Origin of the sequence: Undibacterium sp. Ji50W (genome assembly GCF_049340445.1) — a bacterium.
In the GTDB taxonomy this organism is placed as follows: Bacteria; Pseudomonadota; Gammaproteobacteria; order Burkholderiales; family Burkholderiaceae_D; genus Undibacterium.
The window spans coordinates 1-57671 of sequence record NZ_JBMPOX010000017.1 but is presented as its reverse complement, the minus strand read 5'-3'; the positions used below and the strand labels follow the sequence as shown (position 1 = coordinate 57671).

Annotated in this window: 48 protein-coding genes and 1 pseudogene; 20 read left to right on the top strand and 29 right to left on the bottom strand. The window is 48.7% G+C overall.

The features are described 5' to 3' along the window. The first annotated feature begins 116 nt into the window (after positions 1 to 116). Genes zwf through ACO0K9_RS20450 form a run of 3 tightly spaced genes read left to right on the top strand, consistent with a single transcriptional unit; the run spans position 117 to position 3174 of the window. On the top strand, positions 117 to 1577 hold the full coding sequence (zwf, locus tag ACO0K9_RS20460) for a glucose-6-phosphate dehydrogenase (RefSeq protein ID WP_422987933.1): 1461 nt from the start codon (positions 117 to 119) through the stop codon (positions 1575 to 1577). A gap of 14 nt (positions 1578 to 1591) precedes the next feature. Beyond that, complete coding sequence (gene pgl, locus ACO0K9_RS20455) at positions 1592 to 2266, top strand: 6-phosphogluconolactonase (protein WP_422987932.1); 675 nt, start codon at positions 1592 to 1594, stop codon at positions 2264 to 2266. An 11-nt stretch (positions 2267 to 2277) separates the two neighbouring features. Next, positions 2278 to 3174 carry an SIS domain-containing protein gene (locus ACO0K9_RS20450; RefSeq protein ID WP_422987931.1) on the top strand — a complete coding sequence of 299 codons (897 nt, stop codon included), beginning with the start codon at positions 2278 to 2280 and terminating at the stop codon, positions 3172 to 3174. A 29-nt stretch (positions 3175 to 3203) separates the two neighbouring features. On the opposite strand, the pseudogene ACO0K9_RS20445 reads toward ACO0K9_RS20450, so the two are convergent. From ACO0K9_RS20445 to ACO0K9_RS20435, 3 genes and pseudogenes are all read right to left on the bottom strand, one after another. Next, positions 3204 to 3479: pseudogene (locus ACO0K9_RS20445) on the bottom strand (PepSY domain-containing protein); the annotation flags it as partial. Between the two features lie 249 nt (positions 3480 to 3728). After that, on the bottom strand, positions 3729 to 4823 hold the full coding sequence (locus tag ACO0K9_RS20440) for an SRPBCC domain-containing protein (protein ID WP_422987930.1): 1095 nt from the start codon (positions 4821 to 4823) through the stop codon (positions 3729 to 3731). 17 nt (positions 4824 to 4840) lie between these two features. Continuing rightward, on the bottom strand, positions 4841 to 5686 hold the full coding sequence (locus ACO0K9_RS20435) for an acyl-CoA desaturase (protein ID WP_422987929.1): 846 nt from the start codon (positions 5684 to 5686) through the stop codon (positions 4841 to 4843). 385 nt (positions 5687 to 6071) lie between these two features. Here ACO0K9_RS20435 and ACO0K9_RS20430 point away from each other — a divergent pair, with 385 nt between their 5' ends. Then, a complete protein-coding gene (locus tag ACO0K9_RS20430) occupies positions 6072 to 6914 on the top strand; it encodes an HDOD domain-containing protein (RefSeq protein WP_422987928.1) in 843 nt (280 codons plus the stop codon). 183 nt (positions 6915 to 7097) lie between these two features. Here the strand turns inward: ACO0K9_RS20430 and ribA are convergent, their stop codons facing one another. After that, positions 7098 to 7730 carry a GTP cyclohydrolase II gene (gene ribA, locus ACO0K9_RS20425; RefSeq protein WP_422987927.1) on the bottom strand — a complete coding sequence of 211 codons (633 nt, stop codon included), beginning with the start codon at positions 7728 to 7730 and terminating at the stop codon, positions 7098 to 7100. A 430-nt stretch (positions 7731 to 8160) separates the two neighbouring features. Further along, the gene (gene ilvD / locus ACO0K9_RS20420) at positions 8161 to 10038 is read right to left on the bottom strand and encodes a dihydroxy-acid dehydratase (protein WP_422987926.1); all 1878 of its coding nucleotides are present in this window, start codon (positions 10036 to 10038) and stop codon (positions 8161 to 8163) included. 658 nt (positions 10039 to 10696) lie between these two features. On the opposite strand from ilvD, the gene ACO0K9_RS20415 reads away from it, so the two are divergent. Both ACO0K9_RS20415 and ACO0K9_RS20410 read left to right on the top strand, forming a co-directional pair. Continuing rightward, entirely contained in the window at positions 10697 to 12103 is a 1407-nt protein-coding gene (locus ACO0K9_RS20415) for a hypothetical protein (protein ID WP_422987925.1), read from the top strand. A 149-nt stretch (positions 12104 to 12252) separates the two neighbouring features. Further along, on the top strand, positions 12253 to 13632 hold the full coding sequence (locus ACO0K9_RS20410; protein ID WP_422987924.1) for a hypothetical protein: 1380 nt from the start codon (positions 12253 to 12255) through the stop codon (positions 13630 to 13632). 289 nt (positions 13633 to 13921) lie between these two features. Here the strand turns inward: ACO0K9_RS20410 and ACO0K9_RS20405 are convergent, their stop codons facing one another. From ACO0K9_RS20405 to pepN, 3 genes are all read right to left on the bottom strand, one after another. Beyond that, positions 13922 to 14236, bottom strand: a complete 315-nt coding sequence (locus tag ACO0K9_RS20405) for a hypothetical protein (protein WP_422987923.1) — start codon at positions 14234 to 14236, stop codon at positions 13922 to 13924. Between the two features lie 18 nt (positions 14237 to 14254). Further along, a complete protein-coding gene (locus ACO0K9_RS20400; protein ID WP_422987922.1) occupies positions 14255 to 15256 on the bottom strand; it encodes a class 1 fructose-bisphosphatase in 1002 nt (333 codons plus the stop codon). Positions 15257 to 15466: 210 nt separating this feature from the next. Next, positions 15467 to 18145: an aminopeptidase N gene (pepN, locus tag ACO0K9_RS20395; protein ID WP_422987921.1), complete on the bottom strand. Its 2679-nt coding sequence runs from the start codon at positions 18143 to 18145 to the stop codon at positions 15467 to 15469. Between the two features lie 311 nt (positions 18146 to 18456). Here pepN and ACO0K9_RS20390 point away from each other — a divergent pair, with 311 nt between their 5' ends. Then, positions 18457 to 19092, top strand: coding sequence for a hypothetical protein (locus tag ACO0K9_RS20390; protein ID WP_422987920.1), 636 nt, complete (start codon positions 18457 to 18459; stop codon positions 19090 to 19092). 103 nt (positions 19093 to 19195) lie between these two features. Here ACO0K9_RS20390 and ACO0K9_RS20385 read toward each other — a convergent pair whose 3' ends face one another. From ACO0K9_RS20385 to ACO0K9_RS20365, 5 genes are read right to left on the bottom strand one after another with little or no spacing between them, the layout of a single operon-like run. After that, the gene (locus tag ACO0K9_RS20385; protein WP_422987919.1) at positions 19196 to 21454 is read right to left on the bottom strand and encodes a DUF1631 family protein; all 2259 of its coding nucleotides are present in this window, start codon (positions 21452 to 21454) and stop codon (positions 19196 to 19198) included. Further along, on the bottom strand, positions 21426 to 21644 hold the full coding sequence (locus ACO0K9_RS20380) for a hypothetical protein (protein ID WP_422987918.1): 219 nt from the start codon (positions 21642 to 21644) through the stop codon (positions 21426 to 21428). Before ACO0K9_RS20380 ends, ACO0K9_RS20385 begins: the two co-directional genes overlap by 29 nt. Before the next feature lie 6 nt (positions 21645 to 21650). Next, positions 21651 to 21806 carry a hypothetical protein gene (locus ACO0K9_RS20375; RefSeq protein ID WP_422988008.1) on the bottom strand — a complete coding sequence of 52 codons (156 nt, stop codon included), beginning with the start codon at positions 21804 to 21806 and terminating at the stop codon, positions 21651 to 21653. After that, positions 21806 to 22780 carry a quinone oxidoreductase family protein gene (locus tag ACO0K9_RS20370; protein ID WP_422988007.1) on the bottom strand — a complete coding sequence of 325 codons (975 nt, stop codon included), beginning with the start codon at positions 22778 to 22780 and terminating at the stop codon, positions 21806 to 21808. The genes ACO0K9_RS20375 and ACO0K9_RS20370 overlap by 1 nt, the downstream gene beginning before the upstream one ends. 57 nt (positions 22781 to 22837) lie before the next feature. Further along, positions 22838 to 23755 (bottom strand): DMT family transporter, encoded by a 918-nt coding sequence (locus ACO0K9_RS20365; RefSeq protein WP_422987917.1) that lies wholly within the window; start codon positions 23753 to 23755, stop codon positions 22838 to 22840. Between the two features lie 238 nt (positions 23756 to 23993). Between ACO0K9_RS20365 and ACO0K9_RS20360 the strand changes: the two genes are divergently transcribed. Beyond that, positions 23994 to 24158: a hypothetical protein gene (locus ACO0K9_RS20360; RefSeq protein WP_422987916.1), complete on the top strand. Its 165-nt coding sequence runs from the start codon at positions 23994 to 23996 to the stop codon at positions 24156 to 24158. A gap of 44 nt (positions 24159 to 24202) precedes the next feature. Here ACO0K9_RS20360 and ACO0K9_RS20355 read toward each other — a convergent pair whose 3' ends face one another. Next, on the bottom strand, positions 24203 to 25819 hold the full coding sequence (locus ACO0K9_RS20355; protein WP_422987915.1) for a helicase HerA-like C-terminal domain-containing protein: 1617 nt from the start codon (positions 25817 to 25819) through the stop codon (positions 24203 to 24205). A 130-nt stretch (positions 25820 to 25949) separates the two neighbouring features. Here ACO0K9_RS20355 and ACO0K9_RS20350 point away from each other — a divergent pair, with 130 nt between their 5' ends. The 8 genes from ACO0K9_RS20350 (at position 25950) to rng (ending at position 33068) form a co-directional block, all read left to right on the top strand. Further along, positions 25950 to 26675 (top strand): YebC/PmpR family DNA-binding transcriptional regulator, encoded by a 726-nt coding sequence (locus ACO0K9_RS20350; protein ID WP_422987914.1) that lies wholly within the window; start codon positions 25950 to 25952, stop codon positions 26673 to 26675. A 1-nt stretch (position 26676) separates the two neighbouring features. After that, the gene (purD, locus tag ACO0K9_RS20345) at positions 26677 to 27951 is read left to right on the top strand and encodes a phosphoribosylamine--glycine ligase (RefSeq protein ID WP_422987913.1); all 1275 of its coding nucleotides are present in this window, start codon (positions 26677 to 26679) and stop codon (positions 27949 to 27951) included. Positions 27952 to 28065: 114 nt separating this feature from the next. Then, the gene (hemF, locus tag ACO0K9_RS20340; RefSeq protein ID WP_422987912.1) at positions 28066 to 28965 is read left to right on the top strand and encodes an oxygen-dependent coproporphyrinogen oxidase; all 900 of its coding nucleotides are present in this window, start codon (positions 28066 to 28068) and stop codon (positions 28963 to 28965) included. Beyond that, entirely contained in the window at positions 28956 to 29630 is a 675-nt protein-coding gene (nadD, locus tag ACO0K9_RS20335; protein WP_422987911.1) for a nicotinate (nicotinamide) nucleotide adenylyltransferase, read from the top strand. Before hemF ends, nadD begins: the two co-directional genes overlap by 10 nt. 3 nt (positions 29631 to 29633) lie before the next feature. Then, positions 29634 to 30380 (top strand): ribosome silencing factor, encoded by a 747-nt coding sequence (rsfS, locus tag ACO0K9_RS20330; protein ID WP_422987910.1) that lies wholly within the window; start codon positions 29634 to 29636, stop codon positions 30378 to 30380. A gap of 80 nt (positions 30381 to 30460) precedes the next feature. Beyond that, positions 30461 to 30931: a 23S rRNA (pseudouridine(1915)-N(3))-methyltransferase RlmH gene (gene rlmH / locus ACO0K9_RS20325; RefSeq protein ID WP_422987909.1), complete on the top strand. Its 471-nt coding sequence runs from the start codon at positions 30461 to 30463 to the stop codon at positions 30929 to 30931. 23 nt (positions 30932 to 30954) lie between these two features. Next, the gene (locus ACO0K9_RS20320) at positions 30955 to 31572 is read left to right on the top strand and encodes a Maf family protein (protein ID WP_422987908.1); all 618 of its coding nucleotides are present in this window, start codon (positions 30955 to 30957) and stop codon (positions 31570 to 31572) included. 23 nt (positions 31573 to 31595) lie between these two features. Beyond that, complete coding sequence (gene rng / locus ACO0K9_RS20315) at positions 31596 to 33068, top strand: ribonuclease G (RefSeq protein ID WP_422987907.1); 1473 nt, start codon at positions 31596 to 31598, stop codon at positions 33066 to 33068. A gap of 182 nt (positions 33069 to 33250) precedes the next feature. Here rng and ACO0K9_RS20310 read toward each other — a convergent pair whose 3' ends face one another. Next, positions 33251 to 33568, bottom strand: coding sequence for a helix-turn-helix domain-containing protein (locus ACO0K9_RS20310; protein ID WP_422987906.1), 318 nt, complete (start codon positions 33566 to 33568; stop codon positions 33251 to 33253). An 87-nt stretch (positions 33569 to 33655) separates the two neighbouring features. Between ACO0K9_RS20310 and ACO0K9_RS20305 the strand changes: the two genes are divergently transcribed. Next, the gene (locus ACO0K9_RS20305) at positions 33656 to 34402 is read left to right on the top strand and encodes a hypothetical protein (protein WP_422987905.1); all 747 of its coding nucleotides are present in this window, start codon (positions 33656 to 33658) and stop codon (positions 34400 to 34402) included. 130 nt (positions 34403 to 34532) lie between these two features. Here the strand turns inward: ACO0K9_RS20305 and ACO0K9_RS20300 are convergent, their stop codons facing one another. The 4 genes from ACO0K9_RS20300 to ACO0K9_RS20285 form a co-directional block, all read right to left on the bottom strand. Further along, positions 34533 to 34733 carry a hypothetical protein gene (locus tag ACO0K9_RS20300; protein ID WP_422987904.1) on the bottom strand — a complete coding sequence of 67 codons (201 nt, stop codon included), beginning with the start codon at positions 34731 to 34733 and terminating at the stop codon, positions 34533 to 34535. Between the two features lie 108 nt (positions 34734 to 34841). Beyond that, positions 34842 to 35600: a hypothetical protein gene (locus tag ACO0K9_RS20295; RefSeq protein WP_422987903.1), complete on the bottom strand. Its 759-nt coding sequence runs from the start codon at positions 35598 to 35600 to the stop codon at positions 34842 to 34844. 40 nt (positions 35601 to 35640) lie between these two features. After that, the gene (locus ACO0K9_RS20290) at positions 35641 to 37671 is read right to left on the bottom strand and encodes a hypothetical protein (protein WP_422987902.1); all 2031 of its coding nucleotides are present in this window, start codon (positions 37669 to 37671) and stop codon (positions 35641 to 35643) included. A 438-nt stretch (positions 37672 to 38109) separates the two neighbouring features. Continuing rightward, positions 38110 to 38715, bottom strand: coding sequence for a hypothetical protein (locus tag ACO0K9_RS20285; RefSeq protein ID WP_422987901.1), 606 nt, complete (start codon positions 38713 to 38715; stop codon positions 38110 to 38112). A 125-nt stretch (positions 38716 to 38840) separates the two neighbouring features. Here ACO0K9_RS20285 and ACO0K9_RS20280 point away from each other — a divergent pair, with 125 nt between their 5' ends. After that, positions 38841 to 39917, top strand: coding sequence for an ISL3 family transposase (locus ACO0K9_RS20280; RefSeq protein ID WP_422988006.1), 1077 nt, complete (start codon positions 38841 to 38843; stop codon positions 39915 to 39917). Between the two features lie 145 nt (positions 39918 to 40062). Here the strand turns inward: ACO0K9_RS20280 and ACO0K9_RS20275 are convergent, their stop codons facing one another. From ACO0K9_RS20275 to ACO0K9_RS20250, 6 genes are all read right to left on the bottom strand, one after another. Then, positions 40063 to 41181, bottom strand: coding sequence for a hypothetical protein (locus tag ACO0K9_RS20275; RefSeq protein WP_422987900.1), 1119 nt, complete (start codon positions 41179 to 41181; stop codon positions 40063 to 40065). A 426-nt stretch (positions 41182 to 41607) separates the two neighbouring features. Further along, on the bottom strand, positions 41608 to 42660 hold the full coding sequence (locus ACO0K9_RS20270; RefSeq protein WP_422987899.1) for a phage/plasmid replication protein, II/X family: 1053 nt from the start codon (positions 42658 to 42660) through the stop codon (positions 41608 to 41610). A gap of 242 nt (positions 42661 to 42902) precedes the next feature. Continuing rightward, the gene (locus ACO0K9_RS20265) at positions 42903 to 43151 is read right to left on the bottom strand and encodes a helix-turn-helix transcriptional regulator (protein ID WP_422987898.1); all 249 of its coding nucleotides are present in this window, start codon (positions 43149 to 43151) and stop codon (positions 42903 to 42905) included. A gap of 135 nt (positions 43152 to 43286) precedes the next feature. Then, positions 43287 to 43985, bottom strand: coding sequence for a hypothetical protein (locus ACO0K9_RS20260; RefSeq protein WP_422987897.1), 699 nt, complete (start codon positions 43983 to 43985; stop codon positions 43287 to 43289). A 90-nt stretch (positions 43986 to 44075) separates the two neighbouring features. After that, positions 44076 to 45341 carry a tyrosine-type recombinase/integrase gene (locus ACO0K9_RS20255; protein WP_422987896.1) on the bottom strand — a complete coding sequence of 422 codons (1266 nt, stop codon included), beginning with the start codon at positions 45339 to 45341 and terminating at the stop codon, positions 44076 to 44078. Between the two features lie 441 nt (positions 45342 to 45782). Next, entirely contained in the window at positions 45783 to 48239 is a 2457-nt protein-coding gene (locus ACO0K9_RS20250; RefSeq protein ID WP_422987895.1) for a glycosyltransferase, read from the bottom strand. A gap of 365 nt (positions 48240 to 48604) precedes the next feature. On the opposite strand from ACO0K9_RS20250, the gene ACO0K9_RS20245 reads away from it, so the two are divergent. Beyond that, positions 48605 to 49489, top strand: coding sequence for an alpha/beta fold hydrolase (locus ACO0K9_RS20245; RefSeq protein WP_422987894.1), 885 nt, complete (start codon positions 48605 to 48607; stop codon positions 49487 to 49489). Positions 49490 to 49589: 100 nt separating this feature from the next. Here ACO0K9_RS20245 and ACO0K9_RS20240 read toward each other — a convergent pair whose 3' ends face one another. The 3 genes from ACO0K9_RS20240 to ACO0K9_RS20230 all read right to left on the bottom strand — a co-directional run bounded on the left by ACO0K9_RS20240 (position 49590) and on the right by ACO0K9_RS20230 (position 53184). Further along, positions 49590 to 50360: an alpha/beta hydrolase gene (locus ACO0K9_RS20240; protein ID WP_422987893.1), complete on the bottom strand. Its 771-nt coding sequence runs from the start codon at positions 50358 to 50360 to the stop codon at positions 49590 to 49592. 158 nt (positions 50361 to 50518) lie between these two features. Continuing rightward, positions 50519 to 51766: an acetate/propionate family kinase gene (locus ACO0K9_RS20235; protein WP_422987892.1), complete on the bottom strand. Its 1248-nt coding sequence runs from the start codon at positions 51764 to 51766 to the stop codon at positions 50519 to 50521. Continuing rightward, on the bottom strand, positions 51763 to 53184 hold the full coding sequence (locus ACO0K9_RS20230; protein ID WP_422987891.1) for a bifunctional enoyl-CoA hydratase/phosphate acetyltransferase: 1422 nt from the start codon (positions 53182 to 53184) through the stop codon (positions 51763 to 51765). Before ACO0K9_RS20230 ends, ACO0K9_RS20235 begins: the two co-directional genes overlap by 4 nt. A 392-nt stretch (positions 53185 to 53576) precedes the next feature. Between ACO0K9_RS20230 and ACO0K9_RS20225 the strand changes: the two genes are divergently transcribed. Further along, complete coding sequence (locus ACO0K9_RS20225) at positions 53577 to 55457, top strand: PHA/PHB synthase family protein (protein ID WP_422987890.1); 1881 nt, start codon at positions 53577 to 53579, stop codon at positions 55455 to 55457. Between the two features lie 20 nt (positions 55458 to 55477). Here ACO0K9_RS20225 and ACO0K9_RS20220 read toward each other — a convergent pair whose 3' ends face one another. Beyond that, positions 55478 to 57412 (bottom strand): ABC transporter substrate-binding protein, encoded by a 1935-nt coding sequence (locus ACO0K9_RS20220; protein WP_422987889.1) that lies wholly within the window; start codon positions 57410 to 57412, stop codon positions 55478 to 55480. Between the last annotated feature and the right edge of the window lie 259 nt (positions 57413 to 57671).

Genomic DNA, 57671 nt, shown 5'->3' with positions numbered 1-57671 from the left:
ATAATCAGGATAAGCCACTATCATCAATGTAGTACCAATGTAGTACATATCTCGCAACACACAGCGACACGTCTGTATTGCAACCAACATAACAACCGACACAACACGGAGTCAGCATGACCACATTTGTCTTATTCGGCGGCACTGGCGATCTTGCCAAGCGCAAGATCATCCCTGCTTTGTATAGCGCATTTGTGAATGGCCGGCTGGACCAGAACTTCAAGTTCATCGGTGCTGCCCGTGAAAAATTGTCGGATGAAGAATTCCGTGTGCGTGTCGCTGCCGCCATAGAATCGTATGCCGCCAATGTTGACGGTGCGACGGAAGAAAAACGCGCCGCCTTTCTGGCGACCACCCATTATTCAAAAATCGATGCCCGCATCCCGGATGATTTTGCGGCATTGAAAGACAGCCTGCATACCAGCACTGACAACGCCACCCTGTTCTACCTGGCGACTGGCCCGGATATTTTTATTCCCGTGGTTGAGCAATTATCCAAGCATGGCCTGGTTGAAGGCAATGCCCGCGTGGTAGTCGAAAAACCGCTGGGTCGTGATGCCCAGTCAGCCAAAGAAATTAACCAGTCCCTGCGCAGCTACCTGAACGAAAACCAGATTTACCGTATCGACCACTATCTGGGTAAAGAGATGGTGCAAAACCTGCTGGCGCTACGTTTTGCCAATTCCTTCCTTGAACCATTGTGGAACCGCAAGTGGATACAGGATGTACAGATTTCCATCTCTGAACAGGTGGGGGTGGAATCACGTGGCGATTTCTATGACCATACCGGCGCCCTGCGCGACATGGTACAAAACCATTTGCTGCAACTAGTGTCCATCGTCGCCATGGAACCACCAGTGAATGCCAACCCGGATGCCATCCGTGATGAAAAAGTAAAAGTCTTGCGCGCCCTGCACAAGTTCACGCCAGATGAAGCCAGCAAGAAAACCGTGCGCGGCCAATACCGTGCCGGTGCGGTCGATGGCAAACCTGTCATCGCTTACCAGAATGAACCTGGCGTACCACCGGCATCGCGCACAGAAACCTTTGTCGCCATACGCGCCGAGATAGATAACTGGCGCTGGGCTGGTGTGCCCTTTTACCTGCGTACCGGCAAGCGCATGGCCAGTCGCAGTGCTGAAATCACGATTAATTTCAAACCGATTCCTTACTCCATTTTCGGCAAGTCACAAGGGCCTTTGCGTTCGAACCGCCTGGTGATTTCGCTGCAGCCGGAAGAAAGCGTACAACTGTACATGAAGGCCAAAGAGCCAGGCGAAGGCATACGCCTGTCGGACGTGGCCCTGAATCTGGACTTTGCCGAAGTATCGAATTCACGCCGCGTGGAATCGTATGAGCGCCTGTTGCTGGACGCCATGCATGGTGACCTGACCCTGTTCGTACGTGATGATGAACTGAGCGCTGCCTGGGCCTGGATAGACCCGATCATGAGCGCCTGGAAAAACGATAGCGAAGGCTTGAAGTCATACATCGCCGGTAGCTGGGGCCCCTCTGCTGCCAGTTATCTGCTGGCCCAGCACGGTGCTGCCTGGGGCGAAGAATTCGTGGAAAGTTAAGCGATAAAATGACGATGAAATACCATACCTTCGAAAATTTCGCCGCCCTGAGCGAAGCCCTCAGCCAGCAATGGCTGGACGTGATACAGACAACACCCACTGGCAGCAGCGCCAGCTTTGCGCTGGCTGGCGGTTCTACGCCTGCCCCGGTCTATCAGCGGCTGGATCAGTTGCTGGCCGATGTGGATCAGCATCAGCCCATCAAACTGGTCGCCACCGATGAACGCTGGGTGCCAGATCAGGACAAGCAAAGCAATGAAGGCCTGTTCCGTCGCTGCCTGTCAGCGTCTGCCACAGACAAACGCTGGCAACTGGTGTCGCTGAAAAATGCAGCGAATACACCAGAAGTCGCCGCCGAAGCCATCCATGCCAGGCTGAATGAACAATTGCCACAGGCTTTCAGCGCTGTCTTGCTGGGCATGGGTGCGGATGGGCATATCGCTTCGCTGTTTCCCGGCGCACCTACCCAGCATGATGACCTGGCCTGCCTGGCAGCCGTGCATCCGCAGACCCGGCAAAGCCGCATGTCGCTGTCCTTGCCGCGCCTGCTGAACACCAAACGCATCTGGCTGGTGATTACTGGCGCTGAAAAACGTCAGGTACTGGATCAGGCGATAGAAAATAATCTGCCGGTTGCGTCCTTATTGCGCGAAGCAGGCTGTACCATAGATGTTTTCTGGTGTCCGTAAACAATACATCTATGGCAAACCCGTTTTCTGACAACAAACCCAACAGCCCGCCTGAAAAAGGCTTGCTGGCACGCATACGCACTGCCAGCACAGCCCTGAGCCGTGCTGAGCGCCAGGTGGCAGAGTTCCTGCTGCAAAAGCCGCATGATGCGCTGGAAATGTCGATACGTGTATTGGCACAGGCCTGCGATGTCAGTGAACCCACAGTCGCCCGCTTTGCCCAGAGCCTGGGCTTTGATGGCTTCAAGACCTTCAAGCTGGCATTTGCCAAAAGCCTGGCAACCGGCATCCCTTACCTGCATCTGGATGTCAACCAGGCCGATCATGTACGTGATGTCTTGCCCAAGGTATTTGACCGCACCATCGCCGCCCTGATGGAAGCCCGCAATAATGCCAATACCGCCACCTTTGAAGCCGCAGTCAGCCTGCTGGCGCGCGCCCGTCGCATAGAATGCTATGGCCTGGGTTATTCCGGCGCGCTGGCGATTGATGCGCAGTTGAAATTTTTCCGCTTTGGCATACCGACGACGGTATTTTGCGATGCCCACTTGCAGGCGCAGTCTGCTACCCTGCTCAATAGCGATTGTGTTGTCGTCGCCTTTTCACGCACAGGCCGCACACGCGACCTGATCGACAGCGTGCAACTGGCCAAGGAAGCTGGTGCCAAGATATTGGTATTGTGTGCCAGTGGTGGCCCGCTGGCCGAACTGGCTGACGTACACATCGGTGTGGATGTGGAAGAAGATCCGGATATCTACACCCCCATGACTTCACGCCTCGCGCATCTGACGTATATCGATGCGCTGGCAGTCGCTGTCACCCTGCTGCGTGGTCCGGCTGCCATTGATATGCTGGAAAGAGCCAAGGCCAGCATCAGTGAAAAACGCCTAGTGCCCAAAATAAGCTGAGGTCAGTTAAATCGTAAGCAATAACCGGATCAGCCTGGCCTTGCTACGACTTTAGTGACAGCCCTGGCCCGTCGTTTCCTTATCCAGATGATCAGGTCGGTGATGCTCAACATGGCAACTACCAGGCCCAGTAGTGAAATCAGGATACGTCCCGTCAACCCCAGGATACGTCCGGAATGCAGCGGGAACTGCGCCTGCAGGAAAATATCCCCGGTACTGCCGGTACCGGGAATCTTGCCACCCAGGGCACGGCCATCCCTGCCATCAAAATACAGCCAGGCATTACCCAGGCCGACATCGCCATGTGTAGCCTTAATGCCACCATACAATAGGAAACGTGGGAAAAAAACCGGACGCGAAAATAAGGGGAATCCCTGTAGTTCATCGCACATTCCCGCACCATATCCAATTTTGTCAAATCCTTAAAATACCTTAAGTCGCTGCTCAAATGCCAAGTACTCATAAGTGTATAGTCGATCCAGAATGCACTGTGCCATTGCACATGTTGAATCGCTGCCCCGGCCAGGGCTTAGCAGGGCCTGCCATCAAATCAATCAAGTCTTATCGAGTCTTGTTGTTGCTCTTTTTTGATAGAAATGTAAGATCACTTCTTCAAAATCCGTAATAAGTAATTTGGCAACAGCGTCGGCATACCAATTGAAATCTGTACTCACCCGATAACGCATTTGTATCTTCAGTTCTGTAGTTTGTGCGGTCAGTGGCTTGAGGGAATAAGTCGTATCCAGAATATCGAAGTATCGCCCACCTATCATCACATGGTCATCGAGCGCATTGGGTGGAAAAGAATCCGGGTAAAAGCGGTAACGCCAGACCACATATTGATTCTTCACCCAATCAGTTGAAACCTGATCAAAGTAAATGGCCTTGTTCATCCTGATTGTACGTACAAGTCCCGTCGGGGTTTCGCGGGTGATGCCCGCAAGTGGCGAAGGAACACCTATTCGATACATCCAGGCTTGCCCTACTTCATCTTGCTGTATGTTTTCTGCATGATGCAATTGATGCCAGATCTGTTCTGGCGAAGCCTGTATCTGTATCGTACGTTCGAGCGTAGCTATACGTTGTAGATCAGGATCAGATGCCGGGATTGCACCAAACAACAGTGGCAACACCACAAACCCGGATACTGCCTGCCTGGGCCAATTGGTGGTACGACAAATTACCCCCATCAACAGCCCTCCAAGCGCACCAACCACAGCAAACAGAGGGATGATAATGATGGCGCAAATCATGCCTTCTATTAAAATCGCCATCGTACCCAATACAAACAGGGTGTTCGCAACAATAGGTCCTGTCACATAGAACCACCAGCTTTGCCGCGTTTGGCACTCGGCAACAAACACGGTACTTGCCCCAACCGCCAGTGGTACCAGCCAGATAAACGCGCTCGCCATGGCGGTATAAGCCGACCCGGGGGCGCCGGAAAAAACCAGCCTCAGCACAACGCCAATGACAGCACCGGCAATGAATGGCAACCATTTTGAAAAAGGCAGCACTTTCTTCCGTGGTGCTGGCAGAACCGAACCATTTACTACTTCCAGAACGGACCCTTCAATGATTTCTTTATTCGCGTTCACTGCCACCAACGGAACTAATGGCTGTACTTCCTTACTCTCATCTTCATTCATAGATGTCTTTTATCTCGTCAAACTGCCGCATTTCGGCATTTTTTGTGGCGCGCATGCTGCGTGGCTACCGTATGTACATGCAATTCAGGTCGAACCGGCAAATCACCCGGCAACTTCAAATTGGAAACCAGTCTCATTTTCTTTAACAGCAGAAGAACCCACCAGCCCGGATCCCATTCACCAGCCAGCAAACCCAGTCTTGCAGAACCAGGATAGGCGTGATGGTTGTTGTGCCAGCACTCACCCATGGTCAGCAATGAAGCAAGTCGTATGTTGCGCCCCTGTACCGCAGCACCACTGACTTCATAACGCAGTTGCCCATGATTGTGTGCAAGGTAGCCAATGAACCAGTGGCCAAAAACACCTGTAGTAACACGTGCGCACACACCCCAAAATACAAATGCCCAGCCACCCCAGCAATAAAACAGCATGGCAATCGGCAATTGTTGCAACATCCAGGTTTTTTCCAGAAACCGATAAAAACCGTCATTTGCTATTTTGCTTTCTATGCGAATTTCTGGCGGGTGATGTAAATGCAGATCACAATGTAATTGCCACCATCCATCCACCCAGATACGACGACCATGCCGCAGGTAATCATGGCAATCTGGCAGACGTTGCGCGTAATCACGCAATTCATGTTGTCGCAATAGCCCTATCGGTCCAGCCAGCCCTACTTGCACACCCAGATAAACCATAAGGTATTCCAACCACAATGGACATTCGAAGCTATTGTGTATCAGCTTTCTGTGGCTACCCAGCGAATGTCCAAACAGCAAAACCACGGCCGTGGACAAGATGAACAGTATCAATGCCGACCAATTGAAATAACTGATGCCACCTAAGATCGCGGCAGACAGCATTCCTAGAAACCAAAAAGATTTCAATAACGAATAATTGACGCTGCCAGCCTGAACACAAAGGACATCAGTAGCAAGCACACGATGATCAATAATAAAAGGCTGAATTGATTTCATAAATTTTCATGCGGAAAAGGACCTATTTCTGCGAGTACACCAACAAAGCAGCGTACCTGACCAAGGCCTGCGAACAATCAATCTGGCAGTTGAATCTACTCTTTTTAATAACTTATCTTGCATCCTGACACAAAAATGCAAAATGCGGCATTCTTCGAAATGCTCAACTTTGTGGCTTCTTGCGTAACATTTTGGTGCACATAAGAAAAATGCATGTCCAATTGCCAAATTTCTGGCAATCTATAGGAATCAGCATTGCAGGAAATTCCGTATGAACTCCATCTCCCTTGCCCAGATTATCGACAGCGTTAAAGATTTACCAACTTTACCAGCAATCGTGATGGAATTGCTGAACAGCATGGATAGCGATGAACTGGATATGCATGAATTGGCGCAAAAAGTCAGCCTCGATATTGCGCTGACAGCCAAAACCCTGCGTTACGCCAATTCAGCCTATTACTCGACCATGATCAAGGTCACCACGGTGCAGCAGGCGATTTCTCTGCTGGGCCTGAGTACGGTAAAGCAGATTGTGATGACAGCGGCGCTGTCTGGCTGTTTTCCGGAAAACAATTGTCGTGGCTTCAGCCACAAGGATTTCTGGCGTCATTCCAATGCGGTTGCGATTGTTGCCAAGATTCTGGCGCGGCGTCTGCAATTTAATACCGACGTGGCCTTTACCGCCGGTCTGCTGCACGACATAGGCGCACTGGTGCTGGCGACTTCCTATACCGAAGCATATGAAGCGGTGCTGGCCCACAGGCTGGAACATCCAGACACACAATACGAAACTGAAAAGAGTTTGATCGACATCGACCATGCGGCGATAGGCGAAGCGCTGGCCATACAGTGGAATTTTTCGGAAATGATGATCAAGGCCATTTCTGGTCATCATCAGCCAGAAAAGCCCGGCCTGGGCTTTCTGGCAACCATCATCCATGTCGCAGATGGCATAGCCCACGCGCTAAGAGTGACGACCACGCCCGATCTGGCACCGCCAGAAATCACCGGGCAATCGTGGGAAAGCCTGGGCCTGGATCAGGCTTTGCTGGATGAAGTCTTGAGTGAAGCCGCTACCGAATTTGAAAAGCTGCAGGACATGGTGGAAGTCTAAATCCTGCAGACGACCGGCTGGTGGCAGAAAGTCTTAGGACGTGTTTACGATCTGTAGCGAGCGTCAGCGGAGTGAAGAGCCGCGCAAAAAGCGGAATCCTCACTAGTACATGAGCATTTTGAGCAGCGCATGAGCCCCGCGCGGACTCCGATTGCGCCCGCGCTTAAGATCGTAAACAGGTTCTTACAGCTCTGGCTGTATCAGATGCCCGAGCTTGGTAGCCTTGGTGGCCAGGTAACGCTCGTTAAACGGATTGCGTTTGATAATCAGGGGAATGTGCTCTTTCACCGTGATCTTCATGCCTTCCATCGCAGCGATCTTGCGCGGGTTATTCGTCATCAGTTTGACTGAGCTGACACCCAGGTGCTTGAGCATGGGGTCGCACAGACTGTAATCACGCAAGTCAGCCGCAAAACCCAGCCTTTGATTGGCTTCTACCGTATCCGCGCCCTCATCTTGCAGGCGATATGCACGGACTTTGTTGACCAGACCGATACCGCGACCTTCCTGGCGCAGATATAACAAGACACCGCGTCCTTCATGGGCAATTTTTTGCAAGGCCAGTTCCAGTTGCGGGCCGCAATCGCAGCGCTGGCTGAACAGGGCATCACCCGTCAGGCATTCGGAATGGATGCGTGCCAACACCGGCTGGCCATCGGCCACATCGCCCAGGGTCAGGGCGATATGCTCCTTGCCTGTTGCCGTTTCAACAAAGGCATGCATGCGGAAAGTCGCCCAGCTCATGGGCAAATTACAGGAGGTAACGTATTCCAGTGCCTGTTCCTTCAGATCGACAGGCTGGTCATTGCTTAACATACAATTCTCGCGGATTCTTTTTATAAATATTGCTTGGTATTCTGCTATGACCGGCATTAAAAACCTGACGGCCCAGACCAGAGTATAAACGAGGCGTGCATTTCCTACTTCGGCGGTGAACGATCGTATTATTTACCAGCTCTGCTCACTATGTATGGTCGGCGTGCCAGAAAGCAAGTAGCTAAGAACCTGTTTACGATCTTACTGCGCGGGCGTGATCGGGGCTCATGCGCTGCTCAAAATGCTCATGTACTTAGAGACCATTCCGCTTTTTGCGCTGCGTTTTTGTTACCCTTACCCCGCTGACGCTCGCTACAGATCGTAAACAGGTTCTAACAGCTTAGAGGATTTCTAAAATAAAAAAAGGGCATCGGTTTATACCAATGCCCTGCGATGTCAAGCAGCGGATTATTTCGCTGGGGCGACGCTTTTATTTACGCTGCAACTGGGTGATATCCCTGACCGCGCCACGGTCAGCCGATGTTGCCAGGGCTGCATAAGCCTGCAAGGCTTGTGAGACATAACGGTCGCGGTCTACCGGCTGCCAGGCTAGCGGGCCGCGTGCCTCCATTGCTGCCCTGCGCTGTGCCAGATCGCTATCGCTGACCTTCAGGTTGATGGTACGGGCCGGAATATCGATTTCTATGATATCGCCCTCTTCCACCAGACCTATGGTTCCGCCTTCTGCTGCTTCAGGTGAAGCATGGCCGATGACCAAGCCGGAAGAACCACCCGAGAAACGACCATCCGTGAACAAGGCGCAAGCTTTGCCCAGGCCTTTGGATTTGATATACGAGGTTGGATACAGCATTTCCTGCATACCAGGGCCACCTTTAGGGCCTTCATAACGGATGATGACAACATCGCCTTCATGTACTGTATCACCAAGGATGGCTTCTACTGCCGAGTCCTGGCTTTCAAATACACGTGCCTTGCCGGTAAATTTCAAAATGCTTTCATCGACACCCGCGGTTTTGACGATGCAGCCTTTTTCTGCCAGGTTGCCATACAGTACAGCCAAGCCGCCATCTTGCGAATAGGCATGCGCCTTGTCGCGTATGCAGCCAGCCTGGCGGTCGGTATCCAGGCTGTCAAAACGCTTGTCTTGCGAGAATGCAGTCTGGGTAGGCACGCCACCTGGTGCAGCACTGAACAATTTACGTATCGCCGCATTGTCAGTCACGGCAATATCGTTTTGCGCAATCGCGTCAGCCAGCGTTGGGCTATGTACGGTTGGGCGTGTGGTATCGAGCAAACCGGCACGTGCCAGTTCACCGAGGATAGAGATAATGCCGCCAGCACGATGCACATCTTCAATATGGTATTTATCGGTCATCGGCGCGACCTTGCACAGACAAGGTACTTTGCGGGAGATACGGTCGATATCAGCCATCTTGAAATCCACGCCAGCCTCATGTGCCGCTGCCAGCAAATGCAAGACGGTATTGGTAGAACCACCCATGGAGACATCCAGTGCCATGGCGTTTTCAAAGGTCGCCTTGTTGGCTATCGAGCGTGGCAGAATGGAGTAATCATCCTGTTCATAATGGCGCTTGGCCAGTTCCACCACCAGGCGACCGGCACGCAGGAATAATTCCTTACGGTCGGCATGGGTCGCCAAAATCGTGCCATTGCCTGGCAAGGACAGACCCAGCGCTTCGGTCAGGCAGTTCATGGAATTTGCCGTGAACATGCCGGAGCAGGAACCACAGGTCGGGCAGGCAGAACGTTCAATACGTCCAATTTCTTCATCCGACACCTTGCTGTCGCCAGCCTTGATCATGGCATCAACCAGATCGATCTTCATGATCCTTTGCTCGCCAGTCTGCTTGGGATGCAAAGTCTCCAGCACCTTGCCCGCTTCCATCGGGCCGCCGGATACAAACACGACAGGAATATTCAAACGCATGGCAGCCATCAACATGCCGGGGGTAATCTTGTCGCAGTTGGAGATGCACACCATGGCATCGGCACAGTGGGCATTCACCATGTATTCCACCGAATCCGCAATCAATTCGCGCGAAGGCAGTGAATACAGCATGCCGCCATGACCCATGGCGATACCGTCATCCACAGCAATGGTATTGAATTCTTTTGCCACACCGCCAGCCGCTTCAATCTCACGCGCCACCATCTGGCCCAGGTCTTTCAAATGCACGTGACCAGGCACAAACTGGGTGAAGGAATTGACCACCGCAACGATAGGTTTATCGAAATCACCATCTTTCATGCCAGTCGCACGCCACAGAGCGCGGGCACCCGCCATATTGCGGCCATGGGTGGTGGTACGGGAACGGTAGACGGGCATGATGACACTCCAGAGTGTTAAACGATAAAAATAGTATATGAGAGATTGCCTTGCGTGGAGTGATATGTCAAATATTGAATTTATTAATAATTAGGTCGAAAAAAGTATTAATTTGTTTTTTCAAGACCAAAAAGCTCACCACAGAGGCACGGAGACACAGAGGGGTCACAGAGAAAATCAAAACCTTTAAAAAGTATTCAGGTTTTCTCATGTTTTTCTCTGTGTCTCCGTGCAATCGTTTTTAAATGGTGTGCAGCAACACGTACATAACGTTTATAAAAAGTCTTGTAAAAATAAGAAGATTAAATAATAATTAACTATTCTGTTTTCGCCTGCTATTCAATCGTGGCAATTATTCTGATACTTGAATACAAGCATTAAGTTGATCACGATATAAATCATGATTGAGATGCAATGCGTAGCGGGTGACCGTTCCGATTCGTCGGATTGAGAGAATAAACTTTTTGTTAGACAAATGCCTTCTAACTCATGACCCCGAAGGTATCGATAGTGGTAAATGAGCGCTTGTAATTTTCTAAGCCAGTTCAGTGACGCATTAAAAAATTTTCGATTCAGATACTGTGATCGCATGCATTGCTTCATGCACTTCAACATATTGTATTCGGTCGCTGAAACGTTCCTTTAAGGATGAAATATCATGCCAACGCCAATTGCAACACCAGCTATTTATCAAAACCCCTTTATGGCTCCGAATGATTTCAGTGAAGTCCATTTCAACGCGTACCAGACCGATACCTGCTCGGTGAAGGGGCCGGCAAATGCGGCATATCAATCCGTCCAACAACGGTTGATACAACCGCCCGGCATTGCAGCGACGATTGCATTTAATGCGAAAGGGCAACTGGTCACTATCAGAATCGGTATCTCCGCGACCGGAGAGAGCGGCGCGAGCGATCCAACTATTCTGTTGCTGGAGCCCGGCTCGCTTGAGACAATAGCCAAATGTACATTGCCACCCAGGCAGGAAACCAGCGGATTGAGCTTTGCCGGCGGATATTTTTACCTGGACCAAGCGGGCAATGTCGTGTGCGTTACTGGTAATCAGCAAATTCAGATTTACTCGACCGATAACAATACAATCAAACTGAACCAGTCCTACGATCTTGCTCTTGCACTCAACAATATAGATGATGCCCTTAATTCGGTTCTTCCTGACAGTGCCGGGAACTATTGGTTTATTTCTCAGGCAGGCATCGTGGGTTACGTCGACGCTAGCAATCAACAAATACTTTCCTGTAGTGTACAAGGCGCCGTTGGTGCCGATGCGGCAGAGAAAATCAGCAAGTCATTTGCTAGCGACGGCAATGATGGCGTGTATGTCGTGACCGACTACGCGTTGTATCGGTATCAGGCGTCCACAAATGGTCCACAGAATGTTTGGCGTACCACATACGATCGCGGCACCGAAACCAAATCTGGTCAAAATCAGCAAGGTTCTGGTACAACACCTACCTGTTTTGACGATTTTGAAGGAAATCAATTCGTTGCAATCACAGATAACGCCACGCAAATGCATGTCAATGTCTATCGTCGGGAAAGCGGCAAACTAGCGGCTCAACAAGCAGTTTTCATTGAATATCCGGAACAGAATTCTTGCGAAAATTCCTTGATCGCGTTAAATCATTCGATCATAGTCGAAAACAATTTCGGCAATTCAGATGTAAAAAGCACCATTGGGCCACTCACGACAACGCCCGGCATTAACCGCGTCGATTTTGATCCGGCGACAGGAGAATCGCAGGTGGTGTGGGCTAATAATTCGATATCGGTACCATCGGTTGTCTCGCAATTATCCAGTGGAGATGGCTTGCTTTACACTTACGCCAAGGATGCAGATGGCTGGTATTGGGCCGCTCTGGATTTTGAGACAGGCCAGCTCTTCAAGCGCAGCGCAACCATTGAATTCCTCAAAGGCGGCATCGTAGGCGAAACTTTGGCCAATAATTATTACGCTGGTTTGTCCATCGGACCCGACGGAAACGCTTACCTGAGTGTACTCGGCGGATTTGTCATCTGGCAGGGCTTGTCGTCGCCAAAACCATAAATAGAATCATGCATGAGAAGGAAGCTGTTTCTCGTCCAAGAAAAATTTTCCCTGCATCCGTACAGAAAAATCAATACAACTTCAGATTAATTCCGCATAGCAAAAGCGCCATGCCTGTGCATGGCGCTTCAAATCCTGGGAGATTTTAAATGAATCACGCGAAAGTACCGCAGGTTGTTGCATGCCCATGTGCAGCCTCTGCTGCAATGGAAGTAGGTAAATCCGACGGACCATGGTATTCGACACTGATGCCTTCGGAACACTATGACTCAATGCGTAGGTCGCAATTTCCAAACACTTGCAACACGCAACAACTTACTGACTCGTCGAATATTCAGGTCTCCACCCGCAGATCGGGTGCGTCATACCTGAATCCTTACAATATTGTCACTCGACAACGCGACGAACTATTTGTTTATGGCGGATACGTTGGCGAAGGGGATGGTGCCTACGTGGCAAAAATCAATCCCACAGACTTGTCAGAGCAGTGGCGGATTTGCTTAAAGGTTAAACGCGAAAACTACTTCGACTGGCCGGGTGCGCTGGGCGTGCACGGCAATGGTTATCTATATGCGATTGCAGGCAATATTATCGCCAAGGTTGATGCCGAAACTGCCAAATTCGAGCAAGCCCGTTTGCCGGAGCATCCGGGGCAAGGTGGCGCAGCGTACAACGGCTTTGTCATATCGCGTGAGGGAATCCTGATGGCCAAATCCATAGAACGCGGCACGACCGAAGTGAATTCAATTTTAGGTTTGAGAGCGGCTGTTAAAAATGCAATTCCCTCATTCCTGGTGGCGATCGACCCGGACGATCTGCGCATCTTGGCGCAAATCGAAACACCGGAGACGGTAATAGGGAGAGTCTCGATGGGGCAACACGATGGCGTGGAATATGTGTACTGTCCAGGTACCACCAAAATTTGGCGTTATCGTTATGCCGGAAATCAATTTTTACTCGATGAATCATGGCAGCCAACCTACGTGCAAGATGGGGAAATGCCCGGAACGGCATGTGCATTGATGAATGACTGGGTCATAGTACAAACCAATTTCCTGGAGTCTTCTCAGCCCTTGCGTATCTCGGCCTTTCACGTTCAAGATAGTCAACGTAGCCATAGCGTTCAACCTTTCCCGGGCGCTGCACCCAGTCAAGAATTCTCAAAGCCCGGCGTCGATGCGGAAAATGGGCGAATCTACACAAATGACCAACTCGTCGGGAAAGTGGCGGGCCTTGATTTCGATGCAGAGAGCGGCTTTAACATAAGTTGGCAAGCTGAACAGCGCATGGCGTCATTCTGGGCAATTACAGGACCTCAGTCACTCAGAAATATTATTGGTACGAATTTTAGCGCTGCGGGCGATCACGTGTTGTGGCGGGATGCGAAATCCGGCGAACAACTGGCGGCTAGTGACGCACTCGATTCAAAATTCAATGGCAATATTGTGAGTTCCGGATTTGCGGGGAAATTTTATTATTTAGGGGTGGCAAGCCAACAGATCATTGAAATGACGCTCGTTCCGGATTAGAACTGGGGGATCAAGCAGGAGGCAGAAGAAATATGGAAAGCGTATTTGTCGAATATTGAATAATGCAGCTTCGAACGAAGCTGAGGCATAGCGACCTTGGCGCAGCCTTGTGCATATTGAATACAAACTCATATTAACAAGTCATTCAATGAAAGTAGCCAGAGTTAAATGAAATTCGACATCGATACATCCCCTCTGTGTTGAGAGGTTTTTACTCAAAATACGCAAGGACAAAAAAACGCGAAGCTCACACTTCGCGTTTTTCACGATACAAACATGTCAAATTTAACTATTTCGAGATATCGCTATTTGCCATTTCTTGCAATTGTAATAGTTCAATCGCAGCGTTCAATTTTTTGTGAACAATATAAAGCTCACGACTCACCTCAAGCACAACACTAACCAGACAAACTAATAAACCAACAAGCAAGGGAGGAATAGGAAGTTTGTCCAAAAAGTAGTACACACCAATCGTCGCCAACAAAATGAAAAATGTGCTGGGGCGACGCCGATAATTGCTGTACAAAATTGCCTTTGCATTCACCCTGCGCTCTGTTTTGCGCAAGATGACTTCAACTTCCAGATCACCTATTTGTTGCGACATATCTCTCACCCAGTCTGATTATTCCTGATGATACTGCGTCACTCTCTCGACTTCATTTTTTGAACCCAGAAACACCGCCACACGCTGATGCAGTTTTTCTGGCTGTATGTCCAGCATGCGCTGTTTGCCGTCGGTCGATGCGCCGCCAGCTTGTTCGACGATGAAGGACATAGGGTTGGCTTCATACATCAGGCGCAGCTTGCCTGCCTTGTCCGGTTCACGTTTGTCTGCAGGGTACATGAAGACGCCGCCGCGGTTCAGGATACGGTGTACGTCGGCCACCATGGAGGCGATCCAGCGCATGTTGAATTCTTTGCCGCGGGGGCCGGTGCTGCCGGCCAGCATTTCATCCACATACCGTGTGACTGGTGGATACCAGTGGCGGGTGTTGGAAGCATTGATGGCAAATTCCTTGGTATCTTCCGGGATTTGCATATTGCGTTGTGTCAGTACCCAGGAACCCATTTCGCGGTCGAGGGTGAAGCAGTTCACGCCATTGCCGGTGGTCAATACCAACACGGTCTGTGGACCATACACGGCATAGCCAGCGGCGACCTGCTTGCTGCCTGGTTGCAGGAAGTCTTGCTCGGAGGGCTTGCCCATGCCTTCCGGTGCCTTCAATACCGAGAAGATGGTACCGATGGAGACATTGACATCAATATTGCTGGAACCATCGAGTGGATCAAACAGCAGCATGTATTCGCCTTGTGGATAGCGGTTGGGGATAGGATGGATGCTTTCCATTTCTTCCGATGCCATGGCTGCCAGGTGGCCGCCCCATTCATTCGCTTCCAGCAAAATTTCATTCGACAGGATGTCGAGTTTCTTTTGCACTTCGCCCTGGACGTTTTCACTGCCGGCGGTACCCAGCACTTCGCCTAATGCGCCCTTGCCTACCGCATGGCTGATGGTCTTGCAGGCACGCGCCACCACTTCGATCAGCAGGCGCAGTTCAGCCGGTATTGAATTATTCAGGCGCTGCTCTTCGACCAGGTACTGGGTCAGGCTTACACGTTTCATGTTGTTCTCTCGATTTTTTCAGTAATTCTTGTCAATAGTTTGTTCAATAAGTCGTTCAAAGCCTGTTTACGATCTGTAGCGAGCGAGCGTCAGCGGGGTGAAGAGCAGCGCAAAAAGCGGAATGTACTTTAGTACATGAGCATTTTGAGCAGCGCATGAGCCCCGCGCAGACTCCGATTGCGCTCGCGCAGTAAGATCGAAAACAGGTTTTCAGGATGCCAGGGCCTTGCTGACTACTTCCAGCACATCTTTCGACAACTTCTTGGTATCAGCTACTTTTTGCAGGGCTGCCTTCATATGGGTTTGCAAATTCTTTGGATACTTCTTCCAACGATCCATGCTGCGTGCCAAACGGGCTGCCACCTGTGGGTTGAGCTTGTTCAATGCAATCACCAATTCTGCCCACAAGGCATAACCACTGCCGTCAAGCGCATGGAAACGCGCCGGATTGGCGTTACAGAAGGCAAAAGTCAGGCTGCGTGCACGGTTGGGGTTGTTCAGTGTGAAGGCTGGATGCTTCATCAGCTCACGCACTTTGGCGACATCGGTAGTACGTGCGGTGGCCTGCAACATAAACCATTTATCGATGACCAGGGCTTCTTTCTTGAAGTCTTTGAAGAACTGGTTCAAAGCCCTGGCAGCGGCCCTGGCATGTTTGTCCTTGCCGCTGAAGTTAGTCAGGGCGGTCAGTGCTGCCAGGCGATCTGTCATGTTTTCAGCTTCATCGAACTGGGTTTTCGCCAGATCAAAAGTGGAATCATCCGACCATTCAAGCAAATACGACAGGGCCAGGTTTTTCAAACCGCGTCTGGCCATGGATTGGGCATCCGGGCTGTATTTGCCAGGTGTCAGGTGGCCTTCATAGGCACTCAATAAATCGGCACGCAGATGTTCGGTCAGGGTGGCACGGGCGAACTTGCGTGCTGCATGAATGGCCTGCGGGTCCACTACCTTGAATTCTTCTGCAATCATGGCTTCAGAAGGCAGGGTCAGCACCAGTTCACGGAAAGCCGGGTCCAGGCTGGCATCATTCAGGGTGGCGCGCAGGGCGTCGACGAACATGCTGTCCAGTGTCAGTTCTTCACCTTGTTGTACGGCAGTGGTCAGTTTTACCAGGCGGCGTGTAGCCAGGCGCTGGCTAGCTTCCCAGCGGTTGAACGGGTCGCTGTCATTGGCCAGCAAGAGGCCCAGTTCTTCATCGCTATAATCAATTTCCAGCACCACCGGTGCAGAGAAATTGCGCAGCAGCGAAGGTACAGGCTTGCTACTGACTTTGCTGAAGCGGAAGGTCTGGCTTTCTTCAGTCAGTTCCAGCACCAGGCTGTTTGCACCTGCCTGCGCTTCATAACCGACGCAATGCAGCGCCATGTCCTTGCCGTCAGCGCCCAGCAAACCCATGGCAACCGGGATATGGAAAGGCAGTTTTTTAACTTGTCCCGGGGTGGCCGGGCAAGACTGGCTGAGTTTGATTTCATACGTTTGTGCTTCTGCATCATAGGTCGTTTCCACCTTGACGCGTGGGGTACCGGCCTGGCTATACCAGCGCTCAAACTGGGTCAGGTCACGACCGCTGGAATCGGCCATGGCAGCACGGAAATCATCACATGCCACGGCCTGACCATCATGCCGTTCAAAATACAAATCCATGCCCTTGCGGAAGCCATCGTGGCCCAGCAGGGTGTAATACATGCGCACGACTTCCGAACCTTTTTCGTAAATCGTAACGGTGTAGAAATTATTGATTTCCACAAAAGAATCAGGACGTACCGGATGGGCCATAGGGCCTGCATCTTCCGAAAATTGCACCTGACGCAGCAGGCGTACATCATCGATACGTTTAACGGCACGACCGGTGGCTGTGCCAACCAGATCAGCAGAAAACTCCTGGTCACGGAAAACCGTCAGGCCTTCTTTCAACGACAACTGGAACCAGTCGCGGCAGGTGACGCGGTTACCGGTCCAGTTATGGAAGTATTCATGACCCACCACGGATTCTATGCCGGCATAATCAACGTCCGTCGCGATGGATGGATTGGCCAGCACAAACTTGGTATTGAAAATATTCAGGCCCTTGTTTTCCATCGCACCCATATTGAAGTCGCCAGTGGCGACGATCATGAAGCGATCCAGGTCCAGTTCCAGGCCAAAGCGCTGTTCGTCCCAGCGTATGCTGTTTTTCAGGGAATCCATGGCATGCTGGGTCTTGTCCAGATTGCCTTCTTCCACCCAGACTTGCAGCAAGGCTTTGCGACCGGATTTGAGTTTATATTTTTCTTCCTGGCACACCAGCTTGCCGGCCACCAGAGCGAACAGGTAGGATGGTTTTTTGAACGGGTCTTCCCATTTGGCGAAATGGCGGCCATCGCCCAGATCACCTTCTGCAATCAGGTTACCGTTGCTTAACAGGACAGGGAATTTTTTCTTGTCGGCACGCAGCATGACCGTGTATTTCGCCATGACATCGGGACGGTCGGGGAACCAGGTGATTTTACGGAAACCTTCTGCCTCACACTGGGTAATGAAGTTGCCATTCGATGCATACAGGCCAGACAGCGAGGTATTTTTTTGCGGATTGATCAGTGTTTCAATTTCCAGCGTCACTTCGTCCGGGGCATTGGCAATGCGCAGGGTTTCGCCTTCTATCTTGTAGGCGCTTTTCTTCAGGCTGACGCCATTCATGCGCAGTTGCAGCAACTTCAGGGATTCACCGAACAGTACCAGGTCTTTCTCTTTGCTGTCATGATTGCGGCGCATGGTCATGCGGGTTGCCACGTGTGTCGCTTGCAGATCAAGGTCAAAACCCATCTCTACCGTGTCCACCCAAAAACCTGGGGCAACGTAGTCTTTACGGAAAATAGTCTGTGGTTTGCTGGCAGTATCGTTGCGCATGGATTGAATATCTCGCGAAAATAAATGGAATGGCAAAGTCTTGTGAACCCTGCGAAGACTGCCATTTTACCAAGCTGTGTGTGAGCAGGCACAAAAGCAGTCATAATTACTTTGCAATAATGCAGAAAATTTGGTCCGATTGTGGATTTTTTGCAGAGACCCGCTAAAAATTCTAGAAAAACCTTAAATATCATGACTTTTTACCGATGGTCACAAAGTCGTTACAACACGTTACAGAAATCACAACATGTTTGCGCGATGATGCATATCATGGAGTGACAGAACAAGAACTGGAATATAGGAGTCGTACCATGAAAAAAATTGCCATGCTATTTGCTGTGGCCTGTAGTGTTTTACTGAGTGGCTGTGCAACGACCTTCAGCAGCCAGGTCAGCGTATTTCATGAATGGCCAGCAGCCGCAACCGATAAATCGTATATCTTTGAACGTGCGCCGGGACAGGAAAATAATCCCGAGCATAAATTATATGAAGACATGCTGCGTAGCCGCCTGCAGGTTCTGGGTTTCACCGAAATCAGCGCCGGCGCCACACCTGCCATGAAGGTAGGAATGAAATACGGCACCACGCTAAGGGAAATCCAGTATTCACCGCTATGGCATCCAGCGATTTATGATCCATTCTGGAACATGCATTTTAGCCGGGGGATATATCGTTATCGCTTAGGCTATCCTTACCCCTACTGGGGCTGGGGCGGTTATCCACGCTACTGGACAGATTTCAGCCTACGTGCCACCTATCTGCATCAGTTGGAAATCCATATAGACGGCATCAGTCCAGCCAAAAAACTGGCGGATATCAAGGTCAGCTCAGAGCAGACCGAACTGGAAATATCGACCTTCATGCCCTGGATGATGGACAGTGCCCTGCATGGCTTCCCGGGTAAAAATGGCAGCACCACTGAAGTCGAAATAAAGATGGATAAATAATAACGGCACCGTCCGTCAGCAATAAAAAATGCCCCTGAATATGCATCGCATCCAGGGGCATTTTTATATAGGGTTTTTCTGTTGTTTTAGCACCAAGGACCGATCAGGCTGGCGGATCTCTCAGTGCTTCCACCAGGGCGCGGTCCACCACCGATTCGGCAACGATCTGTATCGCACTGCCTTCACGGAACTGGGTAACCAATTCTTCACTAGACACCGAGAATGCATCATGTCCCTGACGGTTGGTGAAGATATACCGGGTGCGCTTGGGGCTGACCCAGGCCAATTTGAAACGGGTGGTCACGCCACTTTGCCGGGTGAAGTCAACCCAGATACCGCGTTCCATGGTTTCGATGACGCGCGCCCAGTTATCCACTGGTTGCTCTATCTGATCCTGCACATGGCGGTTCAAACGTCTTTCACTGGCTCTTTGCGCAATATTGACGGCAATTTCCAGTTGGCGGCGCGGTGAAAATTCCAGCGGTGCGCGGGCAATGGCAGCATGCCGTTCTGCCAGTTTGGAAAAGAATATGACGCGTTCAGGTTCATCCCATTTGATCGCATTCAGCCAGGCATTCAACAGCGACAGCATGGCCGGTAATTTGCTGACCAGTTCCTTGCGTTCTTCCGCACTGTTTTTCGGTTTCAGACTCCAGATCAGGTCATCCATCGTCCGCAGGGCGTTTTCCAGGGCGTTGGGTTTTTCTTCCTTGACGTTATGGGCAATGGTCAGGATACGTATCCACTGCTCTTTCAAAAACACTTCCAGAAAGCCGGCAACTTCGCCGGTTTCTACCCGGATGGCGACATCATTTTCGGCAAACTCACGCGCCAGTCGCATTTTCTCCTGCTTCAGGGCGACTGCCACCGGCTCGCTGATGGCTACTTCGGTTTGCTGTTCTTCTTCTTTCAGGAAGGCTTCAAGATCTGCGACAACGTCAGAAAACAATTCTATCTGCTGATCAAAATCCTGCTGCACCCGTTCGACGATGCCTTCTATCATCTGATAGAGCGGATCTTCTGTCGTGGTTTCGCTGTTGAGCAAGACACTGGATTTCGCCAGCGTATCAATCAATACCCTGGCTGGATGGTCTTCCTTGAAAAAGAAATCTTTGTCCAGCAATGCCACTTTGAGCGTGGGTATCTGTAACTGACCGATCAGGCTCTTGATATCTGCCGGGATGCTGGCATCGTTGAATACATAATCAAAAATCCGCGCCAGCAGCTCGATGGTGCTTTGATCGATGTGCGTCAGGCTTTCGGCATTCGGCTGCTGTGACAGTTGCCGCAAATGCGCCGTATCCATGGGCATGGGATTGCCCGAGATCGTCCTTTGTACGCTGGTCAGGTAGTCAAAAAACTGACGATCAATGGTAACCATATCGGGTGCATGCCCACCACCACCACCACCGACATTGCCGTTACCAGCAAAGCCACCGCCACCTCCCCCCTGCTGGCCACCGACATATGGCACGCCGTCCGCGCCGCCACCGCCACCGCCACCGCCACCGCCACCGCCACCGCCACCGCCACCGCCACCGCCACCGCCACTAACAGTGTTGCTGAAAGAAGCAGGCGTGGATGCGCCAGAGAACATATTCCTTAACTTATTTTCCAGATAGGGATCGCGGTCGCTGATATCTTCTGACGACGACAGCATGTTTTTCTTTTGCTTGTTCTTATACCCGTCATTAATATTGGGGAGAATGCCCCGCTCTATCAATGCCTGGTTCAATTCCCGATAAATCGCTCCCAATTGCAAAAACAGTTCTGGTCGCAACAAGCGCAAAATCAGATGATGGGTTGCCGGATCGGGTTCCAGTTCCATCCAGGCCTGATGTACCGCCTTGACAAACAGTTCAGGGCGAAACGGGTTTTGCGACACGCTGATCGGTGTTCTGCGCAAGACATGGCCTATACGCGTGTTCAGCGCCACCAGTTGCTCGGCATTACTCACTTCCAGTGACTGGCTAAGATTACGGCTGAGTACCTTGCTTTCCATCTCCTCGAAACTGACGAGCGAGAAATCCTGCTTTCCTTCATCGGTTCTGGCACGCTTGCGCGTGTTCACCACACTGACTTCCTTGGCCAGGGCGGCATTGATCTGTCCTGCCACCAGGCGGTAAAAGGTGGTGCCATTACGCTTCAGTTGCTGATACGCCTGGAAACTAATTGCCACCTCTTCAGGCCTGACCGTCTGATCCGACAACTTGAACAAGGCTTCGGTCAGGCGACCAGCAAATGCTTCCAGTTGTGAGGACACCAGATTGGTCGCTATCGGCACCAAACTTTGTAATATCAGCAAACGACTGGAGCTGGAAAATTCGCTGGTTTTAGCGGTATTCAGTGGAAGGGTGTCCATTGCTAGTTTTTATTGTAATCAGAATGGTTGATAAAACTGTAGCAACATGGCGCGCAAAACAGGTGCGCCACGCACCACCAAATGTACACTGCTCACGGCCTGAATTGTCTGTACAGGCAAAAAACGACAAAAAAAGAATACCAATATCAATTAAAAGCAAGGCTATTTCCTTGCTTTTTTTAATCTTCAAGCTTCGTTAATTAGTATAGTAAGCCTCTGAAGCAAGGGTAATAACAACTATCAGCATGACGGCAAAAATAAGGACGACAAGCAGGCGTCCGAATTTGGGGCCATCATTTTGCTGCCCATCTGGTTTTTTTGGTGGTGTCACTTGTGTCATATTATCTTGCATCATGGAATTAATATGGAAGAACCTGTTGTTTTTCGTGCTTCCAGGTCACGATGTGCCTGGGCGACCTCGCTCAGGGCGTAGCGCTGGCGAATATCTATTTTGATTTTGCCGCTTTCCACCATGGAAAACAACTGTGCCGCCATTTGTTCAAGATCATCGCGCTTCGCGGTATAACTCATCAAACTGGGGCGGGTAATAAACAGAGAGCCACGTGAGGCCAGCTCGTTCAGGCTGAAAGACGGTACCGGACCCGACGCATTCCCAAAGCTGACCATCATGCCCAGCGGTGCCAGGCAATCAAGCGAATTGATGAAGGTATCCTTACCGATGGAATCATAAACGACAGGCACGCCTTTTCCACCCGTAATTTCACGAACACGCTGAACAAAATTTTCTTTGTTGTAGTTGATGACATGGGTACAGCCATGGGCTTTTGCCAGTTCGGCCTTTTCATCAGAGCCCACGGTACCTATCATGGTCACCCCTATGGCCCGTGCCCACTGGCTGGCAATCAGGCCTACCCCACCGGCGGCGGCGTGAAAGAGTATGGTTTCACCACCCTGTAAAGAAAAGGTACGATGAAATAAATATTGCACCGTCAAACCCTGCAACATCATTGCTGCGGCAGTTTCAAAGCCAATGCTGTCTGGCAGGCGCACCAGATTGTCTGCCGGCATGATGCGCGCTTCGGCATAGGCCCCGCTTGGCCTGCCAGCATAGGCAACGCGGTCGCCGACACGCACATAGGTGACACCTGGCCCCACGGCTTCGACAATGCCTGCACCTTCCATGCCCAAGCCGCCAGGCAGGGGCTGCGCGTAGAGCCCAGTACGAAAATACACATCGATGAAATTCAGGCCGCAAGCCTTGTGACGCACCAGTACTTCACCGGCACCGGGTTGTCCCAGTTCAACATCGATATATTCCATGACTTCCGGACCACCGGTTTGCTGCATCCTGACTGCTTTTACCATTACCATTTTTGGCTCCTGATGGTTCAATCCGCTTCCATGCCGCACCTGCGTCATGGCTTAAGCTGAAGTTTTCTTTGCTGACAGCAAGTACATACCCCCCATGACCAGCACTGTACCTGCCATTTGCCAGGCTGTGATGGGTTCATTGAGAAAATACGCCCCTAAAAACAAGGTCGATACCGGCCCTATCATGCCAGCCTGCGACGCCGTTGCCGCACCAATCTTCTTTACAGCAATCATGGTCATGAATACCGGCAGTACCGTACACAGGATGGCGTTCACCACTGACAAAGAATATACAGCAAGCGGCTGCACCAGCATGGATGCCGGGCGCAGAACAAAAAACTGGCCTATGCAGGCGGCACTGGACACACACATCGCATAAGACACCAGACGCAAGGAACCCAATCGCTGTACCAGTTGGCCAGACTGTATCAAATACAGGGCATAGGACACCGCCGCCCCCAGTACCAGTAACGAACCCAGCAAGACATTGCTGCCGCCAAACTTCAGGTCATGGAAAAACACCAGCACGATGCCCATGTAAGAAACAATCAGGGCCAGCCATTCCAGCTGGCTGACGGCACGTTTCAAGAAAAAAGCGGATATCAGTAACACAAAAGAAGGCGTCAGAAACAGGATCAGCCGTTCCAGACCGGCGGTAATGTATTGCAAACCCAGGAAATCAAGAAAGGATGACAGGTAATAACCAATCAGCCCCAGACCTATCAGGCTCAGACGGTCTTTCCGGCTCAGACTGCCCCCCTTATGCATCTGCCACAGGGCTATGCCGGCAAAAATCGGCAATGAAAATGCCATGCGAAAAAAAATCAGGGTAACCGCGTCCACGTTATAACGGTAAATCAGCTTGGCGACGATGGCTTTGGTGGAAAAGAGGATGGCACCAATCAGGGCAATTGCAAGACCAGTCAGGTAAGAACGTCTGGCAAGTAAAACAGGGTTGTTGGGCTGCATAAAATAATTTGTTTAAAACCTTTCGATACGTCGATGCTGGCAAAAAAACCTTGCCGACCTGCTTTATTCTCTCATTCCGTCCCTGATCCAGGCATTTTAATTTCCTCCTGGGAAATAACTCACAATCTTTTACACCATATCCCTGATTTAGTGGTCAATTTGACTTTGTGTAACCATTAAAAGATGCAAATTTCATTACACTTGATTTATGGATAACAGCACTGCTCAGGAGCACCACATGTACACACCCAGATTGCAATATGCCGATCAACCGGTACTTCGCCCGAAACGCGCACAAACTGAAACACCACAGTTACGTCAAAAACCTGTAGCTCTGAAACAGCAGGCTTCCAATTTAAGCAGTATTTTCAAACGCCTGGCTAATTCGGGCCAGCAGGACTGAAATCCGTCAGTGCCAGGAAGGGACAAAGCCCTTCCGGTTTGTGTTTATTTTTTCAGGATGGACCCCAACACGCCACGGATGATTTCACGTCCAACCTGAGACCCCATGGTTCTGACTGTAGACTTGATCATGGTCTCCACCACATTGTCCTTGCGTCGCAAGCCACCGCCCCCAAGCAAATTACCGAATACGCTTTTCAGCGTATCGCCAACACCACCACTTTCCTGCTGCGCAGGCTGAGCTACGCGCCCGAAACCGCCTGCGGGCCTGGCTGGTGCCGATGGTGCATTCCCCCAACCATTGCTATCTGCCGCAGCGGGTTCATCCTTGCTGCCTGGTTGCAGATTTTCATCCCTGCCAGTCGCAGCCGTTGCTGCACGGGTCGCCACACGACCTGTCAGTTTTTCATATGCAGATTCGCGGTCTATATGTTTTTCATAGACCCCGGCGACAATGGAGGTCTGCATAAGCTGTTGACGTTCATCAGCAGTAATCGCACCTATCTGCGAAGATGGTGGCACGATCAAGGCACGTTGCACGATATTCGGGCGGCCTTTTTCGTCCAGGAAGGATACCAGGGCTTCACCCACACCCAATTCGGCAATCACTGCCGCCGTGTCCAGTGCTGGATTGGGGCGGAAGGTTTCTGCGGCAGCCTGCACAGCTTTCTGGTCACGCGGGGTATACGCACGCAAGGCATGTTGTACGCGATTGCCAAGCTGCCCCAGAACGGTATCCGGTATGTCCAGCGGATTCTGCGTCACAAAATATACACCGACTCCCTTGGAACGGATCAGGCGCACCACCTGTTCAATTTTTTGCAGCAATACCTTGGGCGCTTCATCGAACAGCAAATGGGCTTCATCAAAAAAGAACACCATCTTGGGTTGATCCACATCGCCAACCTCAGGCAAATGCTCATACAGTTCGGACAACATCCACAGCAGGAAAGTCGAATACAGGCGCGGTGATTGCAGCAATTGATCGGCCGCCAGGATATTCACGAAACCGCGGCCATTGCCATCGGTCTGCATCATGTCATCCAGGTTCAGCATGGGTTCGCCAAAGAATTGCTCGCCGCCCTGCTCGGAGATGGTCAGCAAGGAACGCTGTATGGCACCAACACTGGCGGCAGAAATATTGCCGTATTCGGTCTGGAATACGGAGGCATTCTCGGCCAGGTATTGCAGCATCGCACGCAAATCCTTGGTATCGAGCAGCAACAAGCCGTGATCGTCAGCGATCTTGAAGGCAAGTTGCAAAACACCTTCCTGGGTATCGTTCAGGTTCAGCATACGGCCCAACAACAAAGGGCCCAGGTCAGATACCGTGGCACGCACCGGATGGCCTTGCTTGCCAAATACGTCCCAGAAGGTAACTGGGCAAGCCTGCCACACGGGTTCATCCATTTGCAGGGCTTGCAGCCTTTGCTGCATCTTGCTGCTGGCGTTGCCGGCCTTGGCCATGCCGGACAAATCACCTTTGACATCGGCCATGAATACCGGTACCCCGATATCCGAAAATGCCTGTGCCATGGTCTGTAGCGTGACGGTCTTGCCGGTACCGGTTGCGCCGGTGATGCAGCCATGCCGGTTCGCCCAGTCGGATAGTAAATTCAGGTCGATTTCGGAACTTTTAGCGATCAACAATGGTTTTGACATATTTTTGGAAGGTGATTTGGGGAATTCGGTCTGTACCACTATGGTAAAATACTGGTCTTCATTATAAAACCAAGCCAGGCAAAATTGCCGCCCTCAGGGCGAGCTATTGTCAATTCAGAAAAGAGCGATCATGGCAGGACATAGTAAATGGGCCAATATCAAGCATAAAAAGGCAGCCACCGATGCCAAACGCGGCAAGATCTGGACGCGTCTGATCAAGGAAATCACGGTTGCAGCACGCATGGGCGGTGAGGATGTGAATTCCAATCCACGCCTGCGTCTGGCAGTCGACAAGGCAGCAGATGCCAATATGCCCAAGGAAAACGTCACGCGCGCGATACAACGCGGCGCTGGCACGCTGGAAGGCGCAAATTACGAAGAAGTACGCTATGAAGGTTATGGCATAGGCGGTGCCGCCATCGTGGTTGACTGCATGACCGACAACCGCGTCCGTACCGTGGCTGAAGTGCGCCATGCTTTCAATAAATTCGGCGGCAATATGGGGACTGAAGGTTCCGTTGCCTTTTTGTTTAAACATTGCGGCCAGATGTTTTTTGCCCCTGGTACGAATGAAGATGCGCTGATGGAAGCTGCACTCGAAGCCGGTGCTGACGATGTGGTCACCGATGACGAAGGCGGTATCGAAGTCATTTGCACGCCGTTCAGCCTGTCTGATCTGCGTGTCAGCCTGGAAAAAGCCGGTTTCAAGGCCGAAGTCGCTGAAGTGGTCATGAAACCCAGTACAGAAACGGTGTTTGCCGGTGATGAAGGCATCAAAATGCAGAAATTGCTGGATGCATTGGAAAACCTCGACGACGTACAAGAAGTATTCACCAACGCCATCATAGAAGATTAAGATGAAATTACTCGTTGTCGGCTCCGGTGGCCGTGAACATGCACTCGCCTGGAAACTCGCGCAATCTGACCGTGTACAAACCATTTTTGTGGCACCTGGCAATGGTGGCACAGCTGCGGACATACGCCTGAAAAACATCAACATTACCGATCCGGCTGCGCTGGCAGATTTTGCCGAGCAAGAACATATCGGTATTACCGTGGTCGGCCCGGAAGTACCACTGGCTGCCGGTATCGTGAATCTTTTCCGGGAACGTGGCCTGAAAATTTTTGGCCCGACCAAAGAAGCGGCACAACTGGAAAGCTCCAAGGATTTCGCCAAGGCTTTCATGCACAGGCACGCCATCCCAACGGCTGAATACCAGACCTTTTCCGACCCGGCGTCGGCGCATGACTATATCAATGCCAAGGGTGCACCTATCGTCATCAAGGCTGATGGCCTGGCTGCCGGCAAGGGTGTGGTCGTGGCCATGACGCTGGAAGAAGCGCATGCTGCTGTCGACATGATGTTGTCTGACAATAAGCTGGGCGATGCCGGTGCCCGCGTGGTGATCGAAGAATTTTTGGCAGGCGAAGAAGTCAGCTTCATCGTTATGGTGGATGGCAAGAATATTCTGCCGCTGGCCACCAGCCAGGATCATAAACGTTTGCTCGACAATGACGAAGGTCCGAACACGGGCGGCATGGGTGCGTACTCCCCTGCCCCTATCGTTACACCAAAATTGCATGCACGCGTGATGCGCGAAATCATTGTGCCTACAGTACAGGGCATGATCAAAGACGGCATCGTGTTTACCGGCTTTTTGTATGCGGGCCTGATGATTGATGACCAGGGCAATCCAAAGACGCTGGAATTCAATTGCCGCATGGGCGATCCTGAAACCCAGCCCATCATGACGCGCCTGAAAACTGATCTCCTGCATGTCATGGAGCATGCGGTGAATGGCACGCTCGATACCGTGGAACTGGATTGGGACAGGCGTACTGCCATGGGTATCGTCATGGCCGCCGCAGATTACCCGGACAACCCGCGCAAGGGTGACACGATTAGTGGCATCCCGGCAGAAACGGCTGAAACCGTGACCTTCCATGCCGGCACCACATTGGATGAAAAGACGTTGACTACGAATGGTGGCCGGGTGTTATGCGTGGTTGGCCTGGGCGATACAGTCAAACAGGCGCAGAAACACGCCTATGAAACGGTTGAAAAAATCCATTTCGATGGCATGCAGTATCGCCACGATATAGGCTGGCGTGCGCTGAACCGCAAACATTAATCCTGGTCAGGCGTACTTGCTATGAATGCCACATAGTGCGTCATCGATCTTTTAAAGTGGGTTGGACCATGATGCAGGGTCCAGCCCCTTGCGTTTTTTAGAGTAGATAGCAGAATGACAGATACACTCGCGGTTAAAAATTACTTCTTGGGCCTGCAGGCTGGTATAGTCGCGGCTCTGGAAGAAGTTGATGGCCAAGCTTTTATCAGCGATAGCTGGGAACGCCCCGAAGGGGGTGGCGGTATCTCGCGCGTGATAGAAGAAGGCAAGGTATTTGAACGTGGCGGCGTGAATTTCTCCCATGTCATGGGTAAAAACCTGCCACCATCTGCTGCTGCCAGCCGCCCTGAACTGGCTGGCCGTCAGTGGGAAGCCATGGGTGTATCGCTGGTCTTGCATCCGCGCAACCCCTATGCCCCCACCGTACACATGAATGTCCGCTTTTTCACCACCCATGCTGAAGGGCAGGAAGATGTCTGGTGGTTTGGCGGCGGTATGGACTTGACGCCTTATTATGGCTTTACAGAAGATGCCACCCACTTTCACCAAACCTGTAAAAATGCAGTCCAGCCTTTTGGTACAGATTTGCATGCCCGCTTCAAGAAATGGTGTGACGACTATTTTTACCTGAAACACCGCAAGGAAGCCCGTGGCGTAGGCGGTATCTTCTTTGATGATTTCAATGAAATTGATTTTGCCAGTAGTTTTGCAATGATGCGCAATGTGGGCGATGCCTTCATCCCTGCGTATCGCCCGATACTGGAAAGACGTAAAGACCAGGCATATGGCGAGCGTGAGCGTGATTTCCAGGCATATCGTCGCGGTCGTTATGTGGAATTCAACCTGGTATTTGACCGTGGTACCCATTTCGGTCTGCAATCTGGCGGCAGGACAGAGTCCATACTGATGTCCATGCCACCCATCGTCAAATGGCGTTATGACTGGCAGCCGGTAGCTGGCAGCCCAGAGGCAAAACTGGCCACCGACTTTCTGGTACACAAGGAATGGGTATAGAAACTGCCGCAAAACCCTGCGTCCTGGTACTGGGTGGCAGCTTTGACCCTGTCCATCTGGGACATATCGCCCTTGCCCATAGCCTGGCAACGGCATTGAAACCGGATGAATTGCGCATCGTTCCCGTCGGCCAGCAGTGGCAAAAGAATGAATTGCAAGCGACGGCAAAACAAAGGCTGGCCATGCTGGAGCTGGCTTTTGAAGACTGGCAACTCTGCCCTGTCAGGATAGATGAGCAAGAAATTATCCGGGCAGAGCAGGGTAAAAATAATTACACCATCGATACCTTGCAACAGTTACGTACGGAAGTTGGCGAGCAGGCATCACTGGTGTTTGCCATGGGTGCAGATCAGTTGCAAAATTTGCACACCTGGCGCAATTGGCAGGCCTTGCTTGATGTAGCGCATCTTTGCGCTGCTTCACGCCCAGGTTTCAGCCTGGATATCAGCAGCCCCGACATTGCTGACATCTGGAAGAAAAATGCCATCAGCGCCTTGGAAATGCGCTCGCGGCCTGCAGGTGGCACGTATCTGGAAAGAAACCTTGCACAGGATGTATCTGCAACCCAACTACGTACAGAATTAAAACAGCATAACCCGACAACAAGATTGCTAGTCCCGCACAAGGTGCTAGACTACTTACAACAACAAACTATCTACCAATAAAATATGGATATTAAAAAACTGCAAGGCTTGGTCATTGACGCTCTGGAAGATGTCAAGGCTCAAGATATACAATTATACGAAACCACCCACCTCACCAGCCTGTTTGACCGCGTTTGTATCGCATCAGGCACATCCAACCGCCAAACCAAGGCTTTGGCAGCTTCCGTACGCGATAAAGTCAAGGAAAACGGCGGCACTATCGTCAGCATGGAAGGTGAAGCGACTGGCGAATGGGTACTGGTCGATCTGGGCGATATCGTCGTGCATATCATGCAACCGGCCATCCGCGCTTACTACCGCCTGGAAGAACTGTGGGGCGACAAGCCTGTGAAATTCGGCGCAGCCAAGCGTACTTCCGTTAAAAAAGCGGATGCTGAAGAGGAAAGCGACCAGCCTAAACGTGCTCCACGTAAAACAACTGGCAAGGCTGCTCCACTGGAAGTCACGCATGACATGATGGCGATCCAGACCACGCTGGATGATGAAAAGAAACCGGCCCGCAAACCACGCGTCAGCAAAACTGTCGGTGAAGCAGACGCTAAATCAGCACGCAAACCCGTTGCGCGCAAAGCCGCCGATGGCACAGCCAAACCAGCCAAGCCAGCAAAAATACCGACTGGTGGCCGCGTCAAGGTAGCCTCTACCAAAACCGCCGTGGCTTCAGCCAAACAGGCTGCAGAAAAACGTGGTGCGGCAGCAGGTGCAGCGCCAGCCAAACGTGCGCCAGCCCGTAAAAAAACAGAGGAATAATTCTGTTAATAACTCATTTCAAATGGCTGCCTGGTGCAGCCATTTGTTTAAGCAGATCTGGTTTCAAGATACTATAAAACATGCAATTGATCATCGCCGCCGTCGGCCACAAAATGCCAGCCTGGATAGAAACCGGCTTTCAGGAATACGCCAAACGTATGCCGCCCGAATGCCGTGTGCTGCTCAAAGAAATCAAGCCGGTGGAACGTTCAGGCAGCAAGACCGCTGAAACCGTGATGGCACTGGAACGCACAAGAATCGAAGCCGTCATCCCCAAGAATGCGCGCATTGTCGCCCTCGATGAACGCGGCAAGGACTGGACCAGTGTCGCCCTGTCACAAAACCTGACCCAATGGCAGCAGGACGGACGTGATGTCGTCTTTGTCATCGGCGGCGCCGATGGCCTGGATGCAGAATTCAAGGCTAAAGCCGATACCCTGATACGTATCTCCAGCCTGACCCTGCCACATGGCATGGTCAGGGTGCTGCTGGCCGAACAACTGTATCGCGCCTGGTCGATTACCCAAAACCACCCCTACCACAGGGTGTGATCAACATACGCCAGGACAAACATATGCTCCGCGAAAATAAAATCTACCTCGCCTCCAAAAGCCCCAGACGCCGTGAACTGCTACAGCAGGCCGGCATAGAATTTGACCTGCTGCTCTTGCGCGATGCACCGCCACGCGGGCCAGACGTGACTGAAATCGTCCTGCCCGGTGAAGCGCCGGAAGCCTATGTCAGCCGCGTCACCAAAGAAAAAGCCGACAAGGCATGGGAAGCCATGCACCAGCGCAAACTGCTGGCACGGCCGGTGCTGGCGGCAGACACCACTGTCGTACTGGGCCAGCAAATCCTGGGCAAACCTGCCAACCTGGAAGAAGCCGTCAGCATGCTGCAAATGCTGTCCGGGCAAACCCATCAGGTACTGACCAGTATCGCTGTCCATTCAGCCCAGGGCAGCGCTGCCGTCACACAATGCTCGGAAGTCAGTTTCGCCAAACTGGATCAACAGCAGATCCTGGCCTACTGCCGCAGCAATGAACCGTATGACAAAGCTGGCGGCTATGGCATCCAAGGAGCGGCTGCTCGCTTTATTTCGCACATCAAAGGCAGTTATTCTGGCATCATGGGATTACCCTTGTTTGAAACCTGCCAGTTGTTGCGTCAGGCAGGTATCATTATTCCCTAACAGATAAAGTCTTTGAGAAGTCCATGAGCGAAAACCTCCTCATCAATATCACTCCGCAAGAGACCAGGGTTGCCCTGATGTTTCAGGGCGCAGTACAAGAACTCCATATAGAACGCACCTTGTCACGCGGCCTGGTCGGCAATATCTACCTGGGCAAAGTCGTGCGTGTGCTACCCGGCATGCAATCAGCCTTCATCGATATCGGCCTGGAACGCGCCGCCTTTTTGCATGTGGCCGACATCTGGGATGCCCGTCCGCAAGACGGCATTGGCAGCAGTAATTCGCCGCTGACACCGATAGAAAAATTATTGTTCGACGGCCAATCGGTGACCGTGCAAGTGGTGAAAGACCCGATAGGCACCAAGGGTGCCCGGCTTTCTACACAAATCTCGATTGCTGGCCGCATGCTGGTGTATCTGCCACAAGACTCGCATATTGGCATCTCGCAAAAGATAGAAAACGAAGCCGAGCGCGAAGCCCTGCGCGCCAAAGTGCAAAGCCTGCAGCAAAATGATGAGAAAGGTGGCTTCATCGTCCGTACCATGGCAGAAGATGCCTCGGATGAGGACCTGAAAGCTGACGTTGATTACCTGCGCCGCACCTGGTCCACCATACTGCAACTGGCCAAGACCCAACCGCCAACTACCTTGCTGTATCAGGACCTGAACCTGGCTCAACGTGTCTTGCGTGATTTCGTCAACGAAGAAACTGACAGCATACAAGTCGATTCGCGCGAAAATTACCTGATGCTGCAAGAATTTGCGACGCGCTACATGCCATCGGTCTTGAGCAAGCTGCAGCACTACATCGGCGAGCGCCCGCTGTTTGATCTGCATGGCGTAGAAGAAGAAATCGAAAGAGCCCTGGGCCGTCGCGTGGATCTGAAATCTGGTGGTTACCTGATCGTTGATCAGACTGAAGCCATGACCACCATCGACGTCAACACCGGCAGCTTTGTCGCCGGTCGCAATTTTGATGACACCATCTTCAAAACCAATCTGGAAGCAGCCCACGCCATCGCCCGCCAGTTACGCCTGCGTAATCTGGGTGGCATCATCATTCTCGACATCATTGATATGGAGAATGAAGAACACAAGACCGCCGTACTGACTGAGTTGAACAAGGCCCTGTCACGCGACCGCACCAAGCTGTCCGTATCCGGTTTTTCTGCCCTCGGCCTGGTCGAAGTCACGCGCAAGCGCACCCGTGAATCCCTGGCCCACGTCCTGTGTGAACCCTGCCCTGCCTGCAATGGTAAAGGCCAGGTCAAGACCGCCCGCACCATCTGCTATGAAATCCTGCGCGAACTGCTGCGCGAAGCCAAACAATTCAACCCGCGTGAATTCCGCATCATGGCTTCGCAAGTGGTGGTCGACATGTTCCTGGAAGAAGAATCCCAACACCTGGCCATGCTCGGTGATTTCATCGGAAAACCGATTTCATTGCAGGTGGAAAATGTGTTTCATCAGGAGCAGTACGATATTATTTTGATTTGAAATAAATATCGTTAAAAATCAATGACTTACAATTAAAAAATATCGTTTTTTACCATTAACTACAAGGTTAGCTACACATAAATGCAGCAGTACAATAATTATCAATATGATAATAAATACTAAACAAGCTGAAAATGTAAATTTGCCAATCAACAGCACATGCCCTGTAATTTTTGAGTTTATTAAAACAACATTTCCTTCTTTAAAATATTTAAAACTTGAAGCTTATTTTCGTGATTTAGTTGATTAAATTGAATTAGTAGCTCTGCTTCTATATCTGCAACCGCGTAGAAGTAACAAGCTGGCACTCCAAGTATGTCTGCAAATCGCTCTACCAAAGCGGGATTGGGTACACGTTTCCCTAGCTCGTAGCGATTCATTCGAGTACTTGCAGACATTTCATCCAAACCAGCTTCAATACCAAGCCTCTCCTGAGAAATACCAGCACGTAATCGTGCGTCTTTTAACCGAACAGCAAAAACCGACATATTTACTAACAAGAATGTTTAAGCAAATATCGTCGTTTTTTTCGCTACTCCTAATGCTACCAATTTGGTAGTATTGATGGATTTCAATTAGAGGTCTTCATGCCATCACACTACAAATTCCCGCCCTATTTGAGCGTTATCACTATTGCGGCATTAATAACCTCATTAGTTGGTTGTGACAGTAAGCAATCTGAATTAAACAACGAAGAAAGAAATACTAATTCTTCCAACTCATCCTTTTTAGGAGCAAAGCCTGAACCACAAAAATCTAATAATCTTGGCCTCGCGATTAAAGGCTTATACCTTGGAATGGATATTAATAATGTCGTGCCTGCATTAGAGCGCGCACTAGGAAGCAATAAAAACGAATTTCGATTCTATACGTTCAGAAATCAAGACATTCCGAATGAAGGTGAATGTGAGTCTTCCAGTAAGACCGCAAAATGTGACGCTGTCTTATTCTGGATAAAAAAAGAACTTGCAGGAAATGGCAACAAAAAGATTCTGGATAGCGAACACTCAATCAACATTGGACTAAATGAAGAAGGCACACCCCAAGATTCCCCCGTATTACTTGGTCGCGCAGTAGCAGACCGTCAAGGGAGATTGATATTCTTTCAATTTAGGGGTGCACTAATGGGAACATTGTTCAGCCTTGACAATAGCGTAAGCCTCGATGAATTCGTTAAGCGATTTGAGACAGCCTACAACATCAACTTCAGTCAAGATAGTAGATACACCTGGTCGTACAGAAGCAAGGACGGCACATATGTGAAGATCAATCAATGGGATATCTTCATAGAGAACGTTTCGACCGAAGAAAGTCGTAAGGCCTCGTTCAACTGAAATCAACTGTACAGACTCCCAATGGCGCTCAATAACGGGGGTGTCCGTTACCAAGGTCAATTTCCTTACGTGCAGCAGTATCTATAGAAAAACGCACTGAATTGCGGCAAAGAGCAGTTGAAGAATAGCACTAACCGACATCTCTTTTAAACAGAGAGTAAATCCAAACAATCGCGAAACCTAATGGAAAATAAAGGATGAATATCTTCAAGACTGCTGCAATATCAAAAGGCGATATCTCTCCTTTTATTGCTGCTGGAGACAGACCGACCAAAAAACTTATAAGACCGCCCAATACTGGTTGCTTGAATTTTGAAATCTTCCAATGCATGTGTTAATCCTTGATGACTATATAGCCTGCTAGTCGAAGTAAATTTACTACGTCCTCCGGCCAAGAAGTATGAGATTGACCAACAGCAAAAAAAGCCGGTGCAAATTTTTATTGGGATGAGCTTACTGGCTGTGAATCACCCTTAAACTGAAATTCGATAAGCGCATCATCATTCCAGTTCTTGTCATAGAGCGGTGGAGTAAAGCGTGCGCCAGTCTTTGCAACCTGGACTTCCGCAGTCTGACTTCCAAAAGTAATTTTTGCGGAAACCGCGAGTTTAGGTACATAAAAATCTGTTTTGATTACTGACGAGGAGCAGGGGCCACCTAGCGCTTTAAATGAGTTTCTTTGGAAGAAAGACATCCCTTCTTTTTCTACAGCCCAACGAACTTCACATTCAAGGCGCAAGTCACCTAATCTACGGACATTTTCTGGCAAGTTTGGTGTAATGATATGTGGTAACCATCGGACCATATCTTTCTTACGATTCAGAACTAATTCTGCATTATCTTCGGCCAAGTTTTTATCAACCAATAAACTAAACGTACCATCTTCTGCAATAGGTACAGATATAGATTTTTCAGTGCCGACAATGCGCAATACTATTCCTTGCATTTCAGCATTGGGTAGTTGTTTTCGTAGGATAAATCGCAATTCGGATTTTGGGGCTAACTTGTGATGCTCGTTGAAAGCAGTTATGCCCTTTAACATCGCTGAATATGACTTCCAATCTGCATTTTTTGTTCCGGTCACGTCTACTACAGACTGATTCTCGACCGGCTCTTGTGACATGTTCGGCTTATCTTCAGCAAATATTGGAGTACTTGTTAATTGCAAAAATAAGGCAAGTATTAGATTTCTGTTCATTGTGTATTTCTGATCTTAAATATGTTTTTTATGAAGAGTATTATTGATTGGTTTCAATTTTGGTAGAAAGCTCAAAAAATTGATCCCAACAAAGCCATTCTTGGGGCCGTGTGCGAAACCACTTTTCAAAGTATACAAAAAGTGACGACATAATACTTATGTAGTCGTCGCTATCATTCGCCAGGACTTGAGGGGAAATTAGTTCGTTACCCACATGAATATCCACTTTGAAAAAAAACTTAAACGTGCTGAGGACTGGGATTATTTTTGCGTCAAATTTTCTGTGGAAGTAAGCTATGCCAGGCATTACATTTACATTGCGTCCCAACACTTGGATTGGGAGAAGATTTTTTCCATGAAATACATCTGGCATTATGACCAAAATTTCGCCACGTCTCAGCGCGTTTGCAGCATGAATAATGCCTCGTTTGTTATTAAAGCATACCGAAAGGTTAGGGAAATAACGGCGGTAGAAGCCCTCGTATTCGGAATTTGCTTTGTCTATTTTTGGGTCCGCGTAAAACAAGTGAACTTGTCGTTCTGCACCAATCTTAGAAAGTAGCATTATCGCACCGGTTATGAATGATCCAAAATGTGGCGCTGCTAATACGATGGGGCCAGCGGTATTTTTGATATCTTCAAGCGTTCTCGCGGTTTTAGTATTGTGTGTGTTGGAGACGAGCCATAATCCTGTTGGTACGCTCACTTGACCTAATATCAGATACCAAAGGTGTTCTGTGTACTTTGAAATGAGAGTTCTTCTTGCTAGGGATTTGATATTTTTAAACTGTGGATTGACTCCAAGAAACGCAGCTTGAAGTTCCGTAAGGTATATTCTATTTTTTTTGATGCCACCGAAAAATGGACTCAACAAATGGATAAGCGTCAATTTTAAGAACGCAGAGATCAATATTTTTGTGTCATTTATCTTAGCGACTAAACGATCACCCAACAATTTCTTTAGTACGCGAATTGCTAACATTATTGCTGGGGTTATTAGTATCGCTAAAAGTACTAGTGGTATAAACTTAATGACCGTTTCAAGACTAAAAACATTATCTATCGTAAAATTTTCGAATGAAAGTGAATGAATGTTTACTAAGGAAATGTTTGTGTAACTGCTTATCAAGTTATACGAAACAGTAACAAACCAAATGTGAATTGATATAAAAAAAGCCGCATAGGTAAGTACACCAAACGCTTTTTTAAAATCTATTGACCGGAATTTTTTTTGACGCAATTGCTTTAATATTTCGTCAGATGCATTTTGGAGCCACAAGTCAAGACTATTTGCTTTTAACCAGTCCCCCAGGAGCCAGTATCCATCAAATTTATAGATGGGTAAGCACGAAAAAAGAGCAAGAAATATGATCACGTTTACTGCTGTTGATATGCTAGGAAAGGCAGGAACGAACAGTATTAAAATTCCGGCAAAAATTAATTGAAAATATATGCCTGCCGAATCAACGATCATTCGCTCTTTTCGTCCTCGGGTCCAAACATCTGAAACATCAGTATAAAAGGTTGGAAATCCCCCTTTTATTCCAAAACCTATTAATCCTGGCTTTGCTTTTACTGAATGGCACGCAGCAGCGTGACCAACTTCATGAAACAAAATGCTCGCTAAAATAAGAAAAGGGGTCGCAACTGAATAAACATTTTCAACGTTTATGGGTGCTTTTTTTGCTAAAAATAAATATGCGAAAGCGCAGATTATTGTCAGACTTACGTATGGATTGAATAAAACTGAAAAAGTTCGAGCCAAGAAATTGAGCAGAGAGCCCCAAATTATTGGAAACGAATATACATACTTAGTTGCAACATTAGCATCAGCTTCAAAAAAAGCATTTGGCAATGCGTCAATGGCGTTGGCTACATCAACGGCAGAAATTTCGTATTCGAAATGAGCAGATAGCTTTTGTGCGAGCTGATTGATATTGCTGACCCGGGCCATCATTTCAACGAGCGTCACCGTCTCTTCTGTGACACTAAAATACTTCCCTGACGCATTTATGATGAAACCACTCTCAACAGTTTTCGATACTTGGATATTTGGCAGAAGCTTTTTCATATATTCTTTTTTAGCATGCTTACCATATGACAAGCATGCTAATTAACGCTCGGTATTTTTTAATAGAGAAAATGTGATTTATGTTAAAAAAAATCAACATTTTTAATTAAAAATTACCAAGAGCATGATCCCCTGTTTGAACATGCTTCATTACTAAAAGGACCGCATGTGCCACCACCGCTATCGTTATTTGTTGCGCTCGCAATGCCTGTAGCGAACGTTCCTACGACAGCAAAAGCGACTGTCAACACACTTTGCTCTTCCAAGCGGGAATCCAATTCAGTTGCAGAAACCGAAAATTGTTTTTTCTGTACATTTGTCATAATTTTTCTTTCAATTTAGGTTGTTTAAACTTATTTGCGAATATGAAAATAAGTTCCTTATACTAACCATAATTGTTAAAAATTTATACTTAATGTTGTTTTTTTGAATTTTCTTTTATTTCCACTTGCATTTATCCGTCAGCGATCCATAAATCAATGGCAGCAGTGCAAATCCTCCTCGTAAATTCCCACCTTTTGAATAGGCACTTTGACAGTCTTTTTGAGCTGCAACTTTTACGTCGTCACCAAACTTTGCCTCCAAGCCTGGTCTAATCCTTTCTTGCTCTTGCGCCTTCTCAAAAGGAGATCTACTACGCTGCTTCTCATCAATTAATGCTTGACGCCGTAGCCCCTCCAAATCAAGTGATTTTTCGGATGTCACGGTTTCAAGTGGATGGTTTATAGCCATCTCTTGTTTGGCAACGTTATTGCTTGAAACTGGTGGAGTTGAATTGGTGTTTACGCGCCATTTATTTGCTTTTTGAAATGGTGGCGTAGGTACTGTGCTTTTTATTTGCTCTTTTGGGCTGTTCGCAGGCAGAACGGGGGCGAGCGGGATGTTCAATACAAACAAATATTTATTTTGTATATTGGTAACAGTCTTATGGTTTGAATTCCAATTGGCAAAAAGAACAATATGACCAAGAAAGACAGTACAAAATGTTAGCTTTCGCACAAAACCTTGAGAAGGAAATCCTTGTAATATTTTCTTATTCTGCACTCGTTACCTATAAAAACATATTATTTAAAGTACTAAATTAATAACTAATAGATCATCAAAAATGTAGTCTAGCTTACCTGATCATACTAAAAAATTAATTACTTTGCAGCAGGGCGAAATAGTTGGTGGTGTTTTCCAATCAGCCGAATGTGCGCCCTCTCAAAAAAACAAGCTTGATTGGGGGACGTACGAAATTTTGTGTGATTTGTGCATATTCTCAAGGAAGTAGCCACCAAATGGCATCGGGACCTAGTCGGTTCACGCACTTATTTGAAGTGCTGACCATTGACATACTACAGGCTGCCAACGTCAAGCGTGCGGCGGAGATTTTACGAATTAGCTGGAGTCAGGCATGGCACATGATGGAGCGTGCGGTATTACGAGGACGAGCAGTGAAAGGTAACGCATCGCCGAAGGAAATAGGGATAGACGAAAAAGCGATAGCGAAGGGACATCACTATATGACACTGGCATGCGACTTAAATGCGGCGACGGTGGAGTACATAGGAGAAGAGCGTACCGAAGCGAGTCTGTCAGACTACTTCACCGCCTTGACCGAAGAGCAGTGTAGCGAGATAGAAGCGATCAGTCTGGACATGTGGCCTGCCTATATCAAGGCGTGTAAGGCGCAAGTGCCGCAGGCAGACGAGAAGATGGTATTCGACCGGTTTCACATCATGCAGCATATCGGAAGAGGTGTTGATCGAGTGCGCAAGCAGGAGCACAAAGAATTGATGCAAGAGGGAGATAGCACACTCACTGGCAGCAAATATCTCTGGTTGTACAACGTAGAGAATATACCAATGGCTGCACGTGAAAAGTTTGAACAGATCAAGCACGGCAACCTGAAAACTGCCCGTGCCTGGGCGTTGAAAGAATCGCTGCGGGAGATGTGGAGTTACCACAGCCTGGGCTGGGCGAAACGGTTCTGGCGTCGCTGGTATTTTTGGGCGACACATAGCCGCTTAGCGCCAATGGTTGAAAAAGCCAAGCTGATCGCCAGACACCTGCCGAATATACTGACGTATTTTAAGCATAGGGTGACCAACGCAGTAGCAGAAGGATTGAATTCGAAAATTGCAACAGTACAAAAACGAGCCTGTGGATCCAGAAACCGGGATAACTTCAAGATCGCTATCTACTTCCATTGCGGAGGGCTTGAACTTTATCCCGCTTCAGGAACCCACAGAAAAGTCGGATGAATCCTTTATTTATTTATTTTATTTAAGCCGATGCATGCGACGATCTACTCAAGGCAAGGATAGAAGTTAATCCATCATGAATCGCAGTGACAGGAAACCTCTTTAGTAAGATTTCCTGTCACCAGTTCAATCCGGCACTAAATTACTATTTTCTAATGCAATATAGGAGCGCAACGTTCTTTGGACGTGTTTCTGACCCACCTGTTGGTCCTGTGTTTGGTGTTCCGTTAGCCGCAGCATATGTGTAAGCATAGGCATTTCCGCCATTCACCGATCCTTTTGTGATAACGCCAGCATCATAAACATCATCCGGACGACTATGTGCGTGAGATTTAAAATCATCTAATTGCAAAGTTCCAGGAAGACGATTTACCTCAGGATCAATACCCGATCCGCTCCGGTCAATACCTCGAATAAATTGGCCGTACGCAAGGGTATATTCATCCCATCCGGCAGGACATGAGGCCAGCGAAAATGCTACAACACTACCTTTCAACGCATTTGCAGCATCCGTCAACGCACCAACAGATTGATCGACTCGTTTTATCAGATCCTTTTGAAGATTCACAGGGAGAGAGTTTTGATAGGCATCCCATTTGAACGACAACTGCGAACTTGCTCTGCTTGTGGCAAAGATAGTCACTAACGATTGCTCAGTGTCAATTGCTCTTTTGCACTCCAGGACATCGGCTGTATTTGGTGTCAGTGTTAGTTTCATTTTCGATTTTCCGGCAGCAGCCCAGGAGCAAGACACTCCAGTAGAAGCCGTGTATCCAATCTCCTGGGTTGCATTTGAATCCACTGAGCGAAACGATACGTTTGCGTTGAAAGTTTTTGCCAAAATAGCATTAAGATCAACAGAGATATTGATGCCGTTGGTGCTTAAGTCTACACATCTTTCGTAGGCAGAAAATGCACCTGGTGCAATTGACTCCACATATTGGCGGTATGCGTCTGAGCGCGCCTTACTTTGGTCGGAGGCGTCGCAGTATTTGCTGGCAACCTGGTCTGCGGAAACTGAACCTGAGCCAAAGGATGCACCCAGCCCATCGTACATTCCTCCCATCTTCATCGTCTTACCCGACGTTTTTGCTGAGGAATATTCACTGCAGAAGTTTCTAGCCGCAGTTTCCAATGAACTGGATCCTTGAACGACTTCTGATTTTATTTTTGAAAGGGCTATAACGTCCGTACAATCGGCTGCAAATACAAGAGTTGAAATGGTTGTCGCGATGATAAAAACTAGGGTTTTCGATGCTTTCATTTTTACTACCTCCGCTTAGGTTGGCACGACGTCTGAACTCTCATTTTTCTGGGCTTTTCCCTGGGAAAATAGTGCAGATTGTGCAACACACATTTTATGGTAATTTTTTCAACATGTACATCAATATTGAACGTCACGATATATGCGGAAATTCAAGATGATGGTCAGTATTTACTTGTTTCGGTTAACCCAGCGAGTAACTCCGTCGACAAGCTGCCAAAGTATGGCTACTTTGTGATGCCTATGGCTGCTCACCTTCAACTGATAATGCGTGGCTATCTCGATGAGAATATGCAATTTGCCAATTATGATCTACGGCATCTATGAATAGGGGGCGATTTGTGTACACAAATCGCCCCCTAACACACTAACGTGCACAGCATATCCTTAGGTTTACATTCCCTCGATTATCATCCTTGAACTCAATTAGCTGGATCGACTTTTTTTACACAATGTTAACCAGTTTGGTGGCAACATGACGCGATTTCTACTACTTAGTAATTGTCCTAAGTTTTTTGCTTTCACTTCACATGTGGGCACCGAAATATCAATATTTTTTTTTCGAAAATAAGTTCTATGTCTAGCTAATGTCCTGGCAGAATAAATCTTATCCATATTGGCACCTAGTTTTAATAACGCGATCACTGGTTTCATACGGTCGGTGACACTATCAAAATCTGCACTAGTCAGAGGGCCGCTCAAAACATTTAATAAATGCATACGCTCGAAGTATTGCGCAAATATTTTGCGTGGCGTATTTATCTTCCAATCTAAGACCTGAGACAGACCCAGTTCTTTTAGAGCCGCACGATATAAACGCAGTTCAATCCGCAAAACATTTTCACAATCATCCATCAATTGCATATATTCCAGATTTACTTCAGACACATCATGCTTATTTTTTGCCTGCATTTGCGGTCCCTTGGCATACGCTACAATCTGAAATTTTTTTCCATATTCTGGACACCAATAGATACTTGTCCTGACTCGACGTATAGAACTCTTAGAGCAATTCAACTGAAGAGCAACTTGTTGCAAAACTTTGTGTACTTGACTCTTTGATTTAAAGCGAAAGTTAACAGCGATATCAACTCGATTTAAGTCAAGATGACCAGCTTTCCAAGTTGCTTTAACGTCGTCACTCGTGGCAACTGTACCCAGCGTATTCTTTAACTCTTCCAAAACACGTAGACATGTCCACTTCAAGTTAGAAGTAGTATAGACATTTTGTCCATATAAAAAAGCATAAAGTGCTCCTTCAATTTCAAGCTCCTTATTTGTTTCATCATATCTAACTGCAATTCTATGCCTCTTATTTGCACCAGCAATTAGCGTCCGATTAGAACGAATATATTTATCTTCGCCATTGCGCGTTACATGCTGATAAGTTGGATTCAAATGCTGCAAATTTACAAATGCGTTCTTGACTGAAAAACTGACTGTATCAATATTGAATTCTGTATTTAGTGGTAGGTTCATGATGATGATAAAAACGTACTATTGACGACTGATTTGATAAGGTTTATCCATCAAATACATAGTCTTTTGTCTTATTTAAAGCAATGTTCATTATGTAGTTTAAGTGTATGAACACTATGTATTACAGTGCCACGATTAGGTAATGAAAATAGTGACGAAGACAAATTGACATAGACAGAAAAACGTTTGCACAAATCTCACATGGATTTTTTTGGTTTCGAAATCCCATTTTATTGAATTGACTAGCGACGTTCTTTTATTTTTTTTTCACACCATGAAAGTACTTCCCCCTCAAGCCACCGGACACTTTTGGTCGAAATTCTTACACATTTAGGGAACGTTCCATCTGCCATCTTGGCATATATTCCAGAACGCGATAATCCAGTGATAGCTTCAACAGATCTTCGTCGAAGAAAGACAATTTGCCTTGGACAATCAACCGACAGATTGACTGCATCACGAGTTGTTTTTGAAGTTAATGAAATTTTCATGTGACGTCCTTTTGTTGTCCCGTATTACGGTATAGACGGCACTTTCTCATGTGTAGTTGCAACCTTCCAGACGCATAAAAAAATATGTTTTACTCCCCCAGGGGGAAATAAAAACTCAGTAATCTCCCCCCATTTTCATCCCTTTTTTTCTTGCGACGAAATGGCTAATGTAAGGTAATAATGTTCCGCCCATTTCCGTGCCAACTTATAAGCATCTCTAAATTTTTGGCGTTTTTCGTCCGCAGTCAATTCAAGATGATTGGGGTACAATTTTCCATAGATTGTTGACTCGCTATCTTTTAATAACCCATCAGTTTTCGCTAATTTAGCGTCAAGAATCCGCAAATGGGCCAGAAATTCAGTTGGAGTTTTGCGCTGCAAATGTCGTCCCGGAGGCGCACTACAATGGTCTTTAAGTTTTTTTTTGAGTATTTCCCGCGCTTGAGACAATTGCATTTCAATTGCATTAGCATCCAATACAGCAGGAAGAACATCAAACCGAATTACTGTTTGCCCACTATGCAAATTAATTTTCAGCGTTTTTACTTCATCAAGTGAAAGTTGGGACCATGTAGAAATTTTATTGAAAGAAGGCGGCCGACCACCTTTGGTTGCGCACTTAAATTTTTTGAGACCAAATTGTCTAGCAATTCCAATTTGTTCCTTCTTTTGCTCATCAGGCAGCAAGTCGCGTAATGCCTTACATCGTCTTCGAAACTCACTATTTCGACGCAGAAACTGCCATGCCCATTCCTGGTCACTCCAAACTTCATATTTGCCGTACCACTTAAAGTCATAGCCGTTTGGACGATTGAATTTATCAGGTTGATTCATAAAATAACATTTTACAAAATAACATCTAGAAAGACGGAGTGCTGGTAGCACGACTAGTAACTAAAACTGCAGGTCATACTGAATTTCTAATTACGACATCTCAATTTTCTGCAAATATGCGGCCCATTTTGTTAAAGCAGCTTTACGCTCTTCAAAGTAGGTGTGAATGTCATATACGCCCTCAACACCAGGTAACTTGTGATTCAAACACATTTCAGTGATATCCCTAGGAACACCTAAAGCTCTAAGATGGCTTTTGGCAGTTGATCTCAAATCATGTGGGGTAAATCTGCGTATATCTGGTTTATATTCCTCTAGCCAGTATTGGATTGCTTCACCGAAGGTATTTGGATTTATTGCTGCATCACCTCCATTTCGAGCTTTTCTTGCTTCCTTCCTTGCAGGCAGAACAAATTGTGAGTCAAAAGCCAAAATCTTCAATTCGCGTAACCAAGATATTACTGCTTCAGTTAAAGGTATTTGTATAGCTCTACCAGTCTTGGTTTTTTGCACATTCCACACACCATTTGCAAGATCAAAATCTTCCCATTTAGCATTGATTAGCTCGCCAGAACGTACGGCAGTCCCAAGTAAAATTTTTACCGTCAACATATTCTCGTTACTCATATTTGAGTTGAACAGTTGCAGTAATTCCTTTTCAGATAACATTAAGCGCCGTCGAATTGCTGGCCGCTTTCCCAATAGAGAACTAATCTGAACTCCAATGCAGGGATTTGCAGCCACAAGCCTCCGACCGGCAGCATGCTTAAAAAGCATTTTAACCGTACAAAGCAACATATTGGCTTCGACCCAAGGTAATTTTGATTTTTCAATTAATGAGACGATGTCAATTGGCGTAACTTGTGACACCTTGTATGAGCCAATGCTAGTTTCGACTCTGGACAGGTTTCGACTGTACGTTCGTTGTGTGCTAATCGACAAATTTGTTAAAACCTTCTGCCGATAATCTTCTGCTAGATCTCTGACGGTTAGATCAGCTATAGCCGAAGCCTTAGCTTTACTTTTTATGAGCGCAGGATCTATTCCGCGATCAATTTTCGCCCTCTTTTCACGAGCAATTGTCCTAGCCTCATTCAGCCCTATATCAGGATAATTGCCTATAGTGACTTCTCGTGCTCTTCCACCAAATCTATAACGCAATATCCATGAGGCTGTGCCAGAGATTGAAAGTGTAAACGTCAACCCTCCACCATCTGACCTAGCCAATGGCATTACCAATGGGGTAACTATTTTGGTAACAGAATCTCTTTCTGTAGGTGCTTTGCCAGCATTCACTGCGCGTATCCAATGCTGCAATTGAAGTGATTCTAATTTTTGAATGATTTTTTTTGCCATCTTCGCCCTTAATTAGCTACATACATAGCTACACATTATAGTTAAGAACGAGTAAGATTAACAGGGAACAATGTGGAAATATTTCTTTTAAAATCAATATGTTATAATAATAAAAAAATCTATCTTGGATTGTAATGGCATCAAATCAAAGCAGTACGATATTATTTTAATGTGAGTTTTCAATCATTTAAAATCATAACGACAAATCCAGCTACAAAGCTTATTGCGGTAATAGTTTCAAACTGCGACAAATTGTCCTCTATGAAGAGCACTGAATAATCAACAGTGCCCTTCATATCACTTTCGTTCATTTTGAAAAAACTGAGTCAATACTGAACCACCATGTATTGTGCAAAAGTTCACACCGAATTTAATAAGAACCATTCTAATTACCGCTCTTCCAAAGCAAGCTTTTCTACGGCACCTGTGGAAGAGCAAATTTTAGACAGTACTCATGTCCTTGCCTCGCAAGCTTGGATTCCAATGCGATATCGTGGACAGACGGTCCTTAACGAGTTTGCCCACAGTTTCCGGATTTAACTGCTTCTGAATATCACGCATGGCCTGCTGACCTAAACGCAACCGCAATTCTGGTTGATCGAGTAATTGACGAATGCATGACGCTGCATGATCGATGTCGGCCTCTGCCCACAGCGGGCCAGCAGGATACGCACCTATCGTTTTTTCGAGTGCCTGCAGTGTATATTTAACAGGCATGGAATTCTCATGGTTCATAAAATCCATATTGGCAGACCACCCAGTTGCCACTACCGGTTTTCCCAGCGCCATCATTTCCGCGGGTGCCAAGCCAAAACCTTCAGCCCGATGAAGAGAAATAAGCATATCGCAGCAAGACTGCAAATCCCACGTCTGCTGGCGGGTCAGAAACTGGTCGAGTACGATAGTTCCCGGCAAATCTGCGAGGTAGTCGTTTAATTCGGCAGATGCTTCGGGATGATGTTCGCTATTGATCGTCTTGACGACCAGAACAGCATCATTACGCCCTTTGATTGCCTCACGAAATGCGGCGATAGCGGCCTGGGGATTTTTGCGATACTGATATGAATGGAAATCATACATCATCAGCGCCAGCAATTTATCCGCTGGCAGGCCAAATTCATTGCGATCAGCGCCAGGCGTTGCCTTGACATGTAAAGCATGCGGGATAATTACTACCGGCACTGGTGACACAGCGGCCACAGCGTCATACACGAAGGTCGATGGCACCCAGATTTCATCCAGATGCTCAAAGGATGCAAAGTGAGATTGTGGAATTTCAGGTTGTTCCCAATGCCAAAAACCGATCTTGTATGCACTTTCAAGATGATTATCTTTCAGATGCTCGATGATACTGACGGTTTGATCTGCGTTGACGTACACCATATCAATAGAAAACCGGCTATCACTGGCATGCAGCAAGGCTTCTCTATCGCGTTGCAAATTAGAGGATTGAAAACCGACATCAACCACAGAATATGGAACACCAGTTGCCCGACAGGCACGCGCCAGCGACCGTGCTGCCTCGCCCACACCAAGTTCGGCATTAATATAGCCAATCAAATTAATACCCAATGCCTTCGAGGTGATTTTTGATTTAATAATTTTTTCGGACGGGTTCTCATTTTGATGACTTGCGGCAGCGTAAACAGGTACACCGTCTGACATGCTACTCTTCACTGCCAACCAAAATGGCCAAAGCAAAAGACGCCGCTTCCATCCACGAATACGTCTGCTTTCCGGTGAAATTCCCACTGCCAAAGCCGTTTTCAGGTAAGAAAATAGCTGCTCACCAGAATTCACGTATCGCTGCAAGGCAGATGGATCTGGTGAACGATTTAAAAAGTAATAATAAATGTCGTTAAGACGCTCAGGTCCGGTGGAGTTAGGCGATACATTTAATGGTTTAGACCATTCAAATGGTTTTTCTCCCATCGTTTTTCTTAGTCTAGGACTAAGGCGATATTGCTTACGCATCTCAGCAGAAATCAGGGAATCGTTTTTAAAACGCGCATAGGCATAGGGTAGATTGCGAAATTTATCCAACCCATTGGCAACCACATTGCTGCAATACTGAAGTACCAGCGTTTTCACTATCGGCTCGACCGTATCTAATGAAAAACGATTTTGATGCTTGGACAGATTTTGTGGTTGTTGCGGATCGATTCCGCTAAAGTGGAAAAAAACCAGATCCTGTTGATTGACTTTGTACTGATCTGCCTCTCCGCTGAACTGGCGCTGAGCCAGATTCCAATAGGCTACGTTATATCCTGGATGACGTAAAACCCTTACATGGTCGAACAGCCCAGGAGCCAAATCTACCCAACTTTGGTCTACAAAAACACCATTAGGAAAATCGACGACACAATTTCGTTCAAGCTTGGCTTGCCACCATTTCAAAAATTGTCTCGTAACATGCTGCTCACTCAGGGCACAAAACCCCAAGTTATACGTTCCTGCCATACGAATGGAAAGTTCAGTCGGATTTTGTGTATCTGTAATTGGTTCGAGCAAATGCGGTGTGAGGACGACACTAGCGCCATCATTCAGCAAGTCCGTGACTTCCTGCAATGGTTTATACAAATAAATATCGGGATCAATATACAAAACCTGGCTATGACCAAGGTCAAGTAGATGTTGCAGGGCCCAAGGTTTTACCGCGGTATTGAGTTCAAGAATCGTATATTGAAACAGAAATTCATCGCCAAATGGCAAGTCAAGCGACGAAAGAGGAATCGCTTCAAATTCTTGAGACAATTCTGCACTTGGAGACAAATCGGCGTCAACAATGACGCAATAAGGTTTTGCCTCAGGATGATGCAATGCTACGCTTTGCATCAATGTGCGGGCGTAATGCAGATAATTATTAGATACGATGGTAACTATTGCCAACTGCTTCATGTAACTCTTTCAATTTATTCAATTCTTATTCCAACGTGTAGAATAAAAACCTGAGGTTGCCTGAATATGTCCGTCATCAAGATGGGCGAATCGCACGTTTATCGTTCAATGTGATGCAAAGAGTGACTCAAAATCCCTTTGCAGCTTAATTGTTATTGAAAGTATCATTGACTCACCGGCACGAACAGAAAAGCGCCAACGCTATTTTTTTGCATTCTACCAAATTAAATTACCAATATTGGCGGACAACTACAATGCGATATTCTTTTGACATGAAGCCCTTGTTCATCATTCACACACGAAGCTGGCATGGGGTAAAAATGATACGTGAGTATATTCAAAAGCAGCTTGCATGCAGTCTGTTCGTGGCATTGCTATCTTCATTTGTTGTCTCGGGTCATGCAGCACAATCACAGGAAGGGCCACCAGCCGCAATGACGGCACCTGCGTCTATGGTGCCAGGCGTAGCGCAAGCAGAATATGCGTATGGCCCGGCCCCCTTGCAGAAGCTGGATTTTTGGCAAGCGACAGTCGCCAAACCTGCACCGCTCATCTTGTTTGTCCATGGTGGAGGATGGAAACGCGGGGACAAAAAAAACGCCACTGGCATGCAAAAAGTCAATCATTTGATCGGTGAAGGTTATGCCTTTGCCTCCATCAATTACCGCCTGGTTCCAGCCGCAAGCGTGGAACAGCAGGCTGCTGATGTGTCCGCAGCCGTTGCCTGGCTGCGGGGCAATGCCGGGAAACTGGGGATCGATGCGTCACGCATCATTCTGATGGGCCATAGTGCCGGGGCGCATTTGGTCGCTTTGGTCGGTACCGACCCGAAGTACCTAGCGGCAGCCGGCCTGTCCTTATCGGATGTTCGCGGTATCATCGCACTGGATGGCGCCTGTTATGACGTGCCGCGCCAAATTGCCGATGGCGGAGCCTTCATGGGTAAAACCTATGTAGAAGCGTTCGGAAACGACCCCGCACGCCAGCGAGCCTTGTCTCCGACGTTTCATGCTGCCGCACCGAATGCGCCCGCGTTCCTGATCATTCATATCGATCGCGCCGACGGCAAGGCACAATCCGAGGCATTGGCTGCCGCCCTCACACAGGCCGGCACTTCAGCGGAACTCCATGGCTTTACCGGCCAAGGTTTGCGCGGTCATCTGGATATCAACAGATCACTTGGCAGCACCGATTTTGCGGCTACCGCCGTGGTCGATGCTTGGCTACGCAAGCTGCCCGGCACAAAATAGAGACCTGGCCCACGACAGTAGCAATTTACCGACATGATGCAAAACATGCTTTCATGTGAAATGACATGCTGGACCAACACCGACGACGGTCAAATAAACATCAAGGTAAAGGGTTTTTGATCCATTCAGAGATCATGTCAACTGCCTCTTTTTCCATACCGATAAAACCGTGCCAGTGCAGCGCTGCACAGACGTCGCCACCGGGATTGGACCCGCCATCTGCCAGAATCATTTTTTTCACTGGCGCATTGGTCAATCCACGCAAAATTGCCGGCACCTCATATGGCTGGCATTGACTGCAGGCGTCCTTGCTATGATGAAGTACCAGTGTTGGTATCTTGATGGCCGATAAATCCTGTTTGGGTACAGCTCCTGGCTTTTTGTAGTTCACAATACTGGACGTCAATACCAGGCCAGCAATTGCAGTATCTTGCAGCTTGATCGCTGCAGCGGTGGCAGAAACCGTGCCTTTACTGGTGCCAACAATCCATACTGGCGCAGAGCTCTGCCTTTGTACATATTCCAGCATGGCACGAACATCAGCCATATGCTTATCACTAATGCGGTCGGCATAATCCAGATCTTCGGTATCATCAGGTCGGCCGAAAATTGCCACATTGAAGCCCTTACTCAAAAAGTATGGCAGTGAACGCACCAGAAAGTTAGTACTGCCAGGCTTGCCCTCTATGACTTTGCCAAATCCACCGCCGCCACCGGGGAAAATAAATACCGTGGCCTTTGCACCCTCCACAGCTTCCCAAAACAGAGTGGTACTAATGCCTGGACGAGTTGGCACTATAAAGACTTGCCCTGCAGCGTGAGCCGTGACAGTGATCATCAACAAGATTGCCGCTATTAAATTTTTTATCATGCAGCTTCCTCCTTATCTCGACGCAGATATCCAGCCGGACAGCAATATGCGGAAAAATACGCACCGCCGGCCAATTTAATCACTCTCTGCAAAAAACATTTGCGTTAATGATTGCATATTCCCACAACAAATGATCATTTTTAGGCAATTCATGCAAATTACGCTTGCAAAAACACATCTCCATGCATTGTATGCAGTAGCTGCTGCGCATCCATGGCTGCGATGCGTCCTTCATCAGTGGGCACTACCCAGACTTCTGTGCTGCTGTTGTGGGTATGAATGGGGGCAATGTCGTCACCACGGGCAGCATTGTTCTTTGCTGTGTCCACCTGCACGCCGAGGTAAGCCAGACCTTCTGCTACCTGCTGCCTGAGGATGGTGTCATGCTCCCCTATGCCGCCGGTAAATACCAGCACATCCAGGCCGTTCAGGCAGGCGCTTAATGCGCCGCATTCGCGTATGACGCGGTAGGTGAACAAGTCGATGGCGAAGCTGGCTTGCGGGTCTTTACTGCCACGCAGGGTACGCATGTCGGCAGATATGCCGGAGACACCCAGCAAACCAGATTCCTTGTACAAAGTTGTTTCCAGTCGTTTTTCATCCCAGCCCTGTTGCACCAAGTGCAGCAAGACGCCGGGGTCGAGTGCGCCACAACGGGTGCCCATCATCAGGCCATCGAGTGCAGAAAAACCCATGGAGCTGGCGATACTTTTGCCATTTCTCATGGCGCAGCCACTGGCACCATTGCCCAGATGCAGCATGATGACGCGACCGGCAGCGGGATCAAAAGCCCGCGCCGATTGCTGGGCAAGATGGCTGGCAACATAACGATACGACAGGCCATGAAAACCGTAACGGCGTATACCTGCGGCGCGCAAAACCTGCGGTAAGGCCAGCGTGGTTTCACAATCTGGCATAGTGGCGTGAAAGCCGGTATCGAAGCAAGCTATCTGCGGTATGTCAGGATATGCACGACTAAAAGCAACTACGCCATCCAGATTATGAGGTTGATGCAAAGGTGCCAGTGTATCCAGCGTATGCAAATAATTGAGTGCATCATCATCCATCACGATAGAAGCAGAAAACCGTTCGCCACCGTGGACAATGCGATGGGCAACGGCTTTAATGTGTATGTCCGCACTATGCGTCATCAACAAACCGTGCAGGGCTTGCAGCGCAGCAGCGAACTGATCACCGCGAGCGGTATGGATTGCGGCCTCATCCAACGCCAACGCTTTGGTTTCCGTACCTGCGCTGAATTTGATCAGGGGCTTGCCGCCTGGTTGCAAGCCCTCGATGACACCCGTCAGCTTGGTCCTGGTCACACCTTCATCAGTAAGGGGATACAACGCAAATTTGATGCTCGACGAGCCTGCATTCACTGACAGGATGACTGGGCTTTTCATGGTGCGTTTTTCCGGTACGCATACGCCAGCAATTTGATCAGGGCAGCCGAGGCTACCCGCGAAGATGGGCCATCAGCACGGCTGGTGAGGGCAATCGGCACCTTGGCACCGACCACCACGCCGCATGTGGCGGCACCGGCCAGATATTCAAATTGCTTGCCCAGCATATTGCCAGACTCCAGATCAGGCACCATGAGGATGTCGACATCACCAGAAACGGCAGAGACTATGCCTTTGATCTGCGCCGCACGGGCAGATATGGCATTGTCGAAAGCCAGGGGGCCGTCAACAATCGCCCCAGTGATTTGCTTTCTTTCTACCATCTTGCATAAAGCTGCGGCATCAATGGTGGAATTGATCTTGGGGTTAACCGTTTCTACTGCAGACAATAATGCCACCTTGGGTTCAGGGATATTCAATGCATGTGCCAGATTGATGGCGTTTTGCAATATGTCGGCCTTATCTGTCAATGTGGGGTAAATATTCAGGGCAGCATCGGTTAGCAGCAAAAGCTTGTGATACATGGGTACGTCCAGGTGATACACATGTGACAGGCGGCGTTTGGTGCGCAAGGCTGTACATTCAACGACCGCATGCATGAGTTCATCGGTATGCAAACTGCCTTTCATCAGTGCTTCAACCTGGCCGCTGGCAGCCATCCCCGCGGCCATCTCCGCTGCGGCATGGCTATGGGCGACATCAATCAGTTGAAAGCCACTGATATCAATGCGAGCAGCACTTGCTACTGCTGCGAGCTTTTCTGCCGGAGCGATCAAAATGGGAATGATCAGGCCCTGCTTTGCTGCATCCACAGCCCCCTGCAATGAATCGGCATCACAGGGATGCACCACGGCACAGCGTATCGCGGGCAAGTTTTTGACGCTATCAAGCAAGCTACGCTGCCGCTCCCCCAAATCAAACATGGTCATTGTTGGCAGGTGCGCACGCGGGCGACTGACTTTTTCCGTCGGGGCGATGACCAGCGCGTTGCCGTAGACCACCCTGTCACCTTTCTGGTTCAGGATTTCGCAATCCAGGGTGACGTGTTTTTTTTCATCCTCTTTTGACACTACCGTCACATATACAGTGAGCGTATCACCGATGCGCACAGGTTTGACGAAGTGCAGGTTTTGTTCAAGATAAATCGTGCCCGGCCCTGGCAGACGTGTGCCCAGGATAGTGGAAATCAATGCCCCACCCCACATACCATGGGCAATGACACCGTGGAATAGCGTATGTTCCGCATACTCAGCATCCAGATGGGCCGGATTGACGTCGCCAGATACGGTGGCAAAGGCTTGTATATCTGTATTTGTCAGAGTACGAACCTGGCTGGCTGTCTGGCCTATCTGCAAATCTTCGTAGACGATGTTTGAGATGATGTCTTGTTCGTTCGTATCTATACGTATCGTATTCATGTGATTCCTGAGGTAAGCTTAATTAACGACATGATAGCCAGCGTCTACCTACAAAGTCTGCCCCGTCATACAGGAAGGCGCATCGCTGATCGCCGCGACATTGATGCAGATCAAACTTTTGATCAGAACCCTTATTCCCATAGTCTACAAGATAGATTTTATTACACCGTAGGCAGGATTTTTCAGCCCTCGCCCTGCTATTACTTGTGCGTGCTTGTGCGTGTCCATATAGGCAAGAAGGGCAAAACAGGGTCATCAAGGGTCATCATGAATTCACCGAAGAAGAGTAGGCTAAGTATATTGCTGCATTTGCACAATACAGTTGATCAGCATCAACTCGGTTCACTGTCTTGTTTGCAAGAATGGCTGTACATCCTTTTGAGGAAGCACAGATGAAATCCGATTACAGTCAGACTGCTCCAGCGCCAACTTCTGGCTCTGCTGGCCGTGCATCCTACGCACCGCAGCAAGCTCAGCAGATTTGCTACCTCAGCGGCAATGAGGCAGAAATTCACCCGCTGGATATGGCACTGCAAAATCATATTGCCAAGCTGACGGGCGGCATCTCACCGGCCAGTGTCACACTGGCAGTGATGGACTGGGCGATACACCTCGCCGTCTCACCAGGCAAACAATTGGAATTGTTGAATCTCGTGCAAAAACAAATCGCCAGTTGGCCCGAACTGCTGGCACCAGCACTGTTGGGCAAGGCCACAGATACAACAGCCGCAACTGGGGCCGGGTCTGCAATTCATCCGCCGGCATCCGATAGCCGCTTCGCTGATGCTGGCTGGTCAAACTGGCCTTTCAATGCATTCAGCCAGTATTTCCTGCAAAGACAAGCGTTCTGGCAAAAAGCTACGACCGGCATACGTGGTGTAACTGCCCATCACGAAAACGTGGTCAACTTCATGTCGCGTCAATTGCTGGACATGATGTCACCGTCGAATATGCCCTGGCTCAATCCGGAAGTGATTGCAGCAACCAAAGCCTCGGCAGGAAAAAACCTGATTAGCGGCGCCACGCACTGGATGCGGGATAAGGGCATGGAATACCAGCCACCCGGCATTGATACCGGCAAACATGACAATCAACAACTGGCGTATCAACCAGGCCGTGACGTGGCGGTTACCGAAGGCAAGGTGGTCTTTCGCAATCACCTGATTGAACTCATACAGTACACGCCGCAGACCGCAAAAGTATATGCAGAACCCGTGCTGATCGTGCCTTCATGGATCATGAAATATTACATCCTTGATTTGTCACCACATAATTCCATGGTGCGCTTCCTCGTCAGTCAGGGTCATACGGTGTTCATGATTTCGTGGAAAAATCCTGGCAAGGAAGACCGCGACCTCAGCATGCAAGACTATCTCGACAGCGGCTTGTTCAGCGCTCTAGCGGAAGTCGGTCAGCTTGCAAAGCACAAACCCGTCCATACCGTCGGTTATTGCCTGGGCGGCAGCTTGCTTGCCATAGGTGCAGCGGCACTGGCCAGTGGACATGCTGAAGATTTCAGATCGGACTTACCCAAAATACAGACCGTCAACCTGCTGGCAGCACAAACTGACTTTAGCGAACCGGGGGAACTGGGTCTGTTCATTGACGAAAGCCAGATTGCCATGCTGGACGCGCAAATGTGGGAGCAAGGTTACCTGACAGGCGAACAAATGACAGGCTCATTCCAGTTGCTGAATTCACGCGATCTGATCTGGTCGAAAATCATGCGCGAGTACCAGTTGGGTACCCGTAATTCGCCGAATGACCTGATGTCATGGAATGCCGATACGACCCGCATGCCCTATCGCATGCATAGTGAATACCTGAAGCACCTGTTCCTGCACAATGATCTGGCAGAAGGCCGTTATGAAGTACACGGTCACGCGGTTGCATTGAACAATATCCGCGTACCCATGTATGTAGTCGGCACGGTACGTGACCATGTATCGCCATGGCGTTCCGTCTACAAGATTCATTTACTGTGCGATGCGCCCATCGATTTTGTGCTTGCGTCTGGCGGGCACAATGCCGGCATTGTATCCGAGCCTGGCCATGCCCACAGGACGTATCAGCATCTGGCGTCAGATAAACGCGGTGAGTTCTATCAACAGGCGGATGACTGGCTGCATGCCGCGTCAACGGAACAAGGTTCGTGGTGGAACCACTGGCAAGCCTGGCTGGCTAGCCATTCCAGCTCACATAAAATCAAGGCTCAGCCCGTAGTGGATAATCAACTGGGGGCAGCACCTGGCACGTATGTTTTTGAAAAATAATTGCGGTCTTTGTTGACTACTTACTCCATACCAGGAGAATACAAGATCACCTGGTCACGTCCTTTCGCCTTGGCGGCGTACATGGCCAGATCGGCTTTCTTCGCGAGTTCCAGCTCTGTCATGCCATGGTCGGGATAGATGGCTATGCCTATGCTGGCAGAAATGAAATGGGTATTGTCGGCAATCAAAAACGGTGCCGTCAGCGCAAGACGGATTTTTTCCGCCAGCACACCGGCACTTTGTTCATCGCTGACGTTCAGGGTCAGAGCCACAAATTCATCGCCACCTATGCGCCCCACCGTGTCTGAATCGCGCAGGCAATGTTTCATGCGTTCTGCCGCCTGCTGCAGCAAGACATCACCTACGGCATGACCAAAGCTATCATTGATGGGCTTGAAACGGTCCAGGTCTATATACATCAGCGCCAGCCTTGTCTTGTTTCTTTTCGCCAGCGCCAACCCTTGCGCCAGACGTTCAAAAAATAAAATACGGTTGGGCAAGCTCGTCAGGCTGTCATGGTGCGCCAGGTAAGCCAGCTTATCGTTGACCAGCTTGCGCTCACTGACATCCACTTTCACGGCGACATAATGCGTGGTTTTTCCTGCTGCATTTTTCACAGGCGCGATATGTGCTTCTTCCCAATACAATTCGCCATTCTTGCGGCGGTTGATCAGTTCACCAGTCCATTCTTCGCCGCGCAGCAACTGCTGCCACATGGCCTGGTAAATTTCCGGCTTAACTTGGCCTGACTGCAGAATACTGGGTTTTTTACCGATCACTTCTTCTGCGGCATAACCCGTGTCGATCGTAAAATGCGGATTGACGTATTCAATCACGCTATTGGCGTCGGTAATAATGACCGATGTCGGACTGTGTTCTATTGCAGAAGACAGGAAACTCAGCCTGAGTTCGTTTTTGCGAATTTCGTCCAGGCTATGGGCCAGCCGACGGTTCACGCGCAAAATATACAGTGCAACACTACCAACGATGCCAACAAAAATCAGTGCGAACAGGCTCCATACATAGAACCAGCTCAAGTTAACCTCTGGATTTGGCTCGTACAAAAAATCATCCATAGAGAAATTGGCTGGCAACATTCCCAGTTCTGCATAGGTATCGGCGATATGCCGCCAGCGCCCCGGGTTCATATAGCCTATGGCGATCAGGTCATGGCTCAACAGGTAGCTGGTTTGTGCTGCTTCATAATGAAAGAACTCTTTATTCGACGCCAGATTATTCAAGCCCACATAACGCTGCAGGATCAGGTCGATAATTTCTTCCTGGTGTTGCAATGCATATTCCCAGCCCCGCAGGCTGGCCGCGCGGAAGGCTTTCACACGTTCAGGGTGCTCCTTGATTTCCTTGTCGGTGGTGAACAGATTGTCCCCGTAAAAATCAATGCCGACAGAACGTGGCGTATAGATGTGGTAAGCAATGCCGGCTTGCCCTAGCCGAAAAGGTTCATTCGTCAGATAGGCCGACATGACATCCACCTTGCCATTCACCAGATCGTCCACATTGAAGCTGTGTTCAATTTTCTTGAATTGATCAAACGGGATGTTTTCGCGCTTGAGGTAAGCCAGCAATTCCTGGGATTGTGGTTCCAGCATGATGCGCTTTCCGGACAGATCATGCACAGTCTGTGGTTCTGCATCCTTTCTGGAAATCAGTATCAAGGGGGAATGCTGGAAAATCACTGCGATGACGACGACCGGCTTGCCTTCCTTGCGCGACAGCATCAGGCTGCTGGTGCCTATGCCATATTCTGCTTTTCCGCTCACCACTTCATCAATGACATCCAGACCGGGCTGTGCCTGCTGGATATCGACATCCAGGCCTGCCTCGCGGTAATAGCCGAGTTCCTTGGCAGCGTAATAGCCGGCAAACTGGAAGGCGTGGGTCCATTTCAATTGCAGCCGCACTTTTTCAACGGCATGCGCAGGCAGTGTGAGCATGGGTAGCATTTGCATGCACAGGCACACAAAACCAAGCAGTACATGTCGGAAGAATTTCGTTTTCATGGAATGGGAAACAGCAATCCACTTCCTGACTGAATACACATTAACAAAACTAAAGAGAATGCTGCAATCACTAGTGTCCGGTTAAATTGGTAAGTAAAGCCAGCAAAGCTAATGCAGGCGCTGGTTTTGGCGGTTTTAGGGGTGTCCACGATTTGAATTTAAAATATGTCATTTGCGATAATCTCCGGTTTAT

Excerpts from the sequence above, each read along its gene's own strand:
- zwf (WP_422987933.1), top strand. The coding sequence starts at position 117 with ATGACCACATTTGTCTTATTCGGCGGCACTGGCGATCTTGCCAAGCGC.
- pgl (WP_422987932.1), top strand. The coding sequence starts at position 1,592 with ATGAAATACCATACCTTCGAAAATTTCGCCGCCCTGAGCGAAGCCCTC.
- ACO0K9_RS20450 (WP_422987931.1), top strand. The coding sequence starts at position 2,278 with ATGGCAAACCCGTTTTCTGACAACAAACCCAACAGCCCGCCTGAAAAA.
- ACO0K9_RS20440 (WP_422987930.1), bottom strand. The coding sequence starts at position 4,823 with ATGAATGAAGATGAGAGTAAGGAAGTACAGCCATTAGTTCCGTTGGTG.
- ACO0K9_RS20435 (WP_422987929.1), bottom strand. The coding sequence starts at position 5,686 with ATGCTGTCTGCCGCGATCTTAGGTGGCATCAGTTATTTCAATTGGTCG.
- ACO0K9_RS20430 (WP_422987928.1), top strand. The coding sequence starts at position 6,072 with ATGAACTCCATCTCCCTTGCCCAGATTATCGACAGCGTTAAAGATTTA.
- ribA (WP_422987927.1), bottom strand. The coding sequence starts at position 7,730 with ATGTTAAGCAATGACCAGCCTGTCGATCTGAAGGAACAGGCACTGGAA.
- ilvD (WP_422987926.1), bottom strand. The coding sequence starts at position 10,038 with ATGCCCGTCTACCGTTCCCGTACCACCACCCATGGCCGCAATATGGCG.
- ACO0K9_RS20415 (WP_422987925.1), top strand. The coding sequence starts at position 10,697 with ATGCCAACGCCAATTGCAACACCAGCTATTTATCAAAACCCCTTTATG.
- ACO0K9_RS20410 (WP_422987924.1), top strand. The coding sequence starts at position 12,253 with ATGAATCACGCGAAAGTACCGCAGGTTGTTGCATGCCCATGTGCAGCC.
- ACO0K9_RS20405 (WP_422987923.1), bottom strand. The coding sequence starts at position 14,236 with ATGTCGCAACAAATAGGTGATCTGGAAGTTGAAGTCATCTTGCGCAAA.
- ACO0K9_RS20400 (WP_422987922.1), bottom strand. The coding sequence starts at position 15,256 with ATGAAACGTGTAAGCCTGACCCAGTACCTGGTCGAAGAGCAGCGCCTG.
- pepN (WP_422987921.1), bottom strand. The coding sequence starts at position 18,145 with ATGCGCAACGATACTGCCAGCAAACCACAGACTATTTTCCGTAAAGAC.
- ACO0K9_RS20390 (WP_422987920.1), top strand. The coding sequence starts at position 18,457 with ATGAAAAAAATTGCCATGCTATTTGCTGTGGCCTGTAGTGTTTTACTG.
- ACO0K9_RS20385 (WP_422987919.1), bottom strand. The coding sequence starts at position 21,454 with ATGGACACCCTTCCACTGAATACCGCTAAAACCAGCGAATTTTCCAGC.
- ACO0K9_RS20375 (WP_422988008.1), bottom strand. The coding sequence starts at position 21,806 with ATGCAAGATAATATGACACAAGTGACACCACCAAAAAAACCAGATGGG.
- ACO0K9_RS20370 (WP_422988007.1), bottom strand. The coding sequence starts at position 22,780 with ATGGTAAAAGCAGTCAGGATGCAGCAAACCGGTGGTCCGGAAGTCATG.
- ACO0K9_RS20365 (WP_422987917.1), bottom strand. The coding sequence starts at position 23,755 with ATGCAGCCCAACAACCCTGTTTTACTTGCCAGACGTTCTTACCTGACT.
- ACO0K9_RS20360 (WP_422987916.1), top strand. The coding sequence starts at position 23,994 with ATGTACACACCCAGATTGCAATATGCCGATCAACCGGTACTTCGCCCG.
- ACO0K9_RS20355 (WP_422987915.1), bottom strand. The coding sequence starts at position 25,819 with ATGTCAAAACCATTGTTGATCGCTAAAAGTTCCGAAATCGACCTGAAT.
- ACO0K9_RS20350 (WP_422987914.1), top strand. The coding sequence starts at position 25,950 with ATGGCAGGACATAGTAAATGGGCCAATATCAAGCATAAAAAGGCAGCC.
- purD (WP_422987913.1), top strand. The coding sequence starts at position 26,677 with ATGAAATTACTCGTTGTCGGCTCCGGTGGCCGTGAACATGCACTCGCC.
- hemF (WP_422987912.1), top strand. The coding sequence starts at position 28,066 with ATGACAGATACACTCGCGGTTAAAAATTACTTCTTGGGCCTGCAGGCT.
- nadD (WP_422987911.1), top strand. The coding sequence starts at position 28,956 with ATGGGTATAGAAACTGCCGCAAAACCCTGCGTCCTGGTACTGGGTGGC.
- rsfS (WP_422987910.1), top strand. The coding sequence starts at position 29,634 with ATGGATATTAAAAAACTGCAAGGCTTGGTCATTGACGCTCTGGAAGAT.
- rlmH (WP_422987909.1), top strand. The coding sequence starts at position 30,461 with ATGCAATTGATCATCGCCGCCGTCGGCCACAAAATGCCAGCCTGGATA.
- ACO0K9_RS20320 (WP_422987908.1), top strand. The coding sequence starts at position 30,955 with ATGCTCCGCGAAAATAAAATCTACCTCGCCTCCAAAAGCCCCAGACGC.
- rng (WP_422987907.1), top strand. The coding sequence starts at position 31,596 with ATGAGCGAAAACCTCCTCATCAATATCACTCCGCAAGAGACCAGGGTT.
- ACO0K9_RS20305 (WP_422987905.1), top strand. The coding sequence starts at position 33,656 with ATGCCATCACACTACAAATTCCCGCCCTATTTGAGCGTTATCACTATT.
- ACO0K9_RS20300 (WP_422987904.1), bottom strand. The coding sequence starts at position 34,733 with ATGCATTGGAAGATTTCAAAATTCAAGCAACCAGTATTGGGCGGTCTT.
- ACO0K9_RS20295 (WP_422987903.1), bottom strand. The coding sequence starts at position 35,600 with ATGAACAGAAATCTAATACTTGCCTTATTTTTGCAATTAACAAGTACT.
- ACO0K9_RS20290 (WP_422987902.1), bottom strand. The coding sequence starts at position 37,671 with ATGAAAAAGCTTCTGCCAAATATCCAAGTATCGAAAACTGTTGAGAGT.
- ACO0K9_RS20275 (WP_422987900.1), bottom strand. The coding sequence starts at position 41,181 with ATGAAAGCATCGAAAACCCTAGTTTTTATCATCGCGACAACCATTTCA.
- ACO0K9_RS20270 (WP_422987899.1), bottom strand. The coding sequence starts at position 42,660 with ATGAACCTACCACTAAATACAGAATTCAATATTGATACAGTCAGTTTT.
- ACO0K9_RS20265 (WP_422987898.1), bottom strand. The coding sequence starts at position 43,151 with ATGAAAATTTCATTAACTTCAAAAACAACTCGTGATGCAGTCAATCTG.
- ACO0K9_RS20260 (WP_422987897.1), bottom strand. The coding sequence starts at position 43,985 with ATGAATCAACCTGATAAATTCAATCGTCCAAACGGCTATGACTTTAAG.
- ACO0K9_RS20255 (WP_422987896.1), bottom strand. The coding sequence starts at position 45,341 with ATGGCAAAAAAAATCATTCAAAAATTAGAATCACTTCAATTGCAGCAT.
- ACO0K9_RS20250 (WP_422987895.1), bottom strand. The coding sequence starts at position 48,239 with ATGAAGCAGTTGGCAATAGTTACCATCGTATCTAATAATTATCTGCAT.
- ACO0K9_RS20240 (WP_422987893.1), bottom strand. The coding sequence starts at position 50,360 with ATGATAAAAAATTTAATAGCGGCAATCTTGTTGATGATCACTGTCACG.
- ACO0K9_RS20235 (WP_422987892.1), bottom strand. The coding sequence starts at position 51,766 with ATGAAAAGCCCAGTCATCCTGTCAGTGAATGCAGGCTCGTCGAGCATC.
- ACO0K9_RS20230 (WP_422987891.1), bottom strand. The coding sequence starts at position 53,184 with ATGAATACGATACGTATAGATACGAACGAACAAGACATCATCTCAAAC.
- ACO0K9_RS20225 (WP_422987890.1), top strand. The coding sequence starts at position 53,577 with ATGAAATCCGATTACAGTCAGACTGCTCCAGCGCCAACTTCTGGCTCT.
- ACO0K9_RS20220 (WP_422987889.1), bottom strand. The coding sequence starts at position 57,412 with ATGCTCACACTGCCTGCGCATGCCGTTGAAAAAGTGCGGCTGCAATTG.